The sequence below is a fragment of the Vibrio sp. 10N.239.312.C11 genome (assembly GCF_041466065.1).
Classification (GTDB): domain Bacteria; phylum Pseudomonadota; class Gammaproteobacteria; order Enterobacterales; family Vibrionaceae; genus Vibrio; species Vibrio tasmaniensis_A.
The window spans coordinates 1-56,974 of record NZ_JBFSRZ010000031.1 but is presented as its reverse complement, the minus strand read 5'-3'; the positions used below and the strand labels follow the sequence as shown (position 1 = coordinate 56,974).

Below are 56,974 nucleotides of genomic sequence, written 5' to 3'. Positions count from 1 at the left end.
GGGGATTATCTGCTAACTGCAAGATCGTTCAAGTCTTCTTAAACGATCGGCATTAGGTTTCATTTGTGAGGGTTTTATAAATCATTCGTCAGCGATACCGTGATTTACATCACAGGATGAGTAAACAAGGTATTATCATGAAAAAATCAGTATTAGCACTCGGCTTAATCGGTTTAGTTTCACTTCCAACTTTTGCAGCAAGCACAGATGGTGGCGCGTATGTAGGTGGTGGACTTAGTGTCTATCAAGACTCCGATACAGATGGTCACGGTAATTTAGATTCAGATGGTATGGGTTATAACCTATACGGTGGTTACCAATTCAACCGTATTGTTGGCGTAGAGCTTGGCTACAACGATTATGCAGATTACAAAAATGGCGCAGAAAAACTCTCGCCAACCTCTATTTCCGCATCAGCGAATATCGGTTATACGTTTGACAACACTATTCGTCCATTCGTGTTGGCTGGTTTAAGCTCTGTTGACCTTCACGCGAACCAAGCGGCAAACTATGGGGACGACAGCGGTACTGGCTTCCACTTTGGCGTCGGTGTTGAATACACGCCGATTGAACACTTAACACTTCGCCTTATTTCACAAGCTGACGCGGTGAGTGTTGATGACTATTCCTATCAAGGTTCTCTCAAAAACGATGACCACACACTAGCATTCAACAGTGTTAGCTTCGGTGGTTCATACAACTTCTAATGTGTTCCTCACGGCCACGTTGTAAGTAAATAACTCAAATTCACTTTGCTACTCTGCCCTATGATAAGGCAGCACAGTAAAGTGAATTTTTGTATCTATACACCCTATCGAGCCATTTCACTTTAGCCGGTTATCACTCACCATCACTTCTCGATCTTTATGCGTTGATATTAGAGCTTTCTTGATAGGGAGACTAAAATAAAGAGATAAGATACGCAGGAAAAAAGACCTATGAATCTACCAAGCTTAAACATGTCGATAAACAAGCTGCCCTTTGTGTTGGCTGTGTATTATCTGCTTGTCATCAACATCCCTCTCTCCCTAGAACTGTTTAGTATTGTTCAGGCATCAAAGTCTGAAAGTGTCGCGTTTCTTGTATCCATCCCGTTCTTCTTCCTTGCTGCTTTTAATTTCATCTTCCAAGTCTTTAATTGGCCGATATTCTCCAAACCGTTTTTCATCTTATTACTGATCACCTCAACCTTAGTCAGCTACAGCATGTTCAATTACGGCATCTATGTAGACTACGGGATGATAGAAAACGTATTCGAGACCAATAGTGGTGAAGCAGCTAGCTATATCAGTGGCCACTCGATCTTATGGTTACTATCCATGGGCGTTATTCCATCGATCATCCTGTTGTTCACCAAACTTGAAAAAGAATCTTGGAAAGATTTCTTTGTCTGGAAATTGATTGGACTGCTCTCTTCCTTGATCGTCATTGCCATTATTGCCGGGCTTTTCTACAAAGATTACGTATCGATTGGTCGTAATCATTCGCACATCAAAAAGATGATCATCCCGACCGAGTATGTGTCATCAACGGTTAAATATATCAATAACACCTACATAAAACAGCCCATCCCTTATCAAGAGTTAGGGTTAGATGCGAAGCAAACAGCACAAGCCAAAGCGGCAACCAAACCAACATTATTAGTGTTTGTTCTTGGTGAAACCGCACGCGTGTACAACTACCAATATCATGGCTATGAGAGAGAAACCAACGCTCATACCAAGCCTTACAACCCGATATTTTTCTCTGATGTTCAGTCGTGCGGAACAGCCACCGCGGTTTCTGTGCCATGTATGTTCTCGAACATGAATCGCAGCAACTACGATCGCGACAAAGCCTACAACCAAGATAACGTGGTCGACATGATGAACCGCGCGGGCATTCACTCTATCTGGCGAGAGCATGATGGGGGAGACAAGGCGGTCGCACATCGAATCAAAGAGATGACGCTCGTCGCCAAAGACAGCGACCCGCTGTGTAATAAAGATGTGTGCTATGACACAGCCATGCTAGAGAACTTCGAACAAGATACTCAAGATCTTAAACAAGATAGCATCATTTTCTATCATATTTCGGGGTCTCACGGCCCAACGTACTTTGAGCGTTATCCAGAAGAACATAAGAAATTTACGCCTGATTGCCCTCGTGCAGATATTGAAAACTGCACCAAAGAGCAAGTGGTAAACACCTACGACAACACCATCTTGTACACAGATTTCTTTCTCTCACAGGCTATTCAAAAGCTAGAGAAACTCACCGATAAGTACAATGTCGCGCTGATGTACATTTCCGATCACGGAGAATCATTGGGAGAAAATGGCGTCTACTTACACGGCATGCCTTATTCATTGGCACCGAAAGAGCAAACCCATGTGCCTATGATCATGTGGATGTCTGATGGTTTCGCCGAGCAGAAAGGGATAAACCAGACCTGCTTAAGAAAGGCAGGCAAAGAACAGAGCTTCTCCCAAGACAACCTGTTCGACTCTTTACTCGGCCTAATGGATGTACAAACCAAAGAATACCGAGAAAACCAAGACATTTTTGCTGCGTGTCGGTAGTGTTTTTGCTTATGTAAACCATCGGAAAACTCGAGTTGCCTGAACAAGCTCTCCTCAACTTCCCCTATAAAGAAAAGACCTCGGTCTTTTCTTTTTTTTCGTCGCTAACATGGAGCCAGAGTGCTAATTTATAACGACGAAACAATGAGCTACATTTAATAGACACAATAATGGAAGAGTCCGTCGTACTCCAAAGACCAACCTGTCTTATTAGGCTTTATCTCACTCACATCGCTCATTGAATTTACCACGATTAAGCTCAGTTCAATACGGCACCTGAATGGCGCCACAATATCAATGTTTACGTCATATCATTAAGGACAAATGAATGGACGCTTTCATAATTTCAAGCTGGCAATTTTCTGAGGGTGTGGCACATGAACACACCACCAGCCCAGCCTCATTCGAGCAATCAACTTGGTATCACTGCCAAAGAGATGCTGACGGTTTGAGAGAATGGCTCCACAGTAATACGGTTCCAAATGCCATCATCGATTCATTACTCACCGATGACACCCGTCCTCGGTTCGAACAGTTTGGCCACGACTGTTTTTTGATGATTCTGCGAGGTATTAATCTAAACGAAGGTGCTAACCCTGACGACATGCTTAGCCTACGCATCTTATGGTACAAAGGCACTTTAATATCGACACGTAAAGTTCCTTCAAAAGCGGTCAGTAATCTGATATCTGATCTCAAACAAAATCAAGGCCCGACATCATTACCTGATGTATTACTGGGCATGATACGTGGAATCAACCACAGTATTTCAACCTTCCTAGTACCCGTCGAACTATTAATTGACGAGTTAGAATCTACATCCAATATCGACATAAGATCCATTAACGCTCTGCATTCAAGGCTACTTAGACTAAGGCGTTATTTGAAGCCACAGAAATACGTTTTTGAGGATTTAATGAGTGACCTGCCTGCACCACTGAGTAAGCACAACAGTCATATAAAGAACAGCCTTGATACCATCCTGAGAATTAATGAGTCTGTTGAGTTTTACATCGAACAAATTAATGTATTTTTAGCGAGCCTAAGTCAGCAACAAGCTGAAAAAATGAATAGAAATACGTACCTATTTTCTATCATTGCAGGTATTTTCCTCCCTGCTGGGTTTTTCACCGGTTTGCTGGGTGTCAATATTGCAGGAATACCCGGAACAGATAACCCAATAGCATTCCCACTATTTTGCGTTGGGCTGCTCGTGGTCATAGCGGCAGAGGTCATTATTTTGAAAAAATTGAGGTTTATTTAATGGTTGAGTTTTTGCAATCCAATATGTGGCTTAAACAAGTGGGTTTAGGTTTACTTCTTATCACTGTGTATTGGGTGATAAAACGCTTGGGGAAAAACTGGATAGAAACATTAGCGGAAAATAAGCGCGTCGAATTGAAGCGAAAGCAGTTCGTGATTAAGTGTTTCAATATTGTTCTGTTTCTACTCTTCATCGCTGTGTTTACGATTGTTCTTAACTTGGGTTTTGGTGATATTTCGCTGTTCTTATCATCCATATTTGCGGTGCTGGGTGTCGCTTTATTCGCGCAATGGTCCATTCTAAGTAACCTCACAGCCAGCGTACTAATATTTTTTGTCTTCCCTTATCGCATTGGCGACAGAGTAAGAGTCGCGGAGAAAGACGAAGACATCAGCGGTGTGATCATCGATATCACCATGTTCCACGTTATTCTTCGACACAGTTCGGGTAACATTATCACCTACCCCAACAACCTGATTTTACAAAAAGGCGTGATAAAGGTTTTGGTTGAACCTGAAGCAAAAAGTGAAGCTTCAATAAGGTAACAGGCCTAACACCGAATACCTATGCCAAACAAGGTGGGTTAACGATTGATGTGTATGGAGGAGTGAGATCAGAGTAACCCACTCTTTGTCTATAACGCACATTCTTTCTATAGCGAAGGCTCTGTCTTTTGTGTCCCATTAGCCGCAAGTTTTATTGAGTTTAGATTTGCGACTAAATATACTGGGGGCATCATCAGACGGAGGACAAAAATGAATAATAAAAACAAACATATAGTTTTAATTCATGGTCTATATATGCCTGCGTTGATCATGCAATATCTGGATAGAAACTTCAAAAAACGCGGCTTTACAACGCACAAGTTTGCCTACAACTCGCTGCGTTTCCCTTCTGCAGCCAAACGTCTCAATCGTTTCGTGAATGCTCGTTTTAATGAGTATGATGAGGTCTATTTTTTCGGTCACTCACTGGGTGGCTTGCTGATTCGTCATTACTTTAAATTCTACCAACCACACTTCGCCGACACCTGCATTATTACAGCAGGCACTCCGCACAATGGGGCAACCATCGCCAAAACACTGTCTAATCATGGGCTTGGATTTATATTTGGTTCGAGCAAAATGATTTTAAGCGATGGCTTGGGTGACTACGATATTGATGTGCCGATTGGCGTAATTACGGGTACCTACGACGCCGGAGTAGGACGGATTGTTCTGGGAAGAAACCCAGGGGATGGTACGGTCACTCTCGAAGACGCCAACCTGAGAGGAGCCACTGATACTTACGCCCTCAAACTCAACCACACTGCGCTTGTCTACTCCAAGGAAGTCGTAACACTGTCGGCTCAGTTCATTGAACACAGAGCTTTTAAGGACGCTTCATAGCTTTGTTCAGTAGCTTTTACGCGTTGACTCCTGTATTGAGCTCTTGTTCTCTTATTTATGATAGATAAAAACAAAAATACCACTCTGCGATAAGAGTGGTATTCGAAGATCCATTACTGGAAATGAGCGCTTGCTATACTTTCTATACTTGCTACAGACGATTCACTCGGGTTGGTAAGAACACCTCGCCCAACATGCATCGCACCGAACCACCGCCGATGTCTTCGATCGTTTTCACGTTAAATGGTAGTAGCTTACCGTGTGTCGAAAGCTGAGCTAACTGAGCTGGAGAAAACGCATCGTAAGCCGATTGAGACATCGCGATCACCTTGTCGCCATTCACAGTTTCAAGCTGAAGGATGTTGCCACAAAAACGATTCATCTGATCGATTGAGATAGAGATAACTTGCTTGTCTTTGGCAAGAGACTTCACAACAAAGCGGCGCTCAAACTCTGGGATCACTTCATCACAGATCACGCAGAAATTATCGCCAATCGCCATCATCACATTGGTATGGTAAATCGGTTGACCAGACGGTAATGCCGTTTGGAACGAGACCACGCGAGAATAGCCAATGCGCTTCGCGTAATCTTCCAATACTTCGCGGTCACAACGTTGTGAAAGCGCAGCATAAATGGTCTTGTTGATATGGTCGATCACCATCACGCCTGTGCTCTCTAGATAAGAACCTTGAGCAACGTACGACTCCATAGACTCACTGTGATTAACAATGCGACCAGACGCTTCCAACGCTTCAATAAGTGCATTCGGCTTAACTTCATTTTGACGGTTTTCACACGCCATTGGGAAAGTGAATAGGCTTCCATCACTACAAGTACTGAACCAGTTGTTTGGGAACACTGCGTCAGGGGTTTCAACACCCAGTTCCGGATAATCAAACTCTACAACTTGCACACCTTCTTTACGTAGCGAAACCACCATAGCCTTAAACTCGGCCATCGTTTCTAACTTTACCTCAGCTTCAGTCAGATCGACTCTGTGCTGAAACTCGTTATCACGGGCTGTTTCTTCGTTAAATTTAAATTCTTTTGGCGGCACCATAACAACGCAATTTGCGTTTTGAACATTAGTAATATGCAGTGATTTTTTGTGTAGGTTTAACATTTTAACCGTCCCTATCTTTTATTTACCTCAGAATTGTAAACAACTTGTTACGACAAAATTCACTGAAAATCACAATGATTTGAATATTTATCCCAAGTAATTACTGCGAATTTTAGATTAGTCGGTAATTTTTACTGCAAGATAACAGCACATCAGAAAGAACCAACTGTATGCATATTCGTTAAAGAATTTACTGGATAAATATTCTCATTTCATTTTTCAACTCCACACGAGTTTTGATTACAATTTAATCCATTTAACGTTAGGATTATCACCGTTGCATAACCATCAATTACGTTTGAAATAAGCTTAACTTTTCCTGTCTAATTCAATCTAAAATTAGCTTCATGAAAGACACTCTTTGGAAGTGTTCTGTGTCGCTTAAACCAAGTACTTACATAAGAACTAAACAAAAATCTATCGAATGGCTTAATACTTATAAGAACGCGTTGGCACTTATATAATTTCAAACTAAAACTGAAAAATTCAAATCAAGACTATAAAAACAAAGCTGCACATCACGATGCTCTAGCATCAAAGATGCAGTAGCTTATAAAGGGAAAACTATGTACAAGAAATTTGAAGGCTTTACTGAAGCCTTTCCAAAGGGAGAGCCGATACAACCTCCTACTGGAATACTGGCATTCTGCCGCCATTACACACGAGGTTTTGAAAAGCCGTTGATCTTGCTCGGATTGATGAGCATGACCATCGCGATCATCGAAGTTGCGCTGTTCGGTTACATGGGTCAACTGGTTGACTGGCTATCAACCAGCAACCCGGACACTTTCTTAGCAGACAACGAGTCGACACTGATGGGGCTCGGCGTTCTGCTGTTGGTCGTGATGCCAATCTTGATCAGTGTTTACTCACTACTGCTTCACCAAACTTTGCTGGGCAACTACCCAATGTCGATTCGTTGGTTAGCGCACCGCTACCTTTTGAAGCAAAGCCTGTCCTTTTATCAAGATGACTTCGCCGGACGTGTCGCGACCAAAGTGATGCAAACCTCGCTCGCGGTACGTGAAACCGTGACCAAAATGGTTGATGTGTTTGTTTACGTGACGGTTTACTTTACAGCGATGCTGTTCATGCTCGCGGAATCGGATTGGCGCTTAATGGCTCCAATGTTGATTTGGTTGTTCATTTACGTTGGCATTCAACTGCACTTCGTACCAAAGCTGAAAGACGTGTCTTCAGAACAAGCGGATGCACGCTCACTGATGACAGGACGCATTGTTGATAGCTACACCAACATCGCTACGGTCAAACTTTTCTCTCATAGTAAAAGAGAAACCGAGTACGCTGAAGAAGGCATGGAAGGCTTCCTAGACACAGTCCATCGCCAAATGCGCTTGGTTACTGGCTTCAACATCTGCGTTGAATTCGCGAACTACTTGTTGGTGTTCAGCATTGCGGGTATCTCTATCTACCTATGGTTAGACAACGCGATCACCGTAGGTGCAATTGCGATTGCGGTCAGCTTAGCTCTGCGTATTAACGGCATGTCGAAATGGATCATGTGGGAAATAGGTGGTCTGTTTGAAAACCTAGGTACCGTGATTGATGGTATTAAAACACTGTCTAAGCCCATTGCTATCGAAGACAAAAAAGATGCGAAACCTTTGGACGTTCCACAAGGCGGTATCAACTTCGACAACGTGAGCTTTAACTACGGTGAAAATAAGGGTGTGATTAACAACCTAAACCTCAACATCAAACCGGGTGAAAAAGTCGGCTTGGTTGGCCGTTCAGGTGCAGGTAAATCGACCCTAGTTAACTTACTGCTGCGTTTCCACGATGTAGAAAGTGGTCGCATCCTGATTGATGACCAAGAGATCTCGAGCGTTACTCAAGATTCTCTGCGTAGCAACATAGGTATGGTGACTCAAGATACCTCACTGCTGCACCGTTCGATCAAAGACAACATTCTTTACGGTCGTCCTGAGGCAACAGATGAAGAAGTGTATGCCGCAACCAAACAGGCACACGCTCATGAGTTTATCGAAACGCTAACTGACCCGTTTGGTAACGTTGGCTACGATGCTCAAGTAGGTGAACGTGGCGTTAAGCTTTCTGGTGGGCAGCGTCAACGTGTCGCTATCTCACGTGTACTTCTGAAGAATGCTCCGCTGTTGGTTCTAGATGAAGCAACATCAGCTCTCGATTCAGAGGTTGAAGCTGCGATACAAGAGAGCTTGATTGAACTAATGGAAGGCAAAACCGTTATCGCGATTGCACACCGTTTATCGACGATTGCAGCAATGGACCGTTTGATCGTACTCGACCAAGGTAATATCGTCGAAGAAGGCACGCACCAAGAGCTGATTACACAAAATGGCATCTATGCTCAATTGTGGAATCACCAGACTGGTGGCTTTATTGGTGATGATCTTGAACAGACAACGAGCGCTTAATTTATATTCCATTTTAAAAGTGCGGCGTAATTCACACCAAAATGTTAATTGGCGGTAAATTACACATGGCAGAATGTTATGTCGTAATCATATAATGACATTAACAGCAATGACGCTTCGCTTGCGCGTTCTGGAATAAGGCTAGACTTCGGGGGGAGGCTAGCCTTTTTTATGTCTGTTATTCTTCGCCCTTTCTCGTCTGTTTTCATTGGTTCTTAAACTTCATCGATCCTTTTGTTTTTTTCTTGGCGTTTTTTTCTTAAAATGCGCGCAGTATTCTTTCTAGAGATCAACCATGAACAAAAGTGTCTTAACTAACGTTATTGCGTTAGCACTGCTTGCTGGCGGCTATGCGACAGCAAACCAATACTTGCTTTATGCAGGCCTATTCGCCTTTTCTGGTGCTATCACCAACTGGCTTGCGATTCACATGTTGTTCGAAAAAGTACCCGGCTTATACGGTTCTGGTGTTATTCCAGCACGCTTTGAAGAGTTCAAGGCTGCAATCAAGCAACTAATGATGGAACAGTTCTTTACTGAAAGTAACATCGACCGCTTCCTTAGCAGTGAGATGACCGGAAAATCGCTCAATCTAGAGCCCGTAATTAAAAAGATCGACTTTAACCCAGCATTCGATTCACTGGTTCATGTTATCGAAAACTCACAGTTTGGTGGCATGTTGGCGATGGTTGGTGGCACAGAAGCACTACAGCCAATGAAGGCGCCATTTGTTGAGAAGATGCAAGAGTCTGTGATTGAAATCAGCAAGAGTGATTCGGTAAAAAATGCCATCAAGGATGAACTTGAATCACCTGCGATGATGGATGAAATCAAAGAGAACATTGAAGCGATCATCGATCAGCGCTTGAATGAACTGACACCAAAACTGGTTAAAGAGATGGTTCAGACCATGATCAAGAAACACCTTGGTTGGTTGGTCGTTTGGGGTGGGGTATTCGGCGGTGTGATTGGTTTAATCTCTGCCGCAATTACGCTGTAAGGCGGAGAAGTTTATCCGATTGCTCTTTATCTGACGTTCAACAAAAATGGAAGCTTATTGGCTTCCATTTTTTATATCTAAATAACCTTGGTAAGGCAAAGCCGGTCACTATTTTATGGTGGCCAACAACTCAGGGTTAACACCAAAGCCCTTCTTGTGTTCTTCAATCACCACTTCGCTGCGTGTCTGAATCACACCTGGCAGGGTACCCAATTTCGTTGCCATAAACGCTTGGTACGCCTTCATGTCTTTTACTCGAACCTTGATCATGGTGTCAAAATCCCCCGACAGCGAATAGCACTCTTCGACTTCAGGCATCGTTTCAACCGCTTGGGCAAATTTATCAAAAATTGAAAAACTGGTTTGATCGAGGCGAATATGGATAAACACTTGGACATCGAGCCCCAACTTTTCTGAACAAAGCTCAGCATGATAACCAGTGATGTAGCCCACTTTTTCCAATCGCTTCAACCTATCAGAGCAAGGTGAAGTTGTTAGGTTGACCTGTTTCGCTAGTTCAACAACGGGCAAACGGCCTTTCATATGCAGAATTCTTAGTATCTCTTTATCGATACGATCGAGTTGATGCTGAGACATAATATTCCTTAAACATTCTAGATTGCGCTCAGTATATTCCATACTAAGAGCAATCGAAGAAAACCTTGCTCACACATTTAGAAAACTAAATAGACCATTCCTATTCACGTTAAATATAAAACCGAACGGAGCGATAACAACCCTTATAAATCAAACTCCAGTTATTAACAAATTATTATAGAAATGACCCGATTAACAAATAAGTTGAGCCAGAAACGAAAGAAAGGATATAGGCCAAAGTGAATAATAGAATTCTCAAAGAGAAAGGATGACTCTATTATGAAAACGCAAGAACTCGCATATAAACCTTACGGAATCGGTTCATGGACACACGTAACGGTATCAAAAGATGTTGCCCAAGCACTCGCAAGTGAATACTCAAACTATGGCTGGGAAGTTAAGATTGATGGTAATGTCGTCGAGGCAGAACCTTCACTAAAAGCGGCATAAAAAACGAAAAAACCTCCATTAGGGAGGTTTTTAAATCTAAGTTAGTAAGCACTTACTACAATCTAAGCCAGACCAACTTGGGGAACTGCAGTTCCTGTTTCACAACGACAGTTACACGTTCGACAGAAGTGTTGAGTTTCCATGTCGTAATACAGGTTTCCACTAAATAGCTTTGACGTCCATTGCATCATACGGCCAGAGGTTGTCTCAGGCTCAGATTCACAACGTTTCATTATAGACTTATGTAGTGTTGTTTTTTTACATCCTTTGCAATAGAGATCAGGCATACCTTTGTCCTATAGGTCTTTAGTGGTTACTGATAATTGACACATGATGTCCAATTCAGTGTAATAATTCACCGAGCTAATAACAAAAGTGAGCGCCAAGTTCAAAAAATAGCCATTTTATCGGTTATTTTTTGACATCAAGCGCTATGAAAAGCCTTTATCTTCTATTTATTTCCCTTCTATCATTTGGTTTCGATTTACATTGTAAACCTCATAACAGCCGTGCTTCTCCTGTATCCTACTGATTTTCTATAAGACAAAGGTAGTGCCCAGATAAAAAAATAGAGCCACCGAAGGGACTCTATTACTTTTATTTTTCAATTTCTTTTTACAATTGCTTTTTAGCTAATGTTCTTTGCTAATTCACATATGTTTTACAATGTAAATTAGTCTAGCTCAACTAGGTTCTTCTTGAACTCAGCGTGTTGCTTTTTCACTTCGTCTTCTGGCTCACCAGTCATTAGACTCACAATAACGATAGAAAGCGTCGATAGGATGATTCCCGGTACGATTTCGTAAACATCGAACCAACCGCCCGTGAACTGCTTCCAAAGTACAATCGTAACACCACCAACCACGATACCCGCTAGAGCGCCGTTACGGTTCATACGAGACCAGTATAGGCTTAATACGATTGCAGGACCGAATGCAGCACCAAAACCAGCCCATGCGTAAGATACAAGGCCAAGTACTGAGCTGTCTGGTGTCATCGCCAGAACAAGAGCAACAAGAGAAATTAGAATAACCGCGAAACGGCCGACACGAACAATCTCTTCTGACGTTGCGTCTTTCTTCAAAACTTGCTTATACAGGTCTTCTGCCATTGCAGATGAAGAAACAAGAAGTTGTGAATCCGCAGTACTCATGATAGCCGCTAGAATGGCAGCAAGTAGGATGCCGGCGATTACTGGGTGGAACATCGCGTTCACAAGAAGCATGAAGATCTTCTCGCCATCGTCTAGCTTAGGTGCGCCAGAGTTCGTCACATAGATTAGACCAACAAGACCCACAAGCATTGCACCAATCATAGACAGTGCAGTCCAGATAACGGCAATGCGGCGCGCTGTTGTCAGATCTTTATTACTACGTGTTGCTTTGAAACGCGCAAGGATGTGTGGTTGACCGAAGTAACCCAAACCCCATGCCGCTAGTGAGATGATCGCAATAGCAGACAGTGGTTCACCCTTCGCATCATTCCATAGCGTTAGCAGCTCTGGGTTGATGTTGTGTAGGTCGCTAGAAAGCTGACCTAGGCCACCGTTCATTGCCGCGATTGGTACAATCAATAGCGCTGCAGACATGAGTAAACCTTGAACCAAGTCAGTCCAAGATACCGCTAGGAAACCACCAAACAGAGTGTACGAAACTACACAGACTGTACCGATAATTACCGCTGTTGTGTAATCAAGGCCGAATACCGTTTCAAACAATTTACCACCTGCTACCAAGCCTGAACTTGTGTAGAAAAGGAAGAATAAAAGGATAAAGAAAGCAGAAATTGTTTGGATCAGCTTAGAATTATCATTGAAACGACGAGATAGGAACTCAGGCAGCGTCAGTGATTCAGTCGTAATGCTGTAAGTACGTAGACGTTTTGCACTGATTAACCAGTTTGCCCAAGTACCAACAAGTAGACCACCAGCAAGCCAAAATGCTTCAAAGCCAGCAGCGTAAGCGTAACCTGGCAGGCCAAGTAGCAACCAACCACTCATGTCTGATGCGCCAGCAGAAAGTGCAGCAGGCCATGGGCCTAACGAACGACCACCTAGGAAGTAGTCTGTTGAGTTAGATGTACGTTTGTAAGCAATAACACCGATCGCTAGCATCATAATTAGATACGCAATGAACGTCGTCGTTATTGCAAAACTGTTTTCTATCATTTGATAGTCCTCATTTTGTAGAAAGCCTTCCATGCCTAATTCAATGCAAGACACTCACCGTAAAGGCAAGCGAGTGCATTGAGTTAGGTATTGAGGCTCCAATGCACTATGAATTAAATCCAAAGATGGAGAAAACCCAACAATGGAAAAAACCAAAAGTGCTTAGAGCCAATTTTACTGAAGGTTAGTGAGCTTCGCTTCCAAGTTCGAGCAAGGTCGCGTTACCGCCCACGGCTGTTATATTTATAGTTCGCGTACGCTCGGTAATGAAGCGCAGCGATAGGTGTGGATCATTAGCAACATTCATTGTCGCCAGATCCGTTTCAGCTACTAAACCGACGATTGCACCGTCACGCTTAGCAAGCTGTAAATTGATAGCTTGTGCCGTTTGCGAGTTACCTACGTAACCCACGCTACGTACATCGCAAGACAACAACTGTTGAGCAGCGTCATACGAGGCAACTTGCACCAAGTTAGTTGGCAAGTTCGCCGACTTAGCTGCGTCTGCAACTAAGGTATTGAACTGCACATCATCACTGCACAATTGGACGCTGTTACCTGCCAATAGCGCGGCAGTAATCAAAGCCATTGCAGTTTGCAGCGCTGGCACTTTCACTTCGCAATCATCAACAATCACCAAAGCCACACCGCGACCTGCGGCATATAGCTCATTGGTTTCGCCCGTAGGACCTGCCATTAGGTGATGTTCAGAAAGCAGTGCAGACGCTTGCTCTAGATGATAAGTCGCCACCATCGCCAAAGGCGCAGATTGACTTTCGATCTCTGATTTAAGCGCAAGTACCTGAGCACTCTTGTAATCAAAATCGGTAAGATTCCATTGTTCCCACGCTAGCAAAGCATCAGAAAAACCTGTCACTTGATGAACCATGATAATGCTCCTTATGCCTTGTCTTGTGATTGAGAGAAATGAACATCAGTAAAGCGATATAGGTAGTGAGGACCACCCGCTTTAGGGCCAGTACCTGACAAGCCTTGACCACCAAATGGTTGAACACCAACAACGGCGCCCACTTGGTCACGGTTGATGTAGCAGTTACCCACACGAACGTGTTTTTCGATCCAACGGTAAGTTGTCTCGTTACGGCTGTGGATACCCATGGTTAAGCCAAAGCCCGTTTGGTTGATTTGGTCTACCACTTGCGCTAGCTCACTCGCTTTGAAGCGAGCAATGTGTAGCACTGGGCCAAACTGTTCTTCTTTCAAGCAGTTGATGTCATCAATTTCAAAAGCACTTGGTGGAACAAAATCACCATGTTCACAATCACTACCTAGAGAAAGTTGAGCCACCTTCTTCTGGGTATTGGTCATGTTTTCTAAGTGCGCCATTAGCTTCTGTTTTGCGTTTTGGTCGATAACAGGGCCAACATCGGTTTTATGAAGGTGTGGAATGCCAACACTCAGCTCGTCCATTGCACCGTGAATCAATCCAACCACGCGGTCTGCAATGTCTTCTTGGATGTAAAGCACACGTAGTGCAGAACAACGCTGACCTGCTGAAGCGAATGCTGAACGAATCACATCACGAACTACCTGTTCAGGCAGTGCAGTACTGTCGACGATCATCGCGTTCTGGCCGCCTGTTTCCGCAATAAACGGAACTGGCTTAGCGTTACGAGTGGCTAATGACACATTGATACGCTGTGCCGTTGGCGTAGAACCAGTAAAGGCAACGCCCGCAATCGCATCATGGCTTGTTAGTGCACTGCCGATCTCAGCACCGCGACCCGGTAGTAACTGAATGGTGCCAGCAGGGAAGCCCGCTTCATTCATCAGTTCAACCGCACGAGCAGCAATCAAGCTTGTTTGCTCGGCAGGCTTAGCCACAACCGTATTACCCGCCACTAGTGCTGCAGTAATTTGGCCAAGGAAGATGGCTAGAGGGAAGTTCCAAGGGCTGATACAAACGAACACACCACGACCTTGTCGAGAAGCGATTCGTGTTTGGCCATCAAAACCTTTTAGTTCGAAACCTTGTAGATTGTCAGCTTGTTTTGCGTAGTAACGACAGAAGTCGACTGCTTCACGTACTTCATCAACACTATCGTGAATTGTCTTACCCGCTTCTTGATGACAAATCGCCACCAATTCAGCGAGGTTGTCTTCCATCAGGTCAGCCAGCTTATCAAGTGCAGCCGCTTTGGTTTCAACCGAAGTCGCGCTCCAATCAGCGAATGCTGCGTCTGCGCCGGTGATCGCAGCGGAAACATGATCAAGGTTAGCGAAAGCCACCTGACCCACATTAATACGACGATCGTAAGGTGCGGTTACTTGCTCAACGCTCTGATCAGCCTTGATCATGCTTTCGGCAAGAGATTCACCGTTGATCACAGGGCCCGCAGTCCATTGATTGTTTAAGAAGCCTTTTACTTGCTCTTCAAACTGATGCGCTTCGCTTTCAATATCAATGTTCACACCGTAAGAGTTCTTACGCTCAGGGAAAACCGCTGGAGGCAGAGGAATCTTAGTGTTGTGCAATGTATCGAACGCCAGAAGCATATCGACAGGGTGTTGAGTCAGCTCTGCCACAGGGCAACGCGCATCAACTAGGCGGTGGACAAACGAGCTGTTTGCGCCGTTTTCTAGCAAGCGACGTACTAGATATGGCAGTAGATCTTTATGGCTGCCAACCGGTGCGTAGATACGTACCGACTGTTGATAAGCTTCCATCGCATGGTTGTACAGAGAATCACCCATGCCGTGTAAGCGTTGGAATTCAAAGTCTTTATGGTCGGTCATGACAGCAATAGCAGAAACTGTATGAGCGTTGTGGCTCGCAAACTGCGGGAAGATATTGCCACGAACGCTTGGGCTCAATAAGTAACGCGCACATGCAAGGTAAGCTACGTCTGTCGCTTCTTTACGTGTGTAAACTGGGTAATCAGTAAAGCCAGCTTGTTGGGACCATTTGATTTCGCTGTCCCAGTAAGCGCCTTTTACCAAGCGAAGCGGGATTAAATCGCCCTGCTCTTTCGCTAAGCGGTTTAGCCATACTAGAACCGGTAGTGCACGCTTTGAGTAAGCTTGAATAACCAGACCAAATTTACCCCAACCTTTTACAAGGTCAGTGCGGTACAGTTTTTCGAATAATTTAAGAGAAAGCTCTAGGCGATCCGCTTCTTCCGCATCAATCGTAATCGCAACATCGAGCTCTACTGCACGGCGCAATAGCTGCTCTAGCGTGTCGCAAAGTTCAGTCAGTACGCGCTCTTCGTTCGCCACTTCATAACGTGGGTGAAGCGCAGAAAGCTTGATAGATACCGATGGCGCAGGGCTCGATTTTGAAGAGACCTTCGATTCTGGAGAAACATAGTTGTCTCGACCTACGGCTTCAATCGCCATTAGGTAATCTTTGAAGTATTTGTTTGCGTCTGCAGTAGTCAGTGCCGCTTCACCTAGCATGTCGTATGAGTAGGTAAAACCTTTATCACGCATAGACTTACCGTTCTTCTGCGCTTCAGCAATGCTGCGGCCAAGAACAAATTGGTGACCCATCACCTTCATTGCTTGGTGCATCGCTTTGCGAATTACCGGCTCAGAAAGCTTGTTCACTAAACGGTTAACCGCTTGACCTGCACTCTGCTCTTTAGATGAAAGTCCAACCACCTTACCTGTTAGCATTAATCCCCAAGTGGATGCGTTAACAAATACTGAGTCTGAATTCTTTAGGTGAGATTTCCAATCCGCAACGCTTAGTTTGTCACGAATCAGAGCATCAGCGGTTGCTGAATCAGGAATACGCATCAAGGCTTCCGCCAGACACATTAGCAAGATGCCCTCTTGAGTATCTAAGCTGTATTCAAGCAACAATGCATCGATCATCTGGATAGAAGTCTTATCCGCACGGATAGCTTCGATCAATGATGTCGTTTTGTCTGTGATCTGCTGCTTTTCTGACTCAGAAGGGGTAGCTAGCGGCAGAAGTTGCTCTAGCCATTGGGTTTCATCCACCATATATAATGGTGAGATAAGCGACCATAGATCAGCAAGCGACTGCTCGTTGAATTCTGGCTTTAACACATCAGTAGCTGTAAACATGCGTTTTCCTTAATCTCACACCCGGAATTAGCCCGGGATCTCTACAATGGCTGCAGTGTATTTAGAGTATATAAGGATTACTTGTCAAAAACTCCGAGTTTTTTGCTAAAAACTCGCTTTATTAACAAAACAAACACAAGGTCACATATGAAACTTTAAAATAATATGCCGTTTTGTTTCACTATTTAACAGAAATTTGCTTTTTGTATTGAGATGGTGACATGCCTTGAAGACGTGAAAAGGTGTGAGTAAAGGAAGATTGACCGGAGAAACCAGCCAGTTCAGCGACCTGACCAAGGCTGAGGTTACCTTGTTCGATTAAACGACGAGATCGGTCGATACGCTTACCAAGAACGTACTGGTGAGGGGTAATGCCCATTTGATCTTTGAATAGCATGTGGAACTGGCTTTCACCCAGAAACACACTGCCTGCAAGCTGCGCGACAGAGATCTTGTTCGCGAGGTGTCGCTCAATGTAGCGATCCAATGCCTCAAGATCAAAACGCGAGTCTTTAATCGGAGTTTCGAATGCCGATATGTGTCTTTGCATCAGCGCGATCACCGTGTCATTACAGGCTCGGCTTAGTAGCAGATCATTAGGACTGGCCTGCATTTCTTGCACCAACATATGGATAAGCTTTTGAATTTGCGCGTCTAATTGGAAGTAGACGTTCGATGATTCTAACTGATTGATCTTCTCTAGCATCAGAGGGTCATCATCCGTTGGCACTGGCATATTGAGTACTAGGATGTCCGACTGGCCAACCACACCACCGAAAGCATGATCAGAGCTCGCCGTTACCACACAACCTTGACCTGGGCCGACAAGATTGCCTTTACCGCTCACTTCAAATTCAGCCTGACCTTTTAAACCAATCACCACCTGCGAATAATGATGATCGTGACAGTCCATATGCGAAGGCAAAGTTATGATTTCCGCGGGTCGGGGGCCTGTAAGCCCTAGCGGAGACAAGTCTAGGTTTGGAAAGGGTAAAGGTTTTGGCATGACTGCAAAGTACTTAGGTCGACATGATAAGAATAATACTCTGAAATCTGCAGAAGATGAATTTGTAAATGATCATGAGAGTTGTTTTCTCTGTTTTCTCTTCTTCAAAGAAAGATCATTATTGATAACCACGTGATCATGTCTCCGGAAGTATGATCAAGTGAGCCCAAACTACGGGCTTTGTAAAGTCAACCTTCCAATATTTAGGCCACTCTTCCTTGTTCCAAGAGCAAATAAATCTGAACACCAAAAGTCAAAGCAAGTCACAAATGGAAACCAAACGACTACACCATAACGACAATATTTTCTTATATAGCTCAATTATTTCGGTGTAAATATGTAAAAAGTGTATCCGAAGTACCGAAACTTAGCTTTTGAGTAGATTGGAGGGCAATAAAACGGTATAAAGACGGGTACTGTGTTAATTGCTAATAACTAGTGACTGACAACTAGGAAGTAGACACTTTATTAACGAGCCAATTTTAAATATACAAGTTGCAGGGACCTATGACTAACTTTCGAATTTCAGCGCTTTTACTTGCGCTATCCCCACTTTGGGTATCTGCATCGTTATCAGCTGAAGAACTGAATCAAGTCGATCCCGTTTCAGCTATCGATGCAAAGCTAACAGAGAAAAACTCAGATATTGAGCGTATTTCAGCGACCAAAGTATCGGCAACTGAGACCTTAAAACAACTTCAAAACCAGAACAGTAAGTTGTTACGTGAAGGTGAAGAGTTAAAGGCAAAACGTAACCGAGCTAAATCTGTACTCGACAAACAGTACAGTCGCTTACTTGACGATCCAGAAACGGATCTGGTTTCTTTTCAGAAAGGATACCAAGATGCTTGGGCTGCGGTTAAAGAGAATCAATCGTCTCAGCTAGATAATCAGCAAGCGATGAATGAGAACGAAATTTACCTTTCTCAAATTAAGCAAAAGCAAGCTCGTTTGAATAATGAGCTGGCTAACTTGAAAGAATCAAAAGTTGAAGCTCGCGTTAAACGTATTGCAACAGAACTTCGTGAAAGTGCCGTTCTTGAAACGAGCTACACCACCACATGTTCATCAACAATGACACTGGGTGAGTGTATTGCTCAAGGTAAACACCTGACGAAGCAGAAAGCAGTACAAAACTTCAAGAGCAAATTACTTGAACAGCTCACAGAAAGCACGCTAGCGAAGCAAAACTTACAAGGTGTTCAATTGAACATTCATGTTCAAGACAGCCAAGCAATCAAGAGCGGTTTCTCTGGAAACAACTCTTACTTTGTGCAGATGCAAGCTCAACTTCAAGCAAAACCGGAAGCGATTGCAGCATGTAACTTATTGAACGTTTCAACTCGCTACTGTTTAACGGACAGCGACGTTAAGGTTACAAAGAAGAGCGACAAGCAGTGGGCAAACGTGATGGTACGTTCTGATCAGTACAATGACTCAGTCACTATCAACGGCATTAAATACGGCAGCACACCCCTAGAGGTTTCGCTACCGAGCGGTCGTCACCAAGTAACCATTTCAAAAGAAGGTTACGAGTCATACAACCGCACAGTGACTATCAACGGCAGCGATACTATTTGGGTGAAACTCCTTCCTAGTAAAGAAAATGAAATCTAAATATATAAAGCTAAGCCTGATATAAATAGCCGTGCCTATTTCACAAAGCTGAATGAATACTCGCCATCTTGTTGTAGTTATAGAAAGTAGCTTCAAACGAAATGGCGTTTTCGTTAGAATATTCAATTAACCTAAATTACGACTGAAGTAGCCCAACATGCGCCAAGGTTTTCCTACTCTATTATTTGCACTTGCTCCATGCTTAATGACGCCTGCTGTTTTCGCTGAAGCGACATCTCCAGCAATCACGTCATCAGTCATCGACATTGAAAGCTCTCTTTTCGAAGAACATGCCAGTTTAACGGCTATCGAGAAGAAGATGGCGGACAAACAAAATCAAGTCGACAACCAAGCAGAGCAAATGGCACGTCAAGCCAAGTTATTAGCTCAATCAGAGCAAAAACTCGCAACGGCGAAAACTAGCCTAGAGCAAGATTACACTCGCATGATTGATGAGCCAGATTTCGATATCTCACCAGCTCAAAACCGCTTTCAAGATGCCTGGAAATCGGTAAAAGAGCACAAGCTTACGATTTCGGATTCAGAGCAAAAGCTTCAAAGCTTAGTGATGGAACTAGAGGCCATCAAAGCCGAAAAATCAGCTGTAGAAATGTCTATCGCCCATTTGAATCAAGACAAACTAAGAGCAAGAGCTGAGAGATTAAGAAGCGAGGTTACTCAAACACAAGAACATACCGTTAGCTTTACCAACCGCTGTAGCAGCGACATGACGTTAGCTCAATGTTCAGACCAAACGGTGGCTTTGACACTTCAAAAAGCAGTAAAACAATTTCAAAATAGCCTTGTATCCAACGCGACAGAATCAAAAATAGTAAAAGAACACCTAGCGTCTGCATCTTTGAATATTCACGTTCTGCAACACAGCGTGAAATCATCTGGCTTCTCCGAAGATAACCGTTACCGAGCCGTGATTACCGCGAATTTAGAAACTCGTCCAGATAAGAACACCCCTTGCCGCCTACTTGGTATTAAATCCTCAAACTGTTTCGATCAGAGCGATCTGCAAGCCGATGATCAACAAAAAGAGGTTGCATGGGTTAACTTGGTGGTTCGTTCAAATCAATATAATGACAAGGTTTCTATCAATGGTGTGAACTATGGCAGCACTCCGGTTGAAGTGATGTTACCTACTGGGCAGCACATGGTTACGATTGAGAAAGAAGGTTACCTTTCTTTCCACCAAGAGCTGAAAATAGCCCGAGATCACAACCTAAGAGCAGTATTACAAGCGAAGCAGAACTCACTGAATGTGGGGACTAAGTTTGCTGACCCAATGGGCAATGGTGCTCAAAGTCCAGAAATGATTGTGGTTGGATCTGGGACTTACCTACTCGGTGAAAATAACGCTGAGCAAGTCACGATCAAACAGCCATTTGCATTAGCGGCAACCCCAACTCGTGTTCAAGATTTTAAAGCATTTGTGAAAAATACGGGGTATCAGACAGACGCAGAGCTGATGAACACTTGTGATACCTTCGTGAATGCAGAAATCACGACTGTGTCAGACAATGACTGGAAAGCTCCTGGTTTCAAGCAAGTCGATAACTCTCCCGTTGTATGCGTCAGCCAAAGCGATGCGAAAGCGTACACACGTTGGTTATCTAAAAAAACAGGCTTTACTTACCGTCTACCAACACAACAAGAGTGGGAAGCGGCGGCAAGAGCGGGTCAAGATACCAGCTTCTGGTGGGGCAACAAATTCCGTTCAGGTAGAGCTAATACTGGTTGGTCTGGTACACAGTGGTCAAACGTCAGTACTTCTCCTGTTAAATCATTCTTGCCAACGCCAACGGGTTTCTACGACATGGTAGGTAACGTTTGGGAATGGACTGCAACCCAAAAAGGCATCGCTAAAGGGGGCGCGTGGAGCTTCTCTCCTGAAGAGGCAAAAGTGTTTGCTGAACTGTACGTTTCGCCTTCTACTGCCGCTAACTACTTAGGATTCCGAGTATTACGAGAGCTATAAGCTCTTGGTATTACTCAAAGCCCTCAAATATTTACCTTAGATTCTCCTAGTATCAGGTTGAGTCAGTGTTTATAGGGGAATTCCCTCCTTATATTCGATCTCGCCTAGGAGTAAATTCGTCGATAGAGTAGTAAGTCACTCTGGGTATCTAACTGATACCTCAGCTTAATTTACATGACCCTCGTAAATTAAACTGGAAATCTTCTACGTGTCGACAAGGTATATCTTGTCTTTGGCCAGCCCTTCTTCAGGCTGGCTTTTTTTTAGCTTCTTTCTCATCCTTTTTGTTCAGCCACCGATCAATAAAAGCGCACTTAAACAGCACACCGTTCAACTATTGATCACACTCCATTTTTGATGCATAACTCGACTTCTAATTGTCATTGCAGCTCTATAAGAAACTGATATCATTGCAATACTCCCTCTTACGAGATAAAGCCTTGCCGGATCCCCTCGACTCCATACATCGTTCTTTATTTGAACAACTTCCAGGTTGCTGGGGTTGCAAAGATACTGACTCTGTCTTCGTGTATGCCAACCTTGCTTACAACCAATTAATTGGCTTAAAACCCAACGAAACTTGTACGGGCTTAACCGATTTCGATATGCCTAGTCAAACAACCGAATGCGCGCAGGATTTCAGGGCTCAAGACAAACATGTAATGGATACACGCAGTACTCTTAAAATCCTCGATATTCACCCTTATCCAGACGGACGCTGGCACGCCCATATTTTTACTAAAACCCCTTGGCTTGATGGGAATGGCGAAGTTCAAGGCACCATTTTTTATGGTCAAGAACTCACCGACACCGCCATCTTAGAAGTAGGCCATTGGGTGTGTCAGGCAACTTGCGAAAAAGACAATCAAGTGTCCATTGCAGGATCAAAGCCACGCATATCAAAGCTCAAAAAGCGACTGACTTCGCGAGAATCAGAAGTGCTGTTCTTGCTGCTATTCGGCAAGAAACCACAGTACATCGCGTCTACGTTGAACATTTCAATCAAAACGGTCGAAGGGCATGTCGCCAGGTTGAAACAGAAATTTGATGCGCGCAGTAAAAGCCAGTTGATTGAGTATGCGTTGGACTCGGGGCTAGGCTCTATGATCCCAGAAACCCTGCTTAAAAAGCAGATCTCCGTTGTTCTGCACAGTGACTAGATATTGGTTTGATGAGATGCAGACAAAAAAATACCGTTGATAAGTCTAATCAACGGTATTTTGGGATCAGTTAAGCAGTTAAGCAGTTAAGCAAATTAAGGCGCTAGGCGGTCGATATCCCAACGGCTATCTTGGCGTGAGAACAAGAAGCGATCATGCAAGCGGTGCTCTCCACCTTGCCAAAACTCAATGCTATCCACACGCACACGGAAGCCACCCCAGAAAGAAGGCACAGGAACCTCTCCTTTCGCGAACTTCTGTTTAAGCTCTAGATATTTGCCTTCTAAAATCCCACGAGCAGAGATACGGCTACTTTGCTTACTTGCAATTGCGGCCAATTGGCTCTCTTTTGGTCGTGACGAGAAGTACTTCATATTTTCCATTGCTGTCAGTTTTTCAGCCGTGCCCGTAATATGAACTTGTCGCTCAAGAGGGTGCCAAGGGAAATGCAAACTGATTTTGCTATTGTGCTCTAGCTGGTGCGCTTTACGGCTACCTAAGTTGGTGTAAAAAACGAAGCCGTCTTTATCAACATTCTTTAGCAGAACAATTCGCTGGAATGGCTGACCATTTTCATCAACCGTAGCAACTGTCATGGCAGTAGGATCCGTCAACTTAGCTTCAATAGCTTGCTCTAGCCATAGATTGAATTGCTCAATCGGGTCTGCGGCTAAGTCTTTACGTCTCAATCCACCCTTAGCGTATTCGCGACGAATATCGGTCAGTTCCATTTGGTTGCTCCTTTCAATTTTTTTTGATTCTGCGCTGTAATCCTTTGAAACACAAGTCTAAGCCATGGTTTTGTCTCACAGAAGGTGCTCTGTGTTAACAAGATCTCGGTACTCTATCCATCATATTGATAATCTTTATACAAACCGATGACATGCTGAGATCCTAGTGACTAAGATACTGCTTAACATAATGACTCCCTTCGTTTTATTCTCATTGTTATTGGGGGCTATTGGGCTGAGCGCAACTCATTTTTTGGCAGTACAATTTCAAGAAAAAGTGGTCACTCAAAAGCTCAACGAAGCAGCCAATAAAGCGAACCTACAAATCGACTCTGAACTGGATAAATTCAAACAGATCCCTGATTTGCTCAACCATGACCCACGTCTGCTCTCTTATTTTGACTCATCACCACAAACAGACAAGATTTCCGCTGCGCAGCTCAATCAATTGCTATTTGAATGGTCTAATCAAAGCCAAGCTGACACCATCTATATTCATGACCCGAGCGGTACTGTGGTCGCTTCCAGTAATTACCAGAAGCTCGGTACTTTCGTGGGTGAGAACTTCTCGTTTCGTCCTTATTTTGCGTCCGCGATTGAAGGTAACAGCACACACTATGTCGCACTGGGGGCTCGCTCCAACGTACGCGGTTACTTTTTGTCTTCGCCCCTGTATATAGAAAATGACATTGTTGGGGTTATCACCGTTAAAGTGAGTCTAGAGAACCTTGAAAACATCCTAACCAGCGATGATTTTGAGATTGTGGTACTCGACTCTAACCAAGTGGTTTTTCTCTCCAGCCAAACTCAGTGGCTTTATCACTCGTTGTTGCCGTTAAGCCAGAAGCAACAAACCGATATCGCCCTGCAACGCCAATACGGTCAAAGCGAAATTTCGATCATAGAAGCTTTTCGCTCTTCCAACTATCAACCACAAGTTAACGACGCTAATCAGCCCAACAACATTCAACCAAATCGAGTACAAAAAGAACTTACGGCAAACCGATTGTTTAAACTTGGGCCGTTCAATCTTTACCCCGCCACCTTCAGTAACAATCAGTACCAAGTTGTCGCATTAAAAAAGGCCAAAGCAGAGCTTATTAAAGTGCTGCAGATCGATGTCATCTTCGTGGTGATTTACAGCTTGGTGATGCTCATCGCGTGGTCGTGGCGACAGACTTACGTCGCGAAAGTGGCGCTAACCCGGCTCAACCAAAACCTAGAACAAACCGTTGATAAACGTACTCACTATTTGAAGAAATCCAATCAACAACTTCAGCAAACCATTTTTCAATACCAAGCATCACAGTTAAAGCTGAAGCAGACAGAACAAGAGCTGACCCAAACAGCAAAATTAGCGGTACTCGGAGAGCTGTCAGCCAGCATTAACCACGAAATCAACCAACCGCTTGCAGCACTTCGAACTTATAGCGAGAACAGCTTAAAGCTGCTAGAAATGGAACGGACAGATTTAGTGAAGAGCAATCTTGAGAAAATGATTGGCCTCAACAACACCATTACCGACATCATAGCGCGACTCAAAGTCTTTACTCGCAAGGTCACTAAACAAGAACATCATGTCGCGAACCTGCACCAAGCGGTCAACAACGCCACCAGTATTCTCAGTGCGCTGATGATCAAGCAAGGCATTACACTAAGACTAAGCACGGTGCCAAATCATATTAATATTGCAATTCATCCAACCGAACTCGAGCAAGTACTGGTGAATCTAATTCACAACGCGACCCAAGCGCTTCAACAACACGTTCTTGAACAGAAAATCTTGCAGGAGCAACAAAACCTGGAAAACGTTGACCAACCGGCCAGCCCACAGATAGGCATCGAATGGCAACTGCATCATAACTCTTGTCAGCTGATCATTTGGGACAACGGAATTGGCATGCCGGACGATAAGCTAGAACAGCTGTTCAACCCGTTTTTTACCACTAAACCGGAAGGCTTAGGGCTAGGGCTTTCAATATCGAAACGGATTATTGAAGCTTATCACGGCACGATCAGCGCCAACCGATTAGAGCCTTCAGGCATGGTATTCTCGCTAAACATCCCGTTATATAACGATAAGGGCTAACGTGTCGTTGTTATCGTTGATTAGAAAATGAATTTTACATACTGCTAATTTCACACATAGCTAACCTCACATACTGTTAAGGATTCGACTTTTGCACCCTCTGCCTAAACTCTATTTTGTCGATGATGAACCCGCCATTCGAGACTCCGTTGAACAAGCCATGCTCATTGAAGGCATCGATATTACCTGCTTCCCCAATGCCATTGAGGCACTAAAGAGAATAGATGTGACGCAAGCTGGGATTGTCATTACCGATATTCACATGCCAGTGATGGATGGCATTCAATTGACACAAAAGCTGCTGAATCAAAACCCTCATTTTCAGATCATCGTACTGACAGGCCATGGGGACGTGCAAACAGCCGTATCCGCAATGAAAGCTGGCGCTTATGATTTTTTGGAAAAACCGTTTGTGGTCGATGCCCTGCTGACCGCAGTAAAAAAAGCATCGGATAAGCTGGCACTGGTTGAAGAGAATAATCTATTACGTAAAGAGTTGGCGGTACAGAATCAGGTGGGTCCAAAGTTGATTGGTCAATCGCCATCAATGCAGACATTACGCCGAGAACTGATCTCTCTAGATACCAAAACTAACCCACTTCTACTGTTCGTCGGCGATTTAGGAACGGGTAAAAGGGTCACGGCGCAGTACACGCACGATCTTCACAGCCATCAAGCCGCAGAGCTTTGCCCTGTTGCTGCGTTTAATTTGCCACGCAGTGACGAAACGACATTCCATCAGTTTGTTTTGCAACTGTTCTTGAAACATCAGGGTGGGACACTTTATATCCATGAAACAGAAGCATTAACTCAAGACCAATGGCAGTGGCTAGCGAACCTAAAACCCACTCTACTTCGTGAAAACTCATGCAAGACCAGTGCAACTTGTATCATTTTAGCAACCACAATACTTCCTACTACAATGGTAAGTGAGTTCCGTCGATTTGATTTGCTACCGCTAGCGCAACGAACAGAAGATATTGGTTCTTTGTTTAAACATTTTGCTCGTGGTGCGGCAAGTCGATATCAGTTACCCCCTCCGGTGATTACAGAAAAAGAGGTTCAACGATTGATCGCCACTCACTGGAGTGAAAATATTCGACAGCTTCGCCAACATGCAGAACTCAGAGTGTTGACTAAACCCAAGCTGGCATCGCTTGAATCAGAGCCTAATCATAATCAAGAGCAAAGCGACAAAGACCACATCGATCTAAAGACTGAAGAGCAACAACTGTCATTAAGCCAACGAACCGATAGCTTTGAGCAAATCCTCTTGATAGAGGCACTACATCGTCATCAAGGGCGCTTAAAAGAGGTACAGCAAGAGCTGCAAGTATCGCGAAAAACGCTTTATGACAAGCTGAGAAAGCACCAACTTGATAAAACAGATTTCAAAAAACAATAAGAGTTAAAAAATATATAAATTCAAAGATTTAAAGGAGCAAAGCCTTAACATTTATCAAAAGTAAGAATACACTCACAAAGCTTGCACTTTTATTTAGCGAACAAGGACTGTTATGAGTCAGAAAAATTTCAGCAAATTGAATGAGACCGAACTTGAGTATGTCGATGACAAAACAGCGGCACTGCTCCTCAATACGCCCACCAGTGCGCGTATTATGTTGTGGGTTATCGTTCTGTTTTTTGTCGCTGCTATTGGTTGGTCTGCTTGGGCTGAAATCGACAAAGTGACTGTTGGCCAAGGCAAGGTGATCCCTTCCTCTCAGATTCAGGTGGTGCAAAACCTTGAAGGTGGTTTGGTTAAAGAAATTTTAGTCAAAGAAGGGCAACGAGTTCAAAAAGGGCAACAATTACTATTAATAGATGACACTCGATTCCGCTCTGACTTTCGTGAACGTGAGCAACAAGTTGCGAACTTAACGGCTAATGTACTCATGCTGTCCGCCTCACTGACCAGTGTTGTTATCAATGAAGAATTCTCAGTAAAAGAGTGGAAAAAAAGTGTCTTACTCGACTATGGTAAACTTGCCTTCCCACCACTATTCTACGACCTTCACCCCAAATTGGTTAATCGCCAAAAAGCAGAGTATCGTCAAGATCTGAATAACCTGAAGAACCAACTTTCCGTTTTTGATCAACAGGTTGGACAGAAGCAACAAGACCTAGTTGAAATAAAAGCGCGCGTTCAGAATTTAAGACAGAGTTACAACTTTGCCCGCCAAGAGCTGGATATTACCAAGCCTCTTGCTGATGAAGGGGTGGTGCCAAAAATTGAACTGCTCAAGCTGCAAAGACAAGTTAACGACACTCGTCGAGAAATGACCTCTAGCGAACTCAAAATCCCTCTTCTACGTTCAGCAATCAAAGAAGCGATGCTCAGTCGTATCGATGCTGCATTGAACTTCAGATCAGAACAACAAGAGAAGCTAAACCAAGCACAAGATAAGCTATCTGCAATGACGGAATCAGCGGTTGGCCTTGAAGACAGAGTTAATCGTACTGTAGTAGTTTCTCCAGTAACCGGAACCGTCAAAACGCTTGGTATTAATACCGTAGGCGGTGTTATCCAACCGGGTATGGACATTGTTGAGATTGTACCAACTGAAGATTCCCTCTTAGTTGAGGCGAAAATTGCTCCACAAGATATCGCATTCTTACGTCCAGAATTGAGCGCTGTAGTTAAGTTCAGTGCCTATGACTTTACTAAATATGGTGGTTTAGTGGGTGTGTTAGAACACATCAGTGCTGACACCACTCAAGATGAAGAAGGCAATAGTTTTTACATCGTGCGTGTTCGTACCGAGAAGTACAGCTTTGGGGCTAATGAAGAGCTGCCTATCATTCCCGGTATGACCGCTTCTGTCGATATCATCACCGGCAAAAGAACCGTGCTTGAATATATGTTGAAGCCAATTTTGAGTGCTCAAAACAACGCACTAAAAGAGTAAGGACGGTTAATGCTTGATAACGTCTTCCTACGTGCAGTGAAAAAACAAGAGCAGCAGCAATGAAGTCTCGGTTTTCGTTATTGCTACTGTTCCTTACCTCTTTTACTTCCGGGGCACTGAACAAGAGTGACCAAAGGTGGATCGACGCAGTCTCTGTAACCTACGGAGAAAGAGCAGGGAAGCGAGTGTCGACATGGCGCTCAAATATGACGTCGTACGCAGGGTTAAGTGAAAAAGAGAAACTCGATTCGGTAAATCGGTTCTTCAACCAAATGTACTTTGTCGATGACAGTATACTTTGGGGAAAGAATGACTACTGGGCGACACCGCTGGAATTTTTGGGCAGTAACGCGGGTGACTGTGAAGATTTCACTATCGCAAAATACTTCTCTTTACTTGAACTAGGCGTCCCAGATAAGAAATTACGATTAGTGTATGTAAAAGCACTTGAGTTAAACCAATTCCATATGGTGTTGGCTTACTACTCTACACCCAGTGCAGAACCACTAATTTTAGACAACTTAAACCCTGAAATAAAACGCGGCTCCAAGCGCAGAGATCTACGACCGATATACAGCTTCAATGGTAAAAACCTATGGTTAATCAAGTCGGCGGCAGGCAGCGGCAAGTTATCAGGAAAATCTTCAAGATTGAGCTTATGGAACGACTTACGTTCGCGTGAGCGCTCTCTAAAATTAAACAAACCCATTATCAATTACGATGAGTAGGTACAATGACTTTATATAAACAGCTTGTGGTCGGAATGGTTGCGGTTTTCATATTACTGATGACCTCAGTTTTTATGATCGAATTCAATACCACCCGTGACTACTTAGAAGAGCAGCAACGCTCTGAAGTAAATAATACCATTAATACTGTTGGACTGGCGCTCGCCCCTTACCTCGAAGAAAAGGATCAAGTGGCTGTAGAGTCTGTTATCAACGCACTGTTTGATGGTAGTTCTTACTCTGTCGTACGATTGATTTTTTTAGACACAGGAGATGATATTCTTCGTTCATACCCTGTGAAACCAAGTGGTGTCCCACAATGGTTTACCAACCTGAATTTGTTTAAACCGATTCATGATCGCCGCGTGATTACCAGTGGTTGGATGCAACTTGCTGAAGTTGAGATAGTGAGCCACCCAGGCCCAGCCTATACTCAGCTTTGGGAGGCATTTACACGGCTAGTGACCTTCTTTGGAGCGATTTTCTTACTGGGTTTGATCTCGATTTCATGGATACTCCAACGAGCACTACGTCCGCTGTCATTAATCATAAAAAAAATGGATCAAATCGCCAAAAATCAGTTCGGTGAGCCTCTGGTTCGCCCTAAAACAAAAGACCTCATCTTAGTCGTCGACGGTATTAACCACATGTCGACTCAAGTTGAACTTGCATTTAAGAGCCAAGCACAAGAAGCGCAACGACTTCGTGAACGCGCGTATATCGATCCTGTATCTCAGTTAGGTAACCGTGCTTACTACATGTCTCAACTAACTCAGTGGTTAGAAGAGTCTAGTTTAGGTGGTCTGGCGGTGCTAAAAGCCGAATTTATTAGTGAAGAATATGATGACAAAGGCTATCAAGAAGGCGATGCCTTAGTTCACCAATTAGCTGAACAGCTACAGGCATCTATTTCATCTCCAGATATTACTATCGCTCGTATTTCTAGTGATGAGTTTGGCTTCATTATGCCGAACATTGATGAAAGTGAACTGAAACTCGTCGCGAGCAGCATCGTAAACTGCATTCATAATCTAGGTTCAGATCCAACAGGTATGGCGAATCCACACATAGCTCTCGGTGTGACGTACAGCAAGAAACGTAAAACCAGTACTGAAATCATGTCTTTGGTCGATAACGCACTGTCTAGCGCGAAAGCGAACCGTGAGCTCGCTTACGGTTACGTAACTGCTGACGACCATGGCGCTGTAATGGGTAAACAGCAATGGCGCATGTTGGTCGAAGAAGCAATCATCAATGACCTAGTAACTTTCCGCTTCCAAGCTGCAAATAATAGTTTTGGCAAAACCTATCACCAAGAAGTGTTCTCTGCGATTGAGAAAGAGGGGGTTCGTTACGGTGCCAACCAATACTTATACGCATTAGAACAGCTTGAAATGAGCCATATCCTCGATCAATACGTTATCGAGAAGATGATTGATAAACTGAATGCAAAAGAGCTTACTAGCCCCGTTGCTATCAATATCTCGCCAAGCAGTATTTCTCAGCCAAGCTTCATCCGTTGGATCGGAAAGTCTCTTGAGAAAAATGCGTCAATCGCTCATCTGTTGCATTTTGAAATTCCCGAAAACTGTTTCGTCAATGTTCCTCACTACACGGCACTATTGTGTAACACCATTCGCAACGCTGATGCGGTGTTTGGTGTCGATAACTATGGACGCAACTTCCAATCGCTCGATTACATCAACGAGTACCGCCCTAGCTATGTGAAGCTGGATTACCTATTTACTCATAACCTTGATGACGAAAAACAGAAATTTACGTTAACGTCTATCTCAAGAACGGCTCATAACCTTGGTGTGACGACTATTGCGTCACGAATTGAAACTCAGACTCAGTTAGATATTTTGTCTGATAACTACGTAGAAGTGTTCCAAGGCTTCATTGTTGATAAATAGTTGTAAGGTTATATCGCATGCAAGATCCACTATTAAACTCACTGATCTACGTTAGTCGGTATTACGGGTTAGCTAACTCGCCCGAAGCGTTGATCAATGGGCTGCCACTCTCTGATGGAAAGCTAACCCCTTTCCTATTCCCACGCTCTGCAGAGCGTGCGGGGCTAGTGGCCAAAGAAAACCGTTCCGATCTAGAAAACATCCCTCACTTAATTCTGCCAGCCGTATTGTTACTCAAGCAAGGTGAGGCTTGCGTTCTTAATAGTATCGATATTGAGAAGCAAGAAGCCGAAATCATCACAACGGAAAGTGGGATGATGCCAATCGTCATCCCTATCGAAGAGTTGAAAGAGCAATTCATCGGCCGTTACTTCTTAGTAAAAAAACAATTCCGTTATGATGAACGCTCGCCAGAAATTTTAAAAACGCGCGAAGGTCACTGGTTTTGGAGCACGATTTGGCAATCTAAAAAAATCTATCGAGATGTGCTGATCGCATCAATTCTAATCAACCTTTTCGCTATTGCAGCTCCAATGTTTACTCGTTTGGTGTACGACAAAGTGGTACCAAACCTTGCGTTTGAGACGCTATGGGTACTCGCGAGTGGTATTTTTGTCGTCTTCCTCTTTGACTTGCTTTTAAAGTTAATGCGAAGCTACTTTATTGACGTTGCGGGTAAGAAATCCGATATCCTGATTTCATCTAAGTTGTTCAGTAAGGTGCTCGGGATTCGCATGGAAGCTAAGCCTGCTTCTGTCGGTGCTTTTGCTAAAAACCTGCAAGAATTCGAGTCAATCCGTGAGTTCTTTACTTCGGCAACAATAGGCTCATTAATCGATTTGCCATTCGCTCTTATGTTCTTGGCGTTAATTTGGTTAATGGCTGGCAACCTTGTGTTTGTTCCTGTCGTTGGCGTGGTGATACTGATCATCTATGCGTTGTTAATACAAGGCCCGCTGCGTCGTACCATTGAAGAAGGCTCTCGCCTTGCTTCTCAGAAGTACGCAAACTTAATTGAGAGTTTAGCGGGGCTAGAAACCGTTAAGCTATTCAGCGCTCAAAGTCAGTTCCAATTCCGCTGGGAAGAAGCTGTCGCGCACATGGCGAACTGGAATATCAAGAGTCGTCGTATTACCGATAGCATCCAAAATACTGCTGGCTTTGTTCAACAAAGTACCAATGTGGGGATGATCATTTTTGGTGTGTACCTAATGGCAGAAGGCACTCTTACAATGGGTGGCTTGATTGCCGCTACTATGTTGAGTGGTAGAGCAATTGGTCCTCTTGTCCAATTATCATTGCTTTCTACGCGTTATAACCAAGCGAAGTCATCAATGACCTTGATTGAACAAGTCATGTCGATGCCCAGTGAGCAAGAGGAAGGTAAGCGATACATCCACCGCCCTATTATTCAAGGGCATATCGCGCTTGATAAAGTAACATTCCATTACCCTGATTCGCCAATCGCTTCTATAAGAGACCTGACTCTTAATATTAGTCCAGGTGAAAAGGTCGCGATTATTGGGCGAATTGGTTCAGGTAAAAGCACACTTGAACGCCTGATTATGGGCCTGTACAAGCCCACAGAAGGTCATGTTCGCATTGATGATACAGATATGGAACAACTTCACCATGTCGACGTACGACGCAATATAGGCTGTGTGCCGCAGGACAGTAACCTATTCTATGGCACGGTAAGAGACAACATTACCTTGGGACGCCCGTTGGTTGACGATCGTGATGTCATGGATGCTGCCAACCGTGCAGGTGTAACCGCTTTTACTCAGCAAGATCCGGCAGGCTTAGAACGCCAAGTAGGTGAAGGTGGTGGTTTACTCTCAGGAGGTCAACGTCAGTCGATAGCCATAGCTAGAGCCTTCCTAGGGCGCCCTCCTGTATTATTGATGGACGAACCTACCAGCGCTATGGATAACCGTTCAGAGATGCACATTAAGCATCAGCTGAGCCAGCTGTTACCTAGTGAGACTTTGATTCTTATCACCCACAAAACGTCGATGTTGGATATCGTGGATAGAGTGATTGTGATGGAGAAAGGCAGCATTATTGCCGACGGACCAAAATCACAAGTTCTGTCAGACTTGAAGCAAGGAAAGGTAAAAGCGGCAAGTTAAAGCGCTCATGTGACTTAAAGAATCGAACTAAGTCAATATCAGCAAAAGCAAAGGGGGGAGCATCAGCTCCCCCTTTCTTATTTGGTCTAATGAGCAGAAAACTGCTCGAACCGCTCTATTCAGTATTGGGCAATATCAGAGTCGCCCAATTACAATGAGATATCTTCTTTCTCCATTTTGAAAGAACATTGAATTTCATATTGATTGAACGAGAAAACACTGCCGCCGTGCGTTCGCTTAGTCGTCACCATCTCATCACCAAACAAAACAGATACACGGGTGTACACTTTCTCGTGCGCCTCGACTGTGCACTCGGCAAGGTTTGTCTCAAATTCAGCTTCGAGTGTATCCAACTGCGATTTAGTCTTCTCTATCGCTTGATTGTTTTTTTCCCGTTGCTGCTCAATCTCCAACGCTTGCTCTTCGCTTCTTTCCGCTTTTGGTCGCTTCTTAAATTCGAGTTCTTGACGGATGACGTCCATGGTTTGTTCTTGAGCATGCTTATAAATCTCCTTCAATTGAGCTATCTTTTTTTGATATCCCTCGAAGCGAGCAAAACCATGAACCTTAGTTGCTGTATCCCCTTCAACGCCTAAGAAAACACATTCCACTTTACCGCCGACTTTAGCTTCACCGCCACTAAGTGTGCCATGCTTCTTAAAGGTATCCATCACAATGAGGTTGTTGCCACAACGAATGTCGTTACTCATGCTATGTAGATTGAGTAGAATGTCATTGCCGGTTTGCAGTTCAGTATTCTGTGCGTAGCTTGCTGTGATAGAGCCTTTGCTAAGTACCTTACAGCTTTTTGGCTCATCCTCTTTGGTCGTATGACCAATAATTCCTTTCGCGACTTTTATATCCCCCTGAGCCTGAACTTCTGCAGATTCAATAAAGCCACCAACAGTAATGCTTCCGGTCGCCTTCACTATCATTCCAGGTTCTATATTCCCAGAGACAAACACATTACCTTTGAATTTAACGTGCCCAGTAGATACGTCGACATTGCTAACACATAAGGCGTCATCCACTTCGATACTTCGCTCTTTAATAATGGGCAGACCAGAGGATGAAGAAAGTAATAAATTAGGGTCGTCAGGGGAAATGTGGGTTCCTTTTCCTGGCTTAATCAAACTGTCTTGGCCCGGAAGGGGTGGGATAATTCGACCTTGGACGGTAAAGCCCGCAATACCTTTGGTGGCAGGAGTACGTTTCATTAGCGGGTCATTCTGACCAACGGTAATGGTTTCGCCGAGATCTCGCATATCGATCTTACCGGCGTCTTTACTGCGAGGCTTTAATACTTGATGAGTAATATCTTCAACCAATGCTGAAAACTTAGCATCTTTACCCTTCACAGCTGGAGAACCTTTGGCTACGGGCTGAGTAAATTTTTCACCCGGCTTTAGCTTGCTGCTCATCATCAATACTTTTCTAAGTGCTAGCTTATTAATTCCTTTCGTTATGTGAGCCTGAGCCAAGCAATGAATGATATCGCTGCCACGTAATGCCTGCCCATTATATGCCCCAGTTACAACAAGACTTGCGAGCATCTCATCATCAGACAGTTCAACCGTAACACTGGAATTACGAACTTCAGCAATTAATATTCCTTGATAAGCTTCTCCCTTACCTTCTTTAGCAAGAGTGACAAAACGCAGTATCTCTTCTTCGAAAATAAAATAGTTTGATGCGTTCAAAGCTTCTAAGGTTGTTGGCAATGTCTTATTGTCAAAGCTTGCGTTGACCACAAACCCAGACGGCAGACATGCCATCACTTGCTTCCTATCTTCCGACAATGTAACGATGCTATCCCACATTCGAATTGTGTACCCTTAATAACTCTGTTGTTATGCAGTCTATATAATTCGCTCAGTGCTTAGAATCACTACAGTAGAATAATCAGCGTCACATCACTTACTTTCGATGTTGCAAAGGGACTCATAAATAAGACTGACCGATTCTAATCTCTTCTTCACCTTTACAAAAAAGATTCTTTCACGATTTTTCAAACTATGAATATTGGGTACGAGCATAAGATCGCAATACAGCGACGGATCTTCATCACCAAACGATTCGGGATGAATTGATGTGATAATATGAAATTATACCTTCCAAACAACGGCGATGATTAGATCGGTAGAATTGAGATAGGAAATGAGCGCCATGATGGACATGTTCAACAAATTGAGAAATTGCATAAAGATTGGATAATTGAAATCACATAGGTCATTACATACCGCGGTTCAGTTTACAGTGTAAATCCGGCCTTCTAATTTACACTGTAAATCTAATTAACAGCTCGACATATGCTCTGTCGTTCCAAATTTAGTGACGATCGTTGACCTACTTATTTACAGTGTAAATTTAATAGTAGAGTACCGACATCTTTCCTAAACTGTAGCTCAGCTTGTTTTCGTCCGACTAGATTAAACTGTTCGACACAAGTCCCCCACTCTTTCTGCTGCACGACTTTCGCGATAAGTAAGTCTGAAACAACGAAACCTATATCGATTATAGCGTCAGATTCAGTTATGTGCGCTTGATGACCATTACTTTGGAGAATCAAATTCAGGACACTGAAACCAATGCTGTCGTAACTATTACCACCATCGACATAATTCCTGAGGAGTTGGATTTCAGACTCTGCCATAGATTCCGCTTGCCTTGGTAATAATGCGCGCACCATATCAACCTCGAGAGAAGCCAAAGAACCAGAAGTGAGAAAACAGAAACTACGTTCAAAGTGACTTATCAGATTGTAGACCCAATTCTGTGCGCTTTTATTAAGTGGCTTAACCATCAATACCGAGTGACAGCCGCTTGCTTGATCGCGCTGGTGGCCAATGTGCACAGGTACAAAATCGTTATCGCGCCAGAATGAAATCAATTCACTGGTCGCGCCAAAGCTCGTTGCTAAGTAATCCGCCTGATTAGTTTGCTTTGACAACTGCCCCAACATCCAACGACCAATCCCCGAACCTTGATGACGTGTTGAAACGGCAATACGCATAACTCGAAGGCAACGACTGAGCGCCGCTTGCGTACAACCCAGTTGGTTTGCAAGTAACACTGGAGCTAGGTGACCTTGAGGTCTTCGTTTTCCAAGTTGAATCTGAGCAATCAGATCGCTATCCAACCGACCTTCTTCAGTTACCAACATACAACCTAAACATTCGTTTTTCTGCCAAGCAGCGTACAAACGGATTGCTGGATTGTTGAGAAACTGCATTAGATCGTTTGGTGACGTTTGATAATGAGCGTCAACAAGAAGAGAAAAGCATTGCTGTAGCGGCTCCGGGTTCGCCAAGCATTCTGCCTTTGATAACTCGACCAAGCTCAGTTGGTTGATTGCCAGATCAGAAAAGCTATCTAACTCATGAATCACCGAGTCACTCAGCGACGCGTCGTTACCAAGCAGGAAGCAATCAAACAACCAGCGCTCTAGTGGATCATTGCGATTCCAACGAATGGGCTGATCGAGCTTAAAGCCTTTCCACCCCGGGCGATGCTCTGAAAGCCAAGACTCGAACTTAAGTCCAAACCCTCTCCCACTCCCCTCGTATCCGTGAACGGTGGTTGAAAAAACCATACGATGATAAATGCCAACCATAGATTTAAGCATCGGGATTGGAATTGCAGCCGCTTCATCGACTAATAGCAAATCACAATCAGGCTTAGACTTAAGTAATTCATCTGGTGCTACGAATCTTAAACTTCCGCTTTGATAGCAAATGTAAGTTGCGTTGAGCACTTCACAGTCTTCTAGGCTTTGACTCGCGTGGGAAAATACAGGCTCGATTGCTTTCACTGAAGGCGCTGTCACGATGATATTTAATCCATGCTGCTCAACCAAAAGCTGAGCAGCGGCAATACCCAATGTAGAACTTTTACCACGCCCTCTATCTGCCGTGAGAACTAAAGGTCGTTTACGATGCCCACACACCACTTTTTTAACCAACTCAACAGCCAGATTTTGCTGTTCGAATTTGTTCAAACTGTTTTCAAAGTCTTGCTTGAGTGGAAGTGCTTTAGTCGCTTGAACAACATCGTCTGTTTCGTTGTGTTGTGAAATCGAGATGAGCTTATTGAAATTCTCCTTTAACCAACGTTGGCCAAAGCTCTCGTTATCTTCAGAGTCATCAACTTTTGGCGGCAACACCAACAACAGCCCACCACCGATTAACGAACCTAGTGCAGCGCTAAAACCATTCGCATCAAACTGCTCTCTAAAATCACAAACAAGAACTTGGCACTCACGACCAAGCAATTGTTGGCCTTTTTTGACTGGAGCATGAATCACACCTTCAAACGGAGTTCCACCAATCTGGAAGATGCTCGGAGTGTACGAATTTTCAAGGAAGGTTAAAACAGCAGAGTTTTGCCAATCAAAGTCGCCATCAAAGACCACACCGTAACGGTGACCATTGTGTTGGGCAATATTAGAAAGTGTATACAGAAAAGTATTGGTTGGGTTTGTCATAGTTAGCGTCCAGATTCATCTAAACACAGTTTATCACAGCCAAATAAAAAGCCGCATAAAGCGGCTTTAGAGGAGTAATGAAAGTCGTGACTTAGTCTAACTTAGATTGTACGAATGCTAGGATTTCTTCCATTGTTGTATCATCAACTTTCTTAAGATTTAACGCCAAGTTTGAACCCTTACGGCTATATGACGCTCGACCTTTAATAAGTTCAACTTTTGGAGACGCTTTCTTCGCGGGTGCTGGTGCTAGTTCGAGCACCCAACCTTCTAAAGTCTCTGTCACGTCTTTTGTTAAACGAGTTACGCCTTGAGCTTCGCTGCGCTGCCACACAAAACCTTCAGAAGCACCACACTTGGTCAGTAATGTTTGTTGCTGCTCACTAGTAAGACCGCTAAATTGTTTGTGTAACTTAACAATAGTCGGACGGCCAAGATCGCTCACATTTGGGTAAGCTTGTAATAATTCAAGTGGTAAAGCGGCCGCTTTCAACGCGCCACTCACCAAAGCTTCACTGCACTGGAACATTTTAGCGAGTGCTTTCTGGTCTTCAGCTTCGCCTTTATCAAGCTTCGCTTGCATCTCCTTCCCCTTCTCATAGAGCGAAAGGGGTTTATGAGCGTTAGCTACATCTGATAAAAACTTAGCATGTTCGCCGTTAATGTTTTCAGCGACATAGATCAAGAACTCTTTGTCAGCCAAAATACATGACATACGACGACGGCTACCATCAAGAACTTCAATCTTGCCGTCTTTGTTCTTACGGCCAACCGCTGGATATTGCTGGCCGCGCTCTTTAAGCGTAGTTAGTACGTCAGAAAGCGCGTGCTCATTCAAGAAAGACTGCTCACGAGCATTCTCTTCAAAAACAACCGTTCGTGTTGCTACATCAGCGGCTGGAATTCGAACCAATTCAAATGAAACTAAATCTTCACCCGCAACAGAAAGCTCAATCACTTGAGCTTGCTCTTTTACCGCAGTTTGAGCTTCTTGTGGCGTAGCTACGCGACGTTTGTTTGCTTTACCAAATAGCTTTGCATTTAAGTCAGATGTTTTAATTGCCATTCTTGTTATCCCTGATTAAGTGAAGGCCAGTTGCTATGTAATACACGCTCTAATTCTAGAGCACTTTTTTGTACTGCGTCTTGAGCCACAGCCAGAGTTTTCTTACCGCCCTCAAAGTCGCTTACCGTCAGATCGAAAACCGTGCTGTAAGTGTCAGCACAAGTTTCAAAGGCGCGGCTTCTTGGAATCGTGGCCATCATTACTTGGTCATTCAACAGGTAGTTCATCTCAGTCAGAACTGATACCTGTTTTTTATTGTCGTCTTCAAACATCGTTGGCATTAGACGAACGAACTCAAGCCCTTTCCAATCGTCCGGGAACATTTCATAAACCGTTGGCAAGTGCTGGAAGAAGTTAACCGTTGAAGCCCAGTCCAAACGCTTGGCTGCACATGGTATTAAAAGCGCGTTCGACGCGTACATTGCATTCCACACTAACGGGTCCACGTGTGGTCCTGTATCAATCATGATCACATCAAAATCATCGGCGATTTTGTCGATAAGCTTTTCTTTCAAAAGACGAACAATATCAAGTGACTGATCTCTAGACAGACTTTGCCATGCTTCAGCGTTAAACATCGCATCTTCTGGGAAGGCTGAAATAGTCTTCAAATTAGGATACTGAGTTGGCAACAGCACGTTCTTACGCAAGAATTCTAGGTCAACATCCTGCTCTTCTGGCACATTATCCAACATGATATCAACTGCAGAATAAATGCTGTCATGCTCTGCACCACTAATTTGTGGGTTTAAGAACAGACGCAAAGAGCCTTGTGGATCCAAGTCAATCAAACAGATACGGTAGCGCTTGTCCAAATTTAGAGATAAGCACGCAGCTAAGTGAACTGCCGTCATTGATTTACCCGTACCGCCCTTTTGGTTTTGTACGTTGATAATCCATGGTTTGTTGTCAGCATGCTGCTTACGTTGATGGAACTTCGGCACTTCTGCCGCGTCCATCAACATGTGAGCTTCTGTCAATGAAATCGAGTAGTGATTGGCATTGTTCTTTGTAAACTGATGGCCATCAGCTTCAAGTTTAGTGATCGCTTCATCGAGTTTACGACGCGTTAAACCAGAACGAGTCTCCATCATAGCTTTAGACATTGGAGGGAAATGTTCATCACTTCGCTCTTCCAAAATAATCTCAATTCGGTCAGCCTGAACTTGTTGAGTTTGTTCGGCTAGCTGATAGAGCTTATCAATCGTTTGTTCTCTTTTCATTGCCAGTTTCCGTAATGATTAACTAAGTACAAATTGTACAGCGATTAACAACAAACACAACAAAAACATGAACATGCATTTATGAGTAAACTCACATAAAATAGACAGTGTTTTTACAATTTGATGAAACATCACCTCAGAGTAATACTGAAAGTCATCATTTTCATCATGCACAACCATGTTATTTCTAGTGCACATTTAAAATGTTACAGCATCACTTATTTACAATGTAAATGAAATTATCGTTAAAAAACTGCGGAACGATTGAAACACAACTATAGATTACGGTTGGTGTGATTTGCATTCGAATTTATAGATTTTCAATTCAATAAAAATTAAAAAAACGCTCAATGGACAAAAAATTCAAAACAGAAGAGAAGAGGAGGTGCAAAAAAAACAACAGAGGATTCTAACCTGAGCGGAAGAATGATCATGGTACATATCCAGTGTAAGATAATTAATAACACCCAATTGTGAAGCATGATCAAGGCGTAAACTTAGCAATATTGATCCGAACAACTGCACATTACAAATGATCAAATTACGGAAAAATGATCAAGTAAATATCGTTCCGGAAGCATGTAATTTAAGAGCTAAGTTACGGACAAATGCTTTTGCAATGGGGATTCAACGCCTATAAGGGCTCAATGATTGAAAATTCAATCTACACTGACCGAGAATACGCAAACATGACAATTTCATGATCATGCTTCCAAGTTAACTCCCACCTGCGCTAAATACATCAAAGCTATCCATTTTCAACAGATACAGATTAAATTTTATCCTCAATAGGGCGGGAAGGATAAAAAAGTACCATCACTTGATCATTGTTCCGATAGATTGGCCATCATAAATATCCACATTGATGTGTATGAAGTGACTTAGAAGATGATGTTGACTTCCGAACTGTGGATAAGCTGTATAAGTATAATGATCATGCTTTCAAGCCAATAATGATCATGCTTACAATGACTTAATGATCATACTTCTGACGTTCTGTGATCATGCTTTCTTTGATTTAATGATCATAGTTTCGGGGTTTTTATGATCATGCTTTCCAAGGGGGTTTTATTTTAAACGTTTAAATTCAGCAACTTAAAAGCAAAGAAACAGCCAGATCATTAGATCACTTAATCATTTAAGATCATATTAATCAAAAAGATCAGTTATTTAAAAGCCAACAAATTATCTTTATTTATGATCATTCTTTCTTTATCATTCAGGAACTATAGTGAAATTACGGTTAGTGTGATACGGATCAAAAATGAAACCAGAAGAGAAATTGTTAATTAAGGCACGAAGCCACAAAGATGGTCATTTATTTGAGGTATCTGAAACAGCCGTTGAATGGATAGAACAATATCAACACTTCAAAGGTGTCACCAAAAGCATTGTTGAGCTTCTTAACCTAATTTCACTTCGTGGGTTTAGCAGCAAAGACGGTTACGTTTCCACTACCGAGATTATTGAATCAACCGATGGCCAAGTTACTCGTGCAGCCTTACAGCAAAGGTTAAGAGCTGCGGTTAGTATCGGCCTTTTCAGACAAATTCCGGTTCGCTTTCAAGAAGGTCTTGCTGGCAAAACTATGCTGCATCGCTTTGTGAACCCAAACCAATTGATATCGGTACTGGGTGCTACTAGCTTAGTGACAGAAAGCGTGAAGCAAAATGAGAAGCAAAAGCGATCTAAAGCTCTAGCTCAAACCAAAGTCAACAAGCGCTTATTGAATGAACACGGACTCAATACCCCACCAACGATGAAAGACGAAGCCGATCAATTTATTGTGTCGCCAACTAATTGGGCGGGTATTATTGATCAAGCCTTAGCGCCCCCTAGAACGCGCAAGAGCTACCAAAAATCAATGGTTTCGATCTCTGGAACTCGAGCGGTGATCGAGACACGATCTTCAAAAAACATTATGACGGTTGATGATCTGATGACGCTATTCGCGTTATTCACGCTTACTGTTCAATATCATGATCATCACCAAGATGATTACCATCTAGACGCGAAACACACACCGAACAAAACACCACTTTACATCACGGATATTTTGTCCTTGCGTGGCAAGAAAGACAGCGGGCCGGCACGTGATTCGATCCGTGACAGTATTGATCGTATCGAATTTACCGACTTCCAATTGCATGAGCTCACAGGCCGTTGGCTTAGCGAGAACATGCCAGAAGGCTTTAAGAGTGATCGTTTCCGATTCCTAGCTAGAACCATTACCGCATCGGAAGAAGCGCCTACAGAAGGCTCTGACGGCGAAATTCGCATTAAACCGAACCTGTACATCCTGGTTTGGGAACCGTCGTTCTACGAAGAGCTGCTCACTCGTGATTATTTCTTCCTATTTCCGCCAGAAATCCTGAAGCAACATACCTTGGTCTTCCAAATGTATTCGTACTTTAGAAGCCGTATGGCACGCCGCCATACAGATTGCATGTTGCTCAGCGAGCTGAATCAGAAATTGGCGCGTAACATCGATTGGCGTCGTTTTTCGATGGATCTGATCCGCGAGCTCAGAAAGTTAGGTGAAGTAGGGGATCAAGAAGATACCTTCCTGGTTAACCTTTGGGGGTATCACTTAACGATCACCGCGTTGATCGAAAAAGGCAAAACGACTGATTATCAGGTTGATATCAAATGTAATGTGGAAGAAGTCTTACGTTACTCAAGAGCACGCACCACCAATGCAGGCAAGCGTAATATGGCACCAACGTTACCGAACCCACTGCGTAATGAAATGGTGTCTAAGCAGAAATTGGAAGAGTTGTCTGAGATTATTGATGGTGAGTTTGAGCCAATTCAGCGCAAAGCACCGTCGCCAAGAGGCAAATTGGGACGTCGAGTTAAGCAGCGTAAACACTCTGTTGAGATCAACGCTGACGAAATCATGATTACTCTCTCTAAATATACCTCTGCAGAGGCTCTAGAACGCAGCATAACGGCTTTATCTGCTATGACAGGGCATTCACATGCTTCAATCAAAGAAGAGTGTTCAGAGCTCATTGAGAAGCTTGATTGGTTGAGAGTAGGGGAGGACGTTATCCCATACGAAACACTGAGTCGTTTGATTGAGCTTTACAACGACCGTGACAGCACCAGCAATCGACACTTGTCTATTGAGCGCTTGATCTCTGGTTTAGCTGTGCGTCGTAAAGTGTGTAAACAAGTTCACGAAGGTCATTTAGACGAAAACGTGTTCCTAGCGCTCGACGAAATGGCGATTGGCCACTAGTCACTAACCACCAATCACTGTCACTGCTCAGTTGTAAGAAGCCCATATTTACGGTCGACGAATGGATAGTTTTAACACATTAGGTGCTGATTAAAACCGCACCTAACGCTGACAAATTGATGACAATATAGCGCATCCAGTTGATTATTATTTATCCCGAATAGACAACCTTTTGTCCTTTCTTATGATTAATAGATTGGCTCATATTTTGTTACATCATACTGAATAGATTTTTGCGAGTTCCTAAGGGACTCGCTTTTTTTTGCCTGTAATTCGGCTAATCATTAACATTCAAAAGCTTACCATTTAAATTCTACAGCTTATGGAGTCCGTTCCTGAAGCATGATCAAGGTGAGATCATGCTTTCTATGGTGCTTATTTTTGATGGGGTTCAGCTTTGATGCTTGATCGAACAGGGATTGAACAAGGAGTGGATCAGTGCAGTTGACGTAGAGCCATACCTTGATCATCGTTCTGGTGTTGACTTGCCATAAAGCGTACATGCGATTCGATCAATTTCTCTGACTCTTCTTTCCAGCGGGGTTCTTGTTGTTGGTTGGTAAACTCCAAAGCCAATACACACAAGTGCTGTAGCCGCTGTGTACACCACTCTTGTAAGTCAGGTTCTGATTTTGGATTACAAGACACAGCTTGAAGCTTGCTATAGGCAAACATCAGGTATTGGAAAGCTTTTTCCTGATGGTGCGAGCCACTAAGTTCGTTTGAGATAGATGGTGGGCTTGGTGGTGGAAGCTTTGTCGATGCCGTCAGAATTTCATCTTTATATCGATAAAACGTAAAGATTCTCAAGCATCCGTCTAACCAGCATGCGATGCCTTTGCTCTGCTCATCCGTGATCAAGGGCCCCCAGAGAGCATCTGGAGGCGTTAAGATCAAAGGTTCTAACCGGTCCACTTGATCATGCTTTCGGTCTTTGTACCAATCTCCGATCCGATCTAACCAAGTGTCTAGTTCATTCATGCAACGTTATCCCACTGTTTTACAAAGTGATTATCAGCAACTTGTTTGATTTCATGCTGTATTTCACTGCTCTGTTCTCGAATACGATCAGCGTCTATTGAATAGTTTGGCTCATTTTTGACGAGTTCGCCAAACGGCAGATCAGGATCAGGGACGGCAGAGATCAACAGTTTAGTGTATGGGTGTTGAGGATTAGTAAGGATCGACTGGGTTGAGCCCCATTCGACGATCTGCCCTTTGTACATCACCGCCGTCTCTTCTGCGATGTAATGTGCCGTGGCAAGATCGTGGGTTATGTACAAAAAACCTATCCCTAACTCTTTCTTCATTTTCTGCATTAGGTTCAAAACACCGAGTCGTATTGAAACATCCAACATCGAGGTGGGTTCATCGGCAAGGATAACCTCAGCACCGACTGCGAGTGCTCTGGCTAAGTTTATGCGCTGTCTTTGGCCTCCACTGAGCTCATGAGGGTATTTGGTGAGAGTTTCGATGGGCAACTCCACCAGCGTTAATAACTCGTTGAGACGCTCTGCGAGAGCTTGTTTCGTAGCAACTTGCTTGTGGATCTTAAGGGGCCGTGTTAAGTGGTGTTCAATGGTGTGGGTTGGATTGAGTGAGCCAAATGGGTCTTGAAATATCATTTGCACGCGGCTTCGGTAGTCCAAGATATCTTTACGACTTTTTAAGGTAGAAATATCTCTGCCATTGAACAGTATTTCTCCCTCTGTTGGCGGATACACTTTGGTCATCAGTCGAGCGCAGGTGCTTTTCCCGCAGCCTGATTCGCCAACCAGTGCCAATGTTTTACCTGCATGTAAATCAAAACTCACCCCATGCAGTGCTCTAAAGATCTCTTCTTTGCCAAATCCACCACCAACAGTGAATTCTTTAACGAGGTTTTTTACTTGAAAAATAGGTTGTGACATGGAGCTCTCCTAGCACGCAGTTGCGTGAGCGTGTTCGTGAATATTGGGGAAGGAACTCCATAGCTTTTGGGTGTAGGAGTGCTGAGGGTTATTGCGAATCTCATGGGCTTGGTTGACTTCAACTATCTGTCCATGACGCATAATGGCAATTCGATCGCACAGTTGGCTCATTAGTGCGAGGTCGTGGGTGATAAACAATATTGAGAAACCAAACTCTGCTCTGAGTTGGTGTATTTGCTGCAGAATTTCACGCTGTACAACCACATCCAGTGCTGTGGTCGGTTCATCCATGATAATCAACTTAGGGTTGAGCGCGAGAGCTATCGCAATCACCAAACGTTGACGCATCCCACCGCTAAACTGGTGCGGGTACTCGGTTAGACGGTGGCGAGGGATATTGACTAGGTCGAGTAACTTTTCGGCGCGATCTTTTGCTTGCTCGTTGTTCATGCCCTTGTGGTGGCGCAATACATCGGCAAACTGTTCTTCAATGGTCAGTACAGGGTTAAGCGAGTTCATCGCGCTCTGGAACACCATTGCGATCTCACTCCAACGTAAGGTGTTCAAGTGGCTGTCCGATAAGCTCAGCAAATCTTGCCCGCCAAACAGTATTTGCCCGCCAGAGATGAAAGCCGGTGGCTTATGCAGACGGTTAATGGCAAATGCGATGGTACTTTTGCCACACCCTGACTCTCCCGCTAAACCAAAAATCTCGCCCTGGCCTATGTTAAAGCTTACGGATTTTACGGCATTAAAATCGCCGTCATCGGTAATGTAATCGACACATAGATTCTTCACTTCGAGAAGAGGTGTCTCTGAATTTTCCCTAGACATGATAAACACTCAGTTATGATATTGATAACTATTATCATTAACATGTGTTGAATTTAGTGAAAGAGAAGAGCACAAAAAGAATGAAGTGACTCGAATTATTTTTTGATTATTTCATGAAGTTTCAGCGGGAAATAGGAAATGAGAACGAGGAAAATGAGAGGTGGATCAAACCACATTTCTTATGGGGAATCTTTTAAATGTAATGGCAGAAAATGGCTTTGGCAAAGTTTAAATGAGGCATTTATTAATTAGCTTTGTGAAGCGTCGGAATCATCACATTTCAGTACAGAATTGCTTAACAAGCGAAATAGCATTTGCTACAGATTACCTGTCCATTACATGGTGCTTTTCGGAGGAAAACATGTCCATTAATTCTATCAACCATGATGAAATGACAAATATTGCAAATAAGTGGGATGCTGAAGAAGAAGTATCTTTCAAACCAGAAAAGAAAATGAAATCTGCTGAAGCTCGTCGTCGTATTGAAGCTCTAAGAGAAATTAGAGAAAGCGGTTTTAGTCTGGAAGAAGCGAGGGAGCTAGGTCTAATTCATTAACAATCCCCATTGCATTTAGAAGGGTGGCGCACCGCCACCCTTTGATTTATATGCCTTTTTTAAAGAAGTTTGTGCTTTTTATAAGTAAACCATGCTCCTTGCCTCTCACCATTTAAATCTATTGTCCTTCCTCTACATTACTTGTTCTCGACTAAAAACATGCCCTTGGCATACTCTTTAACTAAGTTGTTTGACAGTTATATGCAACGCCACTAATTTTAAAGTTAAAGCAAAAATATGCGATGTTGCTGGTAAGGAGAAGGCTATGTCTAATTCGCTGGCTAAAGCCAAAGAAGTGCTGTTCTATGAACCTGAAGATCCAAACGGGTACCTGTCAAATTTTGCCGCTTGTCCTATCAAAATCGACGATCAAGTTTGGGCAACCAGCGAGCATTATTATCAAGCGATGAAGTTTGCCTCTCAAGCGCTGCGCAACACCATTCTCGAAGCCTCGACTCCTGCTGAAGCATTCTCTTTAAGCCGTGATTATGAAGACCAAGTTCGGGAAGATTGGTATGACATTCGTGTCGAAGTGATGCAGTTCATTGTCACAGAGAAGTTCAAGCAGAACCCACAGTTTGCGTTGTTTCTTACTAATACCGGAGATTCGGTGATCAAAGAGCATTCGCACAAAGACCACTTCTGGGGGGATGGGGGCGATGGAACCGGCGAGAACCACTTAGGCAAGATTCTGATGGCAGTACGACAAGAGCTTCGTACTCAGCAACTGCACTTGATTGCTGCACACTAATTCATTTACCTTCGTGGTTCCAAATTAAGTAGGTCGATTGCAGGTAAACTCTTTTAGCCCTTAAAGATGAATTTAAAAAGGCCGCCCTGTTTAGCTTCTGTGCTAATCAGGGCGGCCTTTTAGGCTTAAGAGCGAGTTAGTCATCGAAGAGAGCTAAATTACGTTACTTAAGCTATACCTTTATGCGAAGGTTACAACTGATGCTGTTGCTATAAGTAACTCTGTACGATGTCGTTGAGCTGACCATCGTCTTTCATTTGGTCGAGACGTTGGTTGATGAAGCTTTGCAGCTTAGGATCCATCTCAGGGTCAAATGCTAAATGGATGGGGTAGTTATTGATCACTGAGCCAAACTCTTGCATCTGGTAGTCATCAATACTGAGCTTCTGCTCATTTAGGTTGTATTTGATTCGAGATTCCATTTCAACAAAAACGGTATCACCCGGAGTTCGGTTTAATACACGAAAAGCCGCGCTGTAATCTTTAACTCGAATCTCGTTAAGCTTACCTTGTTGGATATAAGGCTCTAGATTTGGATATTCAAATCCCACCAGCAATACCACCGCTTTTCCGTTTAAATCATCGATAGTGTTGAACTCAAATGGCTTCTTGCCGCTGCTAAGTAACACATGTTTTACATTGTAAATCGGATCTTTAGACAGGTTTACAGATTGGATATTTCCCCAACTTGGGCTGCCATAGGTGACCCAGTTGGGATTCTCTCTAGCGTCGAGCTTATCGACCATTCGGTTGAAAGGGTAGGTGTGGTAATCGATCTCGTATTGGCTGTCGTCAAATACGGCTTCAACAATATCCGAAACCATTCCTCTGTGAGATGACCCGTCAGTTTCGATCTGAAAAGGTTGCGCTTGGCTTGCAATAATGTAGTAGTGAACAGGTTCGCTTGCAAAAGCATAACTGCTTGAAAACAAACTGACTATGGATGCAACTATTAGATGTTTTTTCATAACCTTCCCTAGTTATTTGATGAATGACTACTATTATACTAGTTGAGTAATTGTAGTTTGCTAGGATAACAATAATGGTAATTTTTGTATGGTGAATAAAGGAAAACGCTATATTGGACTCTCCCGACAGTTGATCGGGGTAATCATCGCAATCAGTACCTTATTCACAGTCATAGTGACAGGTCTAGGTTTGTATGTGGAGTACCAAAATCGAGTTTCTTTTATCAGTTCTCAGATCGAACAGGTTAAGGCTGGTTATCTTTCCGGCTTAACCGCCAGTTTGTGGGTTGAAGACCGAGAGCAACTGTTTGTGCAAGCTGAAGGTATCTCGCGCTTACCCTCGGTCAGTTATCTGTTAATAGAAAGCCCCGATGAAAAAATTTTAGAATTAGGTCAACAGACGTCCGGTCAGTCTTATTCTCAATCTTGGGATATGGTGCATCAGATGGGAGGTTCAGAGTTCCAACTGGCGACGCTCACGGTGCAGTCTGATCTGAGTATGATTCTCAACGACTTTGAAGATCGGGTCTTATTATTGCTCGCTTTCGAAGCAGTTAAAATCTTCTTATTGTCTCTGGTGTGTTTAACCATCGTCTATCGCCTTGTAGTCAAGCGCTTAATGACCATGTCTTCTCAGATCAACCATCAACAGGTTGAAGACAACAAACCGCGATTTTTAACACCCACTAACTCTACGTACAGTGATGAGATCTCGACATTAGAGAGTAGCTACAATCAGTCGATTGAACGTATTCGTCAACAATACCAAGAATTGGAAAAAGCTAAAGATACTGCAGAGGTAGCGAACCGTAACAAGAGTGAATTTCTTGCCAACATGAGCCACGAAATCCGCACTCCAATGAACGGGATTATTGGGCTTTCATCACTGCTTTCTGAAATGGATATGCCGAAAGAGCAAAAAGAGTATGTCGACATGCTCAACACCTCTTCGCTTACTCTACTCGATTTAATCAATGACATTCTCGACTACTCGAAGATTGAAGCGGGTCGTTTAGAGCTTCAGCAAGAACCGATGAAAATGATGGGTATTGCTGCCGACGTAGAGTCGACCTTCAGAGTTAAAGCCGAGCAAAAAGGGCTCAAATTCCAACTGGCGATTGATCCTAAGATCCCAACCATGGTGATTGGCGATGGCACTCAGTTAAGACAAGTACTGAATAACCTAGTTGGCAATGCCATCAAATTTACCGAACATGGTCATGTCATGCTCTCACTTCGTTTAGAAGAAGTCATAGAGCCGGAACAAAAGCTCAGAGTGAAATTTGAGGTGACCGATAGTGGTATTGGTATCGCAGAAGACAAGCAACAATCGGTATTCGATAAGTTTCAACAAGCCGACGGCAGCACCACCCGCATCTACGGAGGCACGGGGCTTGGTCTTACGATATGCGATAAGATCGTGACCTTAATGGGCAGTAAGCTTGAGCTAACCAGTGTCGTAGGTAAGGGAAGTACATTCTACTTTACCGCTGACTTTGACCCGAGCTTAGACGTTGACGAGAGCAACATCGATTTTAATAAAGTCTCGGTACTTTTGGTTGATGACAGCCAGTTGAACATGCGTATTACCTCAACACAACTTCAATCATTCGGCGTTAAGTCTGAGTGCTGTGAAACCGCCACTCAAGCGTTAGAGCTTGTTTCAGAGTCTGTGGCGAAGTCGTTGCCTTATGATCTGGTGCTGATTGATAAAGTGATGCCGTCTATTGATGGATTCCAATTAGCAAGAAGTTTGATTGAGCGTTTTGACAAAGCTTGTCCGAAGCTAGTGATGATTTCTGCCGATCCTCGAAAACAGGATGAAGCACGCGCCAAACAAGTGGGTTTTGTTGCCTACATTGCTCGCCCTTATCAAGATAATCAGCTTAAATGGACGCTGAGTGAAGTCCTGGCGAGATCGGCTGATACCTCAATCTTTACCTATCCAAATCGAGGTGAGGTAGCGTTTAAAGATAATCAACCCGTGCCATTAACCAAACCATCGGGTTCTGTTGAAGCTACGACATCTGCTTCTGTTAGAACGACACAAATAGACAAACAAGCTCCAATCAAAGAAGAGCCAAAACCAGTGGCTGCTCCGTTTAGTGGTAAGGTTTTGGTCGTTGAAGATTCTAGAGTGAATCAACAAGTCGCCAAAATGATGCTTAAGAAGCTGGGGTTTGAGGTGGATATTGCAGACAACGGTGAAATTGGTGTCGAGAAATTCCAGGCCAACGAATACGAGATGATTTTTATGGATTGCCAGATGCCAGTTCTTGATGGTTTCGAAGCGACCAAGCAGATCCGAGCGCTCGAAGAAGGAACCTCTAAACACATTCCGATCGTTGCGCTGACGGCCAACGTCGTGCAACGAGATAAGCATTTGTGCTTCGATGTGGGTATGGATGAATTTTTACCAAAACCCGTCAATCAAGGGAAACTGAGAGAGATCGTTGCCAGTTTCTTGTCGAAAGGAACTGAGTCGAGCAAGGAACATGAGCAGAAAATCGTTTAGGTTCAATTAGCTGATGTCTCGCTAAAGCATATCCAACTCTATAAGAAACTCTGACAGAATCAGTCGGAGTTTCTTTTTTTTGCTAATGAGCACTTGGTTAGCCAATACATCTCGTTAGTTAAAGACATATAGTTAAATACGTCGCGTATCAATACTGATTGAATCCATAAGCTGTTGTATTTAGGAAAACAAGCATGTGGTGATTGTCATAGCCGTGAAATACAACTGCCACGAAAATATGCTCTTAATGTCATAATCCCGTTATAGCATGCAGCCAACTAGAACTATGGTTTAGTTTTAACCTTAACGAAATTCAACCCGTGAGAGCCTAAGATGTTCAAACCTTTGTATGTATTTGATATGGATGAAACGCTGATCAATGCCGATGCAGCGATGCTCTGGAATGAATTCTTGGTTGAAAAGGGCATTGCCACTGCGCCCAACTTTATTGAAGAAGATAAGCGCTTAATGGGCCTGTATTCGGAAGGCAAACTGAACATGGAAGATTACCTAACGTTTTCCATGCAGCCTTTAGCCGATATGCCAACAGAGCAAGTTACCGCTTTGGTGGAAGAGTGTGTTGAACAGCATATTTTGCCTAGACAGTTCAAGCAGTCGAAACCTTTGATTGAGAAGCTTGAGAATGATGACATCGACATGTTGATCATCTCTGCCAGTGTAACTTTCTTAGTGGAAGCGGTCGGTCGCAAGATTGGTATTGAGAATGCACTCGGTATCGACTTGATTGAAAACCAAGGCCGCTTCACGTCTCAGATCTTAGGTGTGCCAAGCTACCGTGAAGGTAAAGTCACGCGTTTAAAAGAGTGGTTGGATGATCAAGAAACCAACTACTCAGACATCCACTTTTATACGGATTCAATCAACGACTTACCTTTGTGTGAACACGCTGATTTTGCTTACCTAGTAAACCCATGCCCGCGTTTGAAAGCACTGGCTGATCAACCGAATTGGTCGATTCTCAACTGGGATTAACGCTGATCCCATCTTTGAATTAGGTTCTTTCTAGAACTCATCAAGCCGCTGACTACAGCGGCTTTTTTGCATCATCAGTCTAATGTTCGATTTATTACCTTAGCTGATAAAAGGATGCATGTAACAATTCAATAACATCCATTACTCTGCTGTAAATCAAACAACCATCTTTCAATCCCTTGATAGCACTCACTTTCTTGTGAATAGAGTTTATGTGTAACAAATATTTTACAAACTGACGGGCTTTTAGCGTTATTGTCCATTTCCTTCCATCCATTCCAATCTGTCGGCTTGTGAGCCAAATTTAATTAAGGACAAAAAACACACAACACAAAACCAATAGGTACAAGGAGAAAGTTCATGGTGGATACATACAACCCGCTTGGCACGGATGGATTCGAGTTTGTTGAATACACTGCCGTTGACCACAAGGGAATTGAGCAACTTAAAGCGCTGTTTGTGTCACTTGGTTTTGCTGAGATTGCCAAGCACCGCTCAAAAGAAGCTTGGTTGTATCGACAAGGTGACATCAACTTTATCGTCAATGAACAGCCACACAGCCAAGCGGAAGCGTTCGCCAAGGTGCATGGGCCATCGGTCTGTGGTATGGCTTTTCGTGTCAACGAAGCAACCGCTGCAATGGAGCAAGCATTCAAGGGCGGTGGTGAAGAGTACAAAACAGAAATAGGGCCGATGGAGCTGAGCATTCCTGCCATTTATGGCATCGGTGAAAGCCTGCTCTATTTTGTGGATCGTTATGGCAAGCAGAGCATCTACGACGTCGACTTCCGGTTCTATGACGATGCGGAACAGCGCATGGCCGAAGCCAATGTTGGCTTGTATGAAATCGACCACCTCACGCACAACGTTAAGCAAGGCAATATGGATGTGTGGTCTGGGTTCTATGAGCGTCTTGGTAACTTCCGTGAGATTCGCTACTTCGACATTGAAGGCAAGCTGACAGGCCTTGTGAGCCGCGCCATGACCTCACCGTGTGGCAAAATCCGAATTCCAATCAATGAGTCTTCCGACGACAAATCACAAATCGAAGAGTTTATTCGCGAATACAACGGCGAAGGCATCCAACACATCGCACTCGCCACCGATGACATCTACAAAACCGTGAAGACTCTGCGTGATCGCGGTATGGACTTTATGCCAACCCCAGATACCTACTACGAGAAAGTCGACGAGCGTGTAAAAGGCCACGGGGAAGACACCGATCTATTGCGTGACCTACGCGTTTTGATTGATGGCGCGCCGACCAAAGACGGCATCTTGCTGCAAATTTTTACACAGACGGTAATTGGGCCTGTGTTCTTTGAAATCATTCAGCGCAAAGGCAACGAAGGCTTTGGCGAAGGTAACTTCAAGGCGCTGTTTGAATCGATTGAAGAGGACCAGATTCGTCGAGGAGTATTAGACGATGCATAAATGGATCTCGTTTCCTCATCGGGAGGGGGTGTGTTCTAAACAAGCGCATGCCGACTTCCCCGAAGAGGCAATTTATGAGCGAGAAGCTGGCCGGAGTGGTTTCTTCGGCCCTGCCGCTCACTTTCATCACCAACATGCCCCAACAGGTTGGTCTGAGTGGGAGGGCGACTTACGCCCTCGCGCTTTTGATTTTACGCTGGTGGAAAAAGCCAGTCAGATAACCCCTTGGGCTGTGCCTCATCTATTGCACAACGCGGACTGCAAAATTCGCGTATGGCGCATGGATGAGAAGATGGATTTCTTGGTACGTAACTCCGATGGCGATGAGCTACTGTTCATTCACCAAGGCAGGGCTGATCTCTATTGCGACTATGGTCATTTAGCCGTGAGTGAAGGGGATTACGTGTTGATCCCGCGCTCAACCAATTGGCGCTTGGAGCCAAGTGAGCCGATGTTCATCTTGATGATTGAGAACACCGACGCGGCTTATTCCTTGCCAGAGAAGGGCATGGTCGGCAATCACGCGGTGTTTGATCCAGCGGTTCTTGAAATTCCATCGATCAACGATCAATTCCGCGCTCAGTATTCAGAAGATCAAACTCAAGTTCAGGTGAAACGCCACGACAAAGTCAGTGTGATCACTTATCCGTTCAATCCTTTAGACGCGATTGGCTGGCATGGTGATTTGGCTGTGGTGCAAGTGAATTGGCGCGATATCAGACCGCTGATGTCACATCGCTACCACTTGCCACCGTCTGCACACACGACCTTTGTTGGCGCTGGCTTTGTGGTGTGTACCTTTGTGCCGCGGCCGATTGAGAGCGACCCCGGTGCGCTGAAAGTGCCGTTTTACCACAACAATGATGATTACGACGAAGTACTCTTCTATCACGCTGGTGACTTTTTTAGCCGTGACAATATTGAAGCGGGCATGGTGACTTTCCATCCAGCAGGCTTCACTCATGGACCTCACCCTAAAGCCTTTAAGGCAGGTCAGGCGCATAAGAAGAAGTTTACCGACGAAGTGGCGGTGATGATCGATACTCGCCACGCGCTGCAGTTCTCTGATGAACTCGATAGCGTTGAGAACAAAGAATATGTCTACAGTTGGCAAGACACGGGTTTGCAAGAGACAGGTTCTCAAACCATGGCTGACGATAAGAAGTAAGGGACAAGGATGAAATTAGCAACCAAGAAAAATGGCACTCGCGACGGTCTATTGATGGTCGTAAGTAAAGATCTTAAACAATGTGTAGCTGCCACCGAAATTTTCCATGCGATGCATCTAGCGCCAACCATGCAGGTAGCATTGGATAACTGGGACAGCGTGGCTTCTCAGTTAGAAGAGTTATACACCTCGTTAAACAACGGACATGTCACAGGCAGTGAAGTGTTTGCACCTCAGTATTGTGAATCACCTCTGCCCCGTGCTTATCAATGGGCTGATGGCAGCGCGTATGTAAACCACGTTGAATTGGTGCGTAAAGCACGTGGTGCTGAAATGCCAGAAAGCTACTGGGTCGATCCATTAATGTATCAAGGCGGCTCAGACGCGTTTATCGGCCCTCGTGACAATATCGAATTTGCCAGCGACGAATGGGGCATCGATTTCGAAGGTGAGGTCGCGATTGTGACCGGTGACGTGCCAATGGGTGCAAGTGCTAAACAGGCGCACGAGTCGATTCGATTACTGATGTTGGTGAACGATGTGTCGCTGCGCGGCTTGATTCCGGCTGAGCTCGCGAAAGGCTTTGGCTTCTTCCAGTCTAAACCGTCTTCGGCGTTTTCTCCGGTTGCGGTAACACCTGATGAGCTTGGCGAGCAATGGAGAGGCAGCAAGGTGCATCTACCGTTGATATCGACCTACAACGACCAGCCTTTTGGTTGTCCGAATGCCGGTATAGATATGACTTTCAATTTTGCAGAGTTGGTTGTTCACGCTGCGAAGACTCGCCCACTATCTTCAGGCGCAATCATAGGCTCAGGTACGGTATCGAATAAGCAAGGCACCGATCATGGCACCTCAATTGCCGAGGGCGGTGTGGGTTATTCATGCATAGCTGAAGTTCGTATGATTGAGACCATCCGCGATGGTAAACCTTCGACTCAGTTTATGTCGTTTGGTGACTCGATCAAGCTTGAGATGCTTGATGAGGCGGGTGATTCTATTTTTGGCGCGATAGACCAAAAAGTGAGCCAGTATCGATCGCTATAATCCACGTAATAGGGTTTCAGTATGAGCGAGAGCATCGTGAACAAGAACATTTTACTTTACGGTTATTGGCGCTCTTCAGCTGCCTATCGGGTGCGTATTGGGTTGAACCTAAAGCAACTCAACTACGAGTCTAAATCGGTGCACTTGGTGCGTAATGGCGGCGAGCAGCATGATCCACAATATCGCGATCTCAATGCCAGTGAATTGGTGCCAGTGCTGGTGGATGGTGACGTTCAACTCAATCAGTCACTGGCTATTCTTCAGTATCTCGATGAGCACTATTCTTGTGAGAGTAGCCCGGAAGTATCGCTGATTCCTGAGCAAACACCACTGCGCTATCAAGCACTGGCGATGGCTCAGGATATTGCGATGGAAATTCATCCTCTTAATAACCTGCGCGTGTTGCAATATTTGGAGAGAGAATTATCTTGCGAACAAGAGATGAAAATGGATTGGCTTCACTATTGGATGAGCCAAGGTTTCCGAGCAGTTGAAGAGAAGTTAGCGAAGCACAGAAAAGCACATGGCGACTCGGTGTATAGCCTCACGGATTCGCCCTGTATCGTCGATATCTGCTTGGTGCCGCAGGTGTATAACGCGCTGCGCTTTGGCGTTGATATGTCGCCGTATCCGCTGATTAATTCGATTGTTGAAGCGTGTAACCAGTTACCCGCTTTTATTGAGGCGATGCCAGAGAACCAAGCGGATGCGAATGCACCGATGTGAACGTATTGAATTGTTTTTTAATGAACTGGAAACGTTGTTTTGATTAAATAACGTTATAATTACGATTGGGTATATTTAAATATATTATGTATTCATTATTTTCAGGTTTAATTTCCAAATTTATGAATATTTATCTCATCTAGCATTAAACGGTCCTAATGAAATAAGCCTCATTATAATTAAATAAGAGGCTTGTAATGTAATTTATATTAGTAGTATTTATCACTCGATAAGATTAGTAATAAACAATACCTTCACCTTTCGTTATCAGAGTGCCAGCTTCATTGGTGATTATTTTATCTAAATCAAATAATGAACCAATCGCCGCATTACCCAGGCCAGCTTCAACGAATTTACAAACGGCATCAATTTTTGGCCCCATAGAACCAGCAGGGAATGAAAACTCTGCTAAACCAGCAGGCGTTGCTTGCTTCATTTCTGCTTGGTCTTCTTTACCATAGTTACGGAAAATTGAACCATCGGTTAAGATAATAAATAGGTCAGCATGGATTTTTTCAGCCAGTAATTCAGCCGTAAGATCTTTGTCAATCACGCACTCTACGCCAGTACTCTTACCCTGTTCAATACTCACGGGAACACCGCCGCCGCCACAAGCGATAACAAGGTTTTCTGTATCTAGAAGAGTTTCAACTTGCTGAATTTCAACAATGCTTTTTGGCATAGGAGAAGGCACAACGCGACGGCTTTGTTGCGTAATTCAATGGAACTAAATCAAGAACCTACGATCTGATCAG

General features: G+C 43.8%; 43 protein-coding genes and 2 pseudogenes. 27 read left to right on the top strand and 18 right to left on the bottom strand.

The annotated features are described in order from the left end of the window. The first annotated feature begins 137 nt into the window (after positions 1–137). The 6 genes and pseudogenes from AB6D07_RS14275 to AB6D07_RS14250 all read left to right on the top strand — a co-directional run bounded on the left by AB6D07_RS14275 (position 138) and on the right by AB6D07_RS14250 (position 5,213). The gene (locus AB6D07_RS14275; protein WP_371701267.1) at positions 138–707 is read left to right on the top strand and encodes a porin family protein; all 570 of its coding nucleotides are present in this window, start codon (positions 138–140) and stop codon (positions 705–707) included. A gap of 231 nt (positions 708–938) precedes the next feature. Then, positions 939–2,561, top strand: a complete 1,623-nt coding sequence (locus tag AB6D07_RS14270) for a phosphoethanolamine transferase (RefSeq protein ID WP_017102252.1) — start codon at positions 939–941, stop codon at positions 2,559–2,561. A 328-nt stretch (positions 2,562–2,889) separates the two neighbouring features. Continuing rightward, on the top strand, positions 2,890–3,825 hold the full coding sequence (locus AB6D07_RS14265) for a CorA family divalent cation transporter (protein WP_017084933.1): 936 nt from the start codon (positions 2,890–2,892) through the stop codon (positions 3,823–3,825). Then, the gene (locus tag AB6D07_RS14260; protein ID WP_017100470.1) at positions 3,825–4,370 is read left to right on the top strand and encodes a mechanosensitive ion channel domain-containing protein; all 546 of its coding nucleotides are present in this window, start codon (positions 3,825–3,827) and stop codon (positions 4,368–4,370) included. The genes AB6D07_RS14265 and AB6D07_RS14260 overlap by 1 nt, the downstream gene beginning before the upstream one ends. After that, positions 4,364–4,447: pseudogene (locus AB6D07_RS14255) on the top strand (AraC family transcriptional regulator); the annotation flags it as partial. The gene AB6D07_RS14260 and the pseudogene AB6D07_RS14255, both read left to right, overlap by 7 nt. Positions 4,448–4,580: 133 nt before the next feature. Then, positions 4,581–5,213, top strand: a complete 633-nt coding sequence (locus tag AB6D07_RS14250) for a triacylglycerol lipase (RefSeq protein ID WP_009845991.1) — start codon at positions 4,581–4,583, stop codon at positions 5,211–5,213. A gap of 151 nt (positions 5,214–5,364) precedes the next feature. Here the strand turns inward: AB6D07_RS14250 and AB6D07_RS14245 are convergent, their stop codons facing one another. Further along, entirely contained in the window at positions 5,365–6,339 is a 975-nt protein-coding gene (locus AB6D07_RS14245; RefSeq protein WP_009845992.1) for an arginine deiminase-related protein, read from the bottom strand. A 566-nt stretch (positions 6,340–6,905) separates the two neighbouring features. On the opposite strand from AB6D07_RS14245, the gene AB6D07_RS14240 reads away from it, so the two are divergent. Both AB6D07_RS14240 and AB6D07_RS14235 read left to right on the top strand, forming a co-directional pair. Next, a complete protein-coding gene (locus AB6D07_RS14240; protein WP_017102251.1) occupies positions 6,906–8,756 on the top strand; it encodes an ABC transporter ATP-binding protein in 1,851 nt (616 codons plus the stop codon). Positions 8,757–9,051: 295 nt separating this feature from the next. Further along, positions 9,052–9,756, top strand: a complete 705-nt coding sequence (locus AB6D07_RS14235) for a DUF445 family protein (protein WP_017100472.1) — start codon at positions 9,052–9,054, stop codon at positions 9,754–9,756. 108 nt (positions 9,757–9,864) lie between these two features. Here AB6D07_RS14235 and AB6D07_RS14230 read toward each other — a convergent pair whose 3' ends face one another. Then, positions 9,865–10,353: an Lrp/AsnC family transcriptional regulator gene (locus tag AB6D07_RS14230; RefSeq protein ID WP_009845995.1), complete on the bottom strand. Its 489-nt coding sequence runs from the start codon at positions 10,351–10,353 to the stop codon at positions 9,865–9,867. A 279-nt stretch (positions 10,354–10,632) separates the two neighbouring features. On the opposite strand from AB6D07_RS14230, the gene AB6D07_RS14225 reads away from it, so the two are divergent. Then, positions 10,633–10,803, top strand: coding sequence for a hypothetical protein (locus tag AB6D07_RS14225; RefSeq protein WP_009845996.1), 171 nt, complete (start codon positions 10,633–10,635; stop codon positions 10,801–10,803). A gap of 62 nt (positions 10,804–10,865) precedes the next feature. Here the strand turns inward: AB6D07_RS14225 and AB6D07_RS14220 are convergent, their stop codons facing one another. The 5 genes from AB6D07_RS14220 to AB6D07_RS14200 all read right to left on the bottom strand — a co-directional run bounded on the left by AB6D07_RS14220 (position 10,866) and on the right by AB6D07_RS14200 (position 18,032). Beyond that, positions 10,866–11,036: a hypothetical protein gene (locus AB6D07_RS14220; RefSeq protein ID WP_017097212.1), complete on the bottom strand. Its 171-nt coding sequence runs from the start codon at positions 11,034–11,036 to the stop codon at positions 10,866–10,868. A gap of 440 nt (positions 11,037–11,476) precedes the next feature. Beyond that, entirely contained in the window at positions 11,477–12,967 is a 1,491-nt protein-coding gene (putP, locus tag AB6D07_RS14215; protein ID WP_029222791.1) for a sodium/proline symporter PutP, read from the bottom strand. A gap of 187 nt (positions 12,968–13,154) precedes the next feature. Next, the gene (locus tag AB6D07_RS14210; protein WP_017102250.1) at positions 13,155–13,859 is read right to left on the bottom strand and encodes a 1-pyrroline-5-carboxylate dehydrogenase; all 705 of its coding nucleotides are present in this window, start codon (positions 13,857–13,859) and stop codon (positions 13,155–13,157) included. 11 nt (positions 13,860–13,870) lie between these two features. Beyond that, positions 13,871–17,026: a bifunctional proline dehydrogenase/L-glutamate gamma-semialdehyde dehydrogenase PutA gene (putA, locus tag AB6D07_RS14205; protein ID WP_017102249.1), complete on the bottom strand. Its 3,156-nt coding sequence runs from the start codon at positions 17,024–17,026 to the stop codon at positions 13,871–13,873. Positions 17,027–17,207: 181 nt separating this feature from the next. Further along, on the bottom strand, positions 17,208–18,032 hold the full coding sequence (locus tag AB6D07_RS14200; protein WP_017102248.1) for an AraC family transcriptional regulator: 825 nt from the start codon (positions 18,030–18,032) through the stop codon (positions 17,208–17,210). Positions 18,033–18,539: 507 nt separating this feature from the next. Between AB6D07_RS14200 and AB6D07_RS14195 the strand changes: the two genes are divergently transcribed. The 3 genes from AB6D07_RS14195 (at position 18,540) to AB6D07_RS14185 (ending at position 22,796) form a co-directional block, all read left to right on the top strand. Then, positions 18,540–19,649 carry a PEGA domain-containing protein gene (locus tag AB6D07_RS14195; RefSeq protein ID WP_009846003.1) on the top strand — a complete coding sequence of 370 codons (1,110 nt, stop codon included), beginning with the start codon at positions 18,540–18,542 and terminating at the stop codon, positions 19,647–19,649. Positions 19,650–19,806: 157 nt separating this feature from the next. Then, entirely contained in the window at positions 19,807–21,636 is a 1,830-nt protein-coding gene (locus AB6D07_RS14190) for a formylglycine-generating enzyme family protein (protein WP_017102247.1), read from the top strand. Between the two features lie 377 nt (positions 21,637–22,013). Continuing rightward, positions 22,014–22,796, top strand: coding sequence for a helix-turn-helix transcriptional regulator (locus AB6D07_RS14185; RefSeq protein ID WP_017102246.1), 783 nt, complete (start codon positions 22,014–22,016; stop codon positions 22,794–22,796). 95 nt (positions 22,797–22,891) lie between these two features. On the opposite strand, the gene pdxH is transcribed toward AB6D07_RS14185, so the two are convergent. Beyond that, on the bottom strand, positions 22,892–23,527 hold the full coding sequence (gene pdxH, locus AB6D07_RS14180; protein WP_017102245.1) for a pyridoxamine 5'-phosphate oxidase: 636 nt from the start codon (positions 23,525–23,527) through the stop codon (positions 22,892–22,894). A 190-nt stretch (positions 23,528–23,717) separates the two neighbouring features. Here pdxH and AB6D07_RS14175 point away from each other — a divergent pair, with 190 nt between their 5' ends. The 6 genes from AB6D07_RS14175 (at position 23,718) to AB6D07_RS14150 (ending at position 33,301) form a co-directional block, all read left to right on the top strand. Then, entirely contained in the window at positions 23,718–25,616 is a 1,899-nt protein-coding gene (locus AB6D07_RS14175) for an ATP-binding protein (RefSeq protein ID WP_372092170.1), read from the top strand. 100 nt (positions 25,617–25,716) lie between these two features. Beyond that, entirely contained in the window at positions 25,717–27,021 is a 1,305-nt protein-coding gene (locus AB6D07_RS14170) for a sigma-54 dependent transcriptional regulator (protein WP_029222790.1), read from the top strand. 112 nt (positions 27,022–27,133) lie between these two features. Beyond that, entirely contained in the window at positions 27,134–28,525 is a 1,392-nt protein-coding gene (locus tag AB6D07_RS14165) for an HlyD family type I secretion periplasmic adaptor subunit (RefSeq protein ID WP_009846009.1), read from the top strand. Between the two features lie 59 nt (positions 28,526–28,584). Continuing rightward, complete coding sequence (locus tag AB6D07_RS14160; RefSeq protein WP_012600028.1) at positions 28,585–29,253, top strand: transglutaminase-like cysteine peptidase; 669 nt, start codon at positions 28,585–28,587, stop codon at positions 29,251–29,253. A gap of 5 nt (positions 29,254–29,258) precedes the next feature. Beyond that, entirely contained in the window at positions 29,259–31,169 is a 1,911-nt protein-coding gene (locus AB6D07_RS14155; RefSeq protein ID WP_017102242.1) for a LapD/MoxY N-terminal periplasmic domain-containing protein, read from the top strand. A 17-nt stretch (positions 31,170–31,186) separates the two neighbouring features. Beyond that, the gene (locus AB6D07_RS14150) at positions 31,187–33,301 is read left to right on the top strand and encodes a type I secretion system permease/ATPase (RefSeq protein WP_009846012.1); all 2,115 of its coding nucleotides are present in this window, start codon (positions 31,187–31,189) and stop codon (positions 33,299–33,301) included. 149 nt (positions 33,302–33,450) lie between these two features. On the opposite strand, the gene AB6D07_RS14145 is transcribed toward AB6D07_RS14150, so the two are convergent. The 4 genes from AB6D07_RS14145 to AB6D07_RS14130 all read right to left on the bottom strand — a co-directional run bounded on the left by AB6D07_RS14145 (position 33,451) and on the right by AB6D07_RS14130 (position 40,073). Next, entirely contained in the window at positions 33,451–35,121 is a 1,671-nt protein-coding gene (locus tag AB6D07_RS14145) for a FapA family protein (protein ID WP_017102241.1), read from the bottom strand. A gap of 530 nt (positions 35,122–35,651) precedes the next feature. Continuing rightward, positions 35,652–37,784, bottom strand: a complete 2,133-nt coding sequence (locus tag AB6D07_RS14140) for a GNAT family N-acetyltransferase (protein ID WP_017102240.1) — start codon at positions 37,782–37,784, stop codon at positions 35,652–35,654. A 91-nt stretch (positions 37,785–37,875) separates the two neighbouring features. After that, entirely contained in the window at positions 37,876–38,850 is a 975-nt protein-coding gene (locus AB6D07_RS14135) for a ParB/RepB/Spo0J family partition protein (protein WP_009846015.1), read from the bottom strand. A 5-nt stretch (positions 38,851–38,855) separates the two neighbouring features. Further along, positions 38,856–40,073: a ParA family protein gene (locus tag AB6D07_RS14130; protein WP_009846016.1), complete on the bottom strand. Its 1,218-nt coding sequence runs from the start codon at positions 40,071–40,073 to the stop codon at positions 38,856–38,858. 1,264 nt (positions 40,074–41,337) lie between these two features. On the opposite strand from AB6D07_RS14130, the gene AB6D07_RS14125 reads away from it, so the two are divergent. Continuing rightward, the gene (locus AB6D07_RS14125; RefSeq protein ID WP_017102239.1) at positions 41,338–43,317 is read left to right on the top strand and encodes a replication initiator protein RctB domain-containing protein; all 1,980 of its coding nucleotides are present in this window, start codon (positions 41,338–41,340) and stop codon (positions 43,315–43,317) included. Positions 43,318–43,752: 435 nt separating this feature from the next. Here the strand turns inward: AB6D07_RS14125 and AB6D07_RS14120 are convergent, their stop codons facing one another. From AB6D07_RS14120 to AB6D07_RS14110, 3 genes are read right to left on the bottom strand one after another with little or no spacing between them, the layout of a single operon-like run. Beyond that, positions 43,753–44,298, bottom strand: a complete 546-nt coding sequence (locus AB6D07_RS14120) for a hypothetical protein (RefSeq protein WP_017102238.1) — start codon at positions 44,296–44,298, stop codon at positions 43,753–43,755. Next, positions 44,295–45,227: an ATP-binding cassette domain-containing protein gene (locus AB6D07_RS14115; protein WP_017102237.1), complete on the bottom strand. Its 933-nt coding sequence runs from the start codon at positions 45,225–45,227 to the stop codon at positions 44,295–44,297. Before AB6D07_RS14115 ends, AB6D07_RS14120 begins: the two co-directional genes overlap by 4 nt. Before the next feature lie 9 nt (positions 45,228–45,236). Next, positions 45,237–46,061, bottom strand: a complete 825-nt coding sequence (locus AB6D07_RS14110) for an ABC transporter ATP-binding protein (protein ID WP_029222789.1) — start codon at positions 46,059–46,061, stop codon at positions 45,237–45,239. A gap of 361 nt (positions 46,062–46,422) precedes the next feature. Here AB6D07_RS14110 and AB6D07_RS14105 point away from each other — a divergent pair, with 361 nt between their 5' ends. Both AB6D07_RS14105 and AB6D07_RS14100 read left to right on the top strand, forming a co-directional pair. Next, entirely contained in the window at positions 46,423–46,617 is a 195-nt protein-coding gene (locus AB6D07_RS14105) for a PA3496 family putative envelope integrity protein (RefSeq protein WP_004732575.1), read from the top strand. 190 nt (positions 46,618–46,807) lie between these two features. Continuing rightward, positions 46,808–47,368, top strand: a complete 561-nt coding sequence (locus AB6D07_RS14100; protein WP_017102235.1) for an NADAR family protein — start codon at positions 46,808–46,810, stop codon at positions 47,366–47,368. 209 nt (positions 47,369–47,577) lie between these two features. Here the strand turns inward: AB6D07_RS14100 and AB6D07_RS14095 are convergent, their stop codons facing one another. Beyond that, entirely contained in the window at positions 47,578–48,336 is a 759-nt protein-coding gene (locus AB6D07_RS14095) for an ABC transporter substrate-binding protein (RefSeq protein ID WP_017102234.1), read from the bottom strand. Between the two features lie 88 nt (positions 48,337–48,424). On the opposite strand from AB6D07_RS14095, the gene AB6D07_RS14090 reads away from it, so the two are divergent. Beyond that, positions 48,425–50,851: a response regulator gene (locus AB6D07_RS14090; RefSeq protein WP_017102233.1), complete on the top strand. Its 2,427-nt coding sequence runs from the start codon at positions 48,425–48,427 to the stop codon at positions 50,849–50,851. 333 nt (positions 50,852–51,184) lie between these two features. Further along, entirely contained in the window at positions 51,185–51,844 is a 660-nt protein-coding gene (locus AB6D07_RS14085) for an HAD family phosphatase (RefSeq protein WP_017102232.1), read from the top strand. A gap of 94 nt (positions 51,845–51,938) precedes the next feature. Here the strand turns inward: AB6D07_RS14085 and AB6D07_RS14080 are convergent, their stop codons facing one another. Beyond that, positions 51,939–52,121 carry a hypothetical protein gene (locus AB6D07_RS14080; RefSeq protein WP_017102231.1) on the bottom strand — a complete coding sequence of 61 codons (183 nt, stop codon included), beginning with the start codon at positions 52,119–52,121 and terminating at the stop codon, positions 51,939–51,941. Positions 52,122–52,204: 83 nt separating this feature from the next. Between AB6D07_RS14080 and hppD the strand changes: the two genes are divergently transcribed. The 4 genes from hppD to maiA are packed head-to-tail and all read left to right on the top strand — an operon-like array spanning position 52,205 to position 56,219. Further along, on the top strand, positions 52,205–53,278 hold the full coding sequence (gene hppD, locus AB6D07_RS14075; RefSeq protein ID WP_017097192.1) for a 4-hydroxyphenylpyruvate dioxygenase: 1,074 nt from the start codon (positions 52,205–52,207) through the stop codon (positions 53,276–53,278). Beyond that, positions 53,271–54,446, top strand: coding sequence for a homogentisate 1,2-dioxygenase (locus tag AB6D07_RS14070; protein WP_017102229.1), 1,176 nt, complete (start codon positions 53,271–53,273; stop codon positions 54,444–54,446). The genes hppD and AB6D07_RS14070 overlap by 8 nt, the downstream gene beginning before the upstream one ends. Positions 54,447–54,455: 9 nt before the next feature. Next, entirely contained in the window at positions 54,456–55,493 is a 1,038-nt protein-coding gene (locus AB6D07_RS14065) for a fumarylacetoacetate hydrolase family protein (RefSeq protein ID WP_017102228.1), read from the top strand. Between the two features lie 21 nt (positions 55,494–55,514). Next, the gene (maiA, locus tag AB6D07_RS14060; protein WP_017102227.1) at positions 55,515–56,219 is read left to right on the top strand and encodes a maleylacetoacetate isomerase; all 705 of its coding nucleotides are present in this window, start codon (positions 55,515–55,517) and stop codon (positions 56,217–56,219) included. A gap of 235 nt (positions 56,220–56,454) precedes the next feature. Here maiA and AB6D07_RS14055 read toward each other — a convergent pair. Beyond that, a pseudogene (locus AB6D07_RS14055) lies at positions 56,455–56,922 on the bottom strand (carbamate kinase); the annotation flags it as partial. Positions 56,923–56,974 lie beyond the last annotated feature (52 nt).

Bases quoted from the DNA above. Each gene is read 5' to 3' on its own strand.
- AB6D07_RS14195 (WP_009846003.1), top strand. From the start codon at position 18,540: ATGACTAACTTTCGAATTTCAGCGCTTTTACTTGCGCTATCCCCACTT.
- AB6D07_RS14120 (WP_017102238.1), bottom strand. From the start codon at position 44,298: ATGAATGAACTAGACACTTGGTTAGATCGGATCGGAGATTGGTACAAA.
- AB6D07_RS14110 (WP_029222789.1), bottom strand. From the start codon at position 46,061: ATGTCTAGGGAAAATTCAGAGACACCTCTTCTCGAAGTGAAGAATCTA.
- AB6D07_RS14250 (WP_009845991.1), top strand. From the start codon at position 4,581: ATGAATAATAAAAACAAACATATAGTTTTAATTCATGGTCTATATATG.
- pdxH (WP_017102245.1), bottom strand. From the start codon at position 23,527: ATGGAACTGACCGATATTCGTCGCGAATACGCTAAGGGTGGATTGAGA.
- AB6D07_RS14275 (WP_371701267.1), top strand. From the start codon at position 138: ATGAAAAAATCAGTATTAGCACTCGGCTTAATCGGTTTAGTTTCACTT.
- AB6D07_RS14190 (WP_017102247.1), top strand. From the start codon at position 19,807: ATGCGCCAAGGTTTTCCTACTCTATTATTTGCACTTGCTCCATGCTTA.
- AB6D07_RS14125 (WP_017102239.1), top strand. From the start codon at position 41,338: ATGAAACCAGAAGAGAAATTGTTAATTAAGGCACGAAGCCACAAAGAT.
- AB6D07_RS14230 (WP_009845995.1), bottom strand. From the start codon at position 10,353: ATGTCTCAGCATCAACTCGATCGTATCGATAAAGAGATACTAAGAATT.
- AB6D07_RS14270 (WP_017102252.1), top strand. From the start codon at position 939: ATGAATCTACCAAGCTTAAACATGTCGATAAACAAGCTGCCCTTTGTG.
- putA (WP_017102249.1), bottom strand. From the start codon at position 17,026: ATGTTTACAGCTACTGATGTGTTAAAGCCAGAATTCAACGAGCAGTCG.
- AB6D07_RS14130 (WP_009846016.1), bottom strand. From the start codon at position 40,073: ATGAAAAGAGAACAAACGATTGATAAGCTCTATCAGCTAGCCGAACAA.
- AB6D07_RS14160 (WP_012600028.1), top strand. From the start codon at position 28,585: ATGAAGTCTCGGTTTTCGTTATTGCTACTGTTCCTTACCTCTTTTACT.
- AB6D07_RS14105 (WP_004732575.1), top strand. From the start codon at position 46,423: ATGTCCATTAATTCTATCAACCATGATGAAATGACAAATATTGCAAAT.
- AB6D07_RS14145 (WP_017102241.1), bottom strand. From the start codon at position 35,121: ATGTGGGATAGCATCGTTACATTGTCGGAAGATAGGAAGCAAGTGATG.
- AB6D07_RS14260 (WP_017100470.1), top strand. From the start codon at position 3,825: ATGGTTGAGTTTTTGCAATCCAATATGTGGCTTAAACAAGTGGGTTTA.
- AB6D07_RS14245 (WP_009845992.1), bottom strand. From the start codon at position 6,339: ATGTTAAACCTACACAAAAAATCACTGCATATTACTAATGTTCAAAAC.
- AB6D07_RS14115 (WP_017102237.1), bottom strand. From the start codon at position 45,227: ATGTCACAACCTATTTTTCAAGTAAAAAACCTCGTTAAAGAATTCACT.
- AB6D07_RS14225 (WP_009845996.1), top strand. From the start codon at position 10,633: ATGAAAACGCAAGAACTCGCATATAAACCTTACGGAATCGGTTCATGG.
- AB6D07_RS14090 (WP_017102233.1), top strand. From the start codon at position 48,425: ATGGTGAATAAAGGAAAACGCTATATTGGACTCTCCCGACAGTTGATC.
- AB6D07_RS14200 (WP_017102248.1), bottom strand. From the start codon at position 18,032: ATGCCAAAACCTTTACCCTTTCCAAACCTAGACTTGTCTCCGCTAGGG.
- AB6D07_RS14175 (WP_372092170.1), top strand. From the start codon at position 23,718: ATGACTCCCTTCGTTTTATTCTCATTGTTATTGGGGGCTATTGGGCTG.
- AB6D07_RS14220 (WP_017097212.1), bottom strand. From the start codon at position 11,036: ATGAAACGTTGTGAATCTGAGCCTGAGACAACCTCTGGCCGTATGATG.
- AB6D07_RS14265 (WP_017084933.1), top strand. From the start codon at position 2,890: ATGGACGCTTTCATAATTTCAAGCTGGCAATTTTCTGAGGGTGTGGCA.
- AB6D07_RS14210 (WP_017102250.1), bottom strand. From the start codon at position 13,859: ATGGTTCATCAAGTGACAGGTTTTTCTGATGCTTTGCTAGCGTGGGAA.
- AB6D07_RS14235 (WP_017100472.1), top strand. From the start codon at position 9,052: ATGAACAAAAGTGTCTTAACTAACGTTATTGCGTTAGCACTGCTTGCT.
- maiA (WP_017102227.1), top strand. From the start codon at position 55,515: ATGAGCGAGAGCATCGTGAACAAGAACATTTTACTTTACGGTTATTGG.
- AB6D07_RS14155 (WP_017102242.1), top strand. From the start codon at position 29,259: ATGACTTTATATAAACAGCTTGTGGTCGGAATGGTTGCGGTTTTCATA.
- AB6D07_RS14065 (WP_017102228.1), top strand. From the start codon at position 54,456: ATGAAATTAGCAACCAAGAAAAATGGCACTCGCGACGGTCTATTGATG.
- AB6D07_RS14095 (WP_017102234.1), bottom strand. From the start codon at position 48,336: ATGAAAAAACATCTAATAGTTGCATCCATAGTCAGTTTGTTTTCAAGC.
- AB6D07_RS14070 (WP_017102229.1), top strand. From the start codon at position 53,271: ATGCATAAATGGATCTCGTTTCCTCATCGGGAGGGGGTGTGTTCTAAA.
- AB6D07_RS14165 (WP_009846009.1), top strand. From the start codon at position 27,134: ATGAGTCAGAAAAATTTCAGCAAATTGAATGAGACCGAACTTGAGTAT.
- AB6D07_RS14240 (WP_017102251.1), top strand. From the start codon at position 6,906: ATGTACAAGAAATTTGAAGGCTTTACTGAAGCCTTTCCAAAGGGAGAG.
- AB6D07_RS14080 (WP_017102231.1), bottom strand. From the start codon at position 52,121: ATGGATGGAAGGAAATGGACAATAACGCTAAAAGCCCGTCAGTTTGTA.
- hppD (WP_017097192.1), top strand. From the start codon at position 52,205: ATGGTGGATACATACAACCCGCTTGGCACGGATGGATTCGAGTTTGTT.
- AB6D07_RS14140 (WP_017102240.1), bottom strand. From the start codon at position 37,784: ATGACAAACCCAACCAATACTTTTCTGTATACACTTTCTAATATTGCC.
- AB6D07_RS14150 (WP_009846012.1), top strand. From the start codon at position 31,187: ATGCAAGATCCACTATTAAACTCACTGATCTACGTTAGTCGGTATTAC.
- AB6D07_RS14085 (WP_017102232.1), top strand. From the start codon at position 51,185: ATGTTCAAACCTTTGTATGTATTTGATATGGATGAAACGCTGATCAAT.
- AB6D07_RS14135 (WP_009846015.1), bottom strand. From the start codon at position 38,850: ATGGCAATTAAAACATCTGACTTAAATGCAAAGCTATTTGGTAAAGCA.